This window comes from Gordonia sp. 852002-50816_SCH5313054-c (assembly GCF_001665925.1).
Lineage (GTDB): Bacteria > Actinomycetota > Actinomycetes > Mycobacteriales > Mycobacteriaceae > Gordonia > Gordonia jacobaea.
In genome coordinates, this window is sequence record NZ_LZTE01000060.1 from 115,034 (window position 1) to 172,704 (window position 57,671).

Genomic DNA, 57,671 nt, shown 5'->3' on the forward strand with positions numbered 1-57,671 from the left:
CCAGTACTGCGCAGTGCCGTGCACGCCACCAGGCAAGCGACAGCTCATGCCGACCACCGCGATCGGGTCGTCGAGCGTGCCTGCGCTCACCGTGTGGTCGCTGACGTCGATGGGCTCGTCGTGCAACAGATAGTGGACGAGCGAGTTGATCGTCGGGTGCTCCCAGAACTCGACCGGCGAGACGTGACGCCGCAGGAGTTCGGAGAGTTCGCCCGAGAGAACAACCGAATCACGCGATCCCACACCGAGATCGGCCATCGAGGCCTCGGGGTCGACCTCGTGGCGCGCACAACCCGTCATGGCCACGAGGTGATCGACCATCCACTCCCGAAGGCTGTTGTCGTCGAAGTCGTGTGCCGCCATCAGAGCCCCGGCTCCGCTCCGAGCGGTGAGGACTCGACGTCGTCGAACAGGCTGTCGAGCAGCCCGTCGGACTCGGTGTCGAACTCGTCGTCGACATCGTCGGACTCCTGCGGAGCGATCTTGTCGGCGAGGTGGGTGGCGAGCGCCGCAACGGTCGGATGGTTCCACAGCATCGTGGCCGAGAGTTCGATCCCGGCGAGCTTCTCCGCGTCGCGGCGGATCGACATCGCCATCACCGAGTTGAGACCCAACTCGGCGAACGGAACATCGGATTCGAGGTCGGCCTCGGGAAGTCGTAGCTCGTGGGCGAGAATCGCGCGCAATCCGTTCTCCAGGGTGCTCAACATCTCGGCGCGGTCCATCCGATCCCATGCGTGCGTGTCGATCTCGTCGGCGGTGTACGACACCGACGCGTCAGCGCGTGGAAGGACGACGGCTTGCGCGACGTCGAATCGGTCGATGTACTCCCACGCCGCGAGTGCCTCGCCGACCCGGACGGGACGCGACCCGACGCGTTCGAGCTCGGCGACGACGAGGTCGGCGTCGGCGGCGAAGCCGAGGCCCTCCCAGGCGACCCAGTCGATGCTGAGGGTGCGCCCACGCGATGGGTTGGCGAAGCGTGCGACGGCGTCGAGATAGGCATTCGCCGCGGCATAGCCGCCTTGTCCCGGAATGCCGAACAGGGCGCCCGCACTTCCGGTGAGATGGCAGAAGTCCAGTTCGGAAGCCTCGAAGACCTCCGACAGAGCTTGTGCGCCTGCAATTTTGGGCCGCATGACGGTGTGGAGCGTTTCGGCGTCGGTATCTGTGAGGAGTCGGTTCACCGTGACACCCGCAGCGTGGATCACGCCGCGTACCTGCGGAGCACCCGCGTCGTCGCGGCACTCGAGGAAGGCACGCAGCGCCGAGGCGTCGGCGACGTCGAGTGCCACGGGCTCCACTGCGACGCCCCGTGCCTCCAGCGCACGAACACCGTCGATGCGTGTGCGCGTGGACGAGTCGACGTTCTCGTCGTCCCACGTCCGCCGCGGTGGTAGTCCGTTACGACCGGCGAGGATGATCCGCCGCGCCCCACGCCCGGCGAGCCAGTCGGCGATCACCAGACCAAGTGCACCCATGCCGCCGGTGATGAGGTAGGAGGCGTCAGCACGACACCGCAGCGCTTCCCGGACGGGCCCAGACTCGAGCAGAACCGACTCGAGCGGAACCGTTGTGGGAACGGACAATTGCTCGTCGACGAGCGAACCGATGGCCTTGAACGGCGTGGCCATCGCCGCAGCGAGCGACGACGCGTTGGCGGTGAGGTCTGTGTCCGCCGGTATGTCGATCAGCCCGCCCCAGATATCGGGTTGCTCCTCGGCGATCACTGTTGAGAGTCCCCAGAGCGCGCTCTGGGCGAGATCCCCTGCCGCGATTGGTGTGCGGACGCCGCGGGTCACGAGCCACAGTGTCGTGGCGCTGTCACGTTGAGCGAGACGTCGCACCCACTCGGTGACCTCCGAACCCATACGCACCGCGTCTGCGGCGTGATCACCGGTGGATACTCCGCCGACGTAGACGACATGGCGTGCTGTCGACGCATCGTCGACGACGTCGACGCCCGCGGTGCGCAGGGCTGCTGCGACCGCGTTGCCCTCTCCGACGACCGCGACCGAGCCGCTCGGTGTCGCAGCGCGATCGGCGTCGAACTCCATCGGTTGCCACTCGAGTACGTGTGTCATCGACTCCGGCGGCAGATCGGGAATCGGCGTGTCGGTTCCGTCGACGACCGCGAACCGCAGTCCGCGAATGTCGAGAAGCGGGCCGTCTGGGCCGGTCGCGGTGACGTCGACGACCAGTCCGTCCTCCACGGTGCGGTTTCGTCGGACGTCGATCGTCGCGCTCGGATCGGTGACATCGTCTGCCAGCCAGACGAACTCGGTCGCGGACGGCACCATGAGGTCACGATTCGAGTCGTCGACGAGGCGCGCGAGGTGCGCGGCTGCGTCGAGTATGGCGGCCACGGAAGGCTCGGGTAGGTCGACTTCGGCCGACAACCGCTCCGGCGATCCGTGCAGACCCGAGAATGTCCACTCGAAGGGTTGGCCTGTCACACCCCACTCGCGCAGGAACTCCGCCGTAGAACGACCCTGCGCGGCGGTGATCGGCGCGAGGCCATTGAGTTCGGATGTCTGCGTCGCGGGTGGTTCGACGACCGCGCGGGCCGTCGCGTGTCGCACCCACGTCGACGTGTCGGACGCCGAGCGCGACGAGATCGACACGACGTCGCCGGCGGCCACGACCTGGACGAGCCGGGGGCGGTCGAGAGCGATCGGATAGTGGAATCGAACCTCGCCGATGTGCTCGATGCCGACGCTGCGGGCGGCGTCGACCAGGGTGGCGAGCAGTACCGAGACCGGCACCACCTCGAGGCCGTTGAGTTCGTGTGAACCCGGATACGGCTTGGTGTGCGCGGTGAGATCTGCCCGCCAGAGATGCGTGCCCGCGGTGTCGGCGACGTCGATACGCTCGCCGAGCAGTGTGCCGTTCGTCGGCACCACCGCAGCGGCCGTTGTACGTTCGGGCAGTTCGATCCAGTGCGACGTGTGCTGCCAGACAGTGGCAGGCAGCTGCACATGCGGCTCGGCGCCATGCGAACTCGTCGGAGGCGTCGTGGTCTGCGCCGCGTTCAGGTTGGTGTGGAAGGTCAGCGCATCGTCCTGGTTGCGCAGCAACGTCGCGACGGAGTGGTGATGCACGTCGGCGAGTGTGTCGTCGATCGCGTAGGTGAGTATCGGGTGCGGGCTGACCTCGATGAACACGCCGTGCGTGTCGCCTGCGGCGCTGATCGCCTGCGAAAACCGCACCGGATTGCGGAGATTCGAGCACCAGTAGTCTGCGTCGAACCGGGGTTCGCCCTCGGCAAGTGTTGTGGTGATCAGCGGAATGGTTGGTCGACGCGGGGTGAGATCGGCCAACTCGGTGCGGAGATCCGGCAGAACCGGGTCGATGATCGGATGGTGGGAGGCGACGTCGACCTCGATGCGACGGGCGAGCTTGTCGCTTGCGGCAACCTTGGCTACCGCGGCGTCGACCTGGTCGGGTGGGCCGGCGATCACCGTCTGTCGCGGCGACGCGTGCACCGCGACGGTCACGTCCGGATATGTGTTCACCAGTGCTGTCGCAGCGTCGGCGTCGAGTTCTACGAGGGCCATCGCGCCCTGGCCCGACAGCGCGGACATCAGTCGCGAACGGGTTGCGATCACCTTGAGACCATCGGCGACGGACAGCGCACCGGACACGACAGCCGCCGCGACCTCCCCCATCGAATGTCCGATGACGGCGTCGGGGATGACGCCGTACGAGCGCCACAGTCGGGTGAGTGCCAACTGCAGACCGGTGAGGACAGGCTGGATGCGGCTGATACCGACAACCGGTTCACCTGCGCGGACAACGTCGACCAGCGAGAAGCCGACCTGTGCGACGAAGTCCGGTTCGATGTCGGCGAGGGCCGCCGCGAACTCGGGTTCCGAATCGAGCAGTGTGCGCGCCATACCCGCCCACTGCGATCCCTGCCCCGAGTACAGGAAGACCGTGCCGGGTCGGCAGCGTCCACCGTGGACATCGACGAGCCCCGGTGCCGTGTCGCCCGCCGCGAGAGCGCGCAGACCCACGACCGCCTGCTGGTTGTCACGCGCGGCCACAGTGGCGAACGCGGAGTGTCGCGTGCGGTGGTGATCGAGGGTGTGGGCGACGTCGGCCAGTGAGACGTCGGCACCGGCACCGTCGAGCCAGTCGGCCAGCGCTGAAGCCTGTGCGCGCACTCGATCGGCGGTCTTCGCCGTCACGGTGAGTGTCGTCACCGCAGGGGTGCTTGCCCCAGAGTTCGTAGCCCCAGTGTTCATAGCGGCAGTCGCATGCGCGGGCGGTGCCTGTTCGAGCACGACGTGTGCGTTGGTGCCGCCGAAGCCGAACGAGGACACTCCGGCGCGCCGAGGCCGATCGCGTTCGGGCCACACGGTGTGCTCGGCCACGACCCGCAGGCGCAGGTTGTCCATGTTGATGTGCGGGTTCGGTTGGGAGAAACCGAGATTCGCCGGAATGTTGCCACGGTCGACGGCCAGGACAGCCTTGATGAAGCCGGCAACACCGGCCGCGGCCTCGAGGTGACCGATGTTCGACTTGACCGCACCGATGAGGAGCGGATCGTCGGAGCTGCGGCCGCGTCCGAGAACGGTACCCAGTGCCCGTGCCTCGATGGGATCGCCCAGAAGTGTTCCGGTGCCGTGGGTTTCGACATAGTCGACGTCGCGGGTGGTGAGGCCTGCGGCTGCGTACGCACCGCGCAACACAGCCATCTGCGCCGATGGGTTGGGCGCCATCAGACCGTTGGAATGGCCGTCCTGATTGACTGCAGAACCGCGCACGACGGCGATCACGTTGTCGCCGTCGCGAATCGCGTCGGACAACCCTTTCAGCACCACGACGCCCGCACCCTCACCGCGCACATAACCGTCGGCGGCAGCGTCGAACGAGTGGCACTGTCCGCTTTGCGACATCGCCTCCGCGGTATCGAAGCTGCGGGTGATCGCGGGCGACAGCATCACATTGACGCCCGCGGCCAGCGCCAGTGTGGATTCGCCCGAACGCAGACTCTGGCATGCGAGATGGATGGCCACGAGCGACGACGAGCATGCGGTGTCGATGGTGACCGACGGACCGCGGAGGTCGTAGTGGTACGACAGGCGGTTGGAGATGATCGACGACGCTCCACCGGTCCCCGACCACGCGTCGACCTGACTCAGGTCGCTCGTCGCCAACGCACCGTATTCACCGGCACACGAACCCGCGAAAACACCGGTCTGCGAGTGACGCAACGCGCCGGCAGGGATGCCGGCATGGTCGAGCGCCTCCTGGGTGACCTCGAGCAGCAGACGCTGCTGCGGGTCCATCTTGTCGGCCTCGCTCGGTGAGATGTCGAAGTACTCGGCATCGAAGGCGTCGACCTCGGACAGGTAGCCGCCCCACCGCGTGGTGCGCCGCAGAGCGTTGGCCGTCTCGTTGCGGCCGTCGTCGAACTGTGTCCACCGTCCCTCGGGGACGGTGCTGACACCGTTGCCGTGGTCGAACAGGAAATCCCAGTATTTCTCCGGACCGAAGACATCGCCGGGAAACCGACAGCCGATGCCGATGACAGCGATGGCGTCGTCGGTGGGCTGTGAGTGTGGCAGGTCGACGGTGTTCGCCTGTGCTGCTTCGGGATTGGCGACGAAAGCTGCCAGCGTGGCGATCGTCGGATGCTCCCAGAAATCGACGGGCGAGATCTGTCGACCCGCGAGTTCGGACAGTTCGCCCGACATGACGACCGCATCGCGCGATCCCACGCCGAGGTCGTTGAACGCAGTGTCGACGTCGATGTCGTCGGCCTCACAACCCATACGCACGAGCTGGTCGACCAGCCATGCCCTCAGATCCGCCTCGTCTCGAGGCATAGTCACTGCGCGGAGTCCAATCCGACGAACACGCCGTCCCGGTAATGGTCGCCGACCGACGACCGACGCGTCTTGCCGCTCGTGGTGATCGGAATGGAGCCGGGTGCAACGAAGACGACGTCCGCGGCCCGGACGCCATGGCGATTCGACACAGCTGAGGTCACCTCGTTGCGCAACTGCGCGTAATCGACCTGCGCGCCACGATCTTTGACCTCGGCGACCACCACGAGTTGTTCCGCCGATCCACGGTCGACCGACACCGCCGCGACCCTTCCGCGGGTGAGTTCGGTGACCGTACCTTCGATGTCATCGGGGTAGTGGTTGCGGCCGTCGATGATCAGAAGATCCTTGATGCGGCCTGTGATGAACAGGTCGCCCTCCGACAGGACTCCGAGATCACCGGTGCGCAGCCATGGTCCGGCCGGTGTGGTGGGTGCGGGATCTTCTATCCATCCCCCGAACACCTTCTCGGTGAGCTCGGGATTGCGCCAGTAACCTGCGGGAACGTTGTCGCCATGCACCCATATCTCCCCGACCTTGTCGGCGGGATTCTCCTGGCGGGACTCGGGATCGACGATCCGGAAGGTCACCGAACGCTCGGGTCCGTGGCTCATCAGTTCCGAGCCGTCCTGGCCCTCACCGCTTCGCCGTGCCCAGCCCGAGGCGAGCTTCTCGAAGTCGAAGTTGATGCCCTCTGACGTGCGTCCCGGCGTCAGAGCCGCCACGTACAGCGTCGCCTCGGCCAAACCGTATGCCGGACGAACAATGTTGCCGGGCAGCGCATTTCGCTCGAATCTGTCGACGAACCGACGCACGGTACTGGCGTGTACACGCTCGGCACCACACATGAACGCGGTCACGCCGGACAGATCACGTCCCGCGAGATCGTCGTCGGTGGTCCTGCGCGCCGCGAGCTCGTACGCGAAGTTGGGTGCGGAGGTGAACGTCTTACCGTAGGAGGCCATCGTGGTGATCCAGCGAGATGGCTTCTGCAAGAACGCCATCGGGCTCATGTCGACAGTGCGTCGGCCAGACAGAATGCCGCCGCAGATGCCCAATAGCAGGCCCATGTCGTGGTAGAAGGGCAACCACGACACCAGCACGGTATCGGGATCGGGCCAGCCGCCGTGATGAGCGAACATGTCGCTGATCAGTTGGTCGAGGTTCGTGACGACATTCCGGTGCGACACCATCACTCCGCGTGGGGCGCTGGTCGAGCCCGAAGTGTATTGCAGCACTGCGGTTTTGCTTTGTCGCACGTTATCCGGGTAATCGTCGACGGGCGCGTCGGCATCGAGCGCATCGATCTCGATGACCGTCGGTGTGGCTCCCGCCATCTCCTGTGCGTACGGGAGTACGTCGTCGATGACGGTGGTTGTGGCGAAGATGACCGACGGGGTGCAGTCGGATAGCGCAGAACTGATCCGTTCGTCGTGGTGCGCACCGAACATCGGCACGGACAACGGCACGACGATGAACCCCGCTTCCATCGCGCCGAGAAACGCGACGATGTAGTCGAGGCTCTGTGGAGCGAGGATCGCTGCGCGATCACCCGGACTGCCATGCCTGAGCAATTCCGCGGCAACGACACGAACGCGCTGATAAAGCTCACGAAACGTCAGTGATTCTTCATATCCAGCCTGGTCGATGTCGTAATCGATAAAACTGAAAGCGACGTCGTCAGGTTGTGCAGCGGCCCTACCCCGAAGAATGGACGGGATCGTTTGCTGCGACAAATTTGGCTTTGCCGGCCCGGTGAAATCAACCGAACTTGTTACATCCACGATGCATTCGCTTTCCCCCCGACAGAGAATGTGCGATGACACTCAGGCGACGGCTTCCCCTCGTCGTCGATGAGTCTTCCCCAAAAAACCAGAGCGTCCAGAACGATAATACTTCGATTCACGAACGTGGAACGAAGGCTAGCAGCCGCAGTGTCTGTACGCCACCGGGGAGTGCGTGAATTAAGTTTCCAAATGCAACCAAGATTTGCGAACGATCAGCAGCGCCTTGATGCTTCGGGCAGCTCAGTTCTTTGAGTCGCGCGTGACCTGTGCGAACAGAACTTGGTCATTTGTTCCAAACAAACTGGGTCATTTGCTCCAGTCGGCTACCTGTGAGTTACCTATCAAGATTCTCAGGTGACAGGCAGCTTCTGCTCGATGTCGGCCACCACCTCGGAGAGGTTGTCCGTGAGGTAGAAGTGATGGCCCGCAAACTCCCGCATCGTGAACTGTGCGGTTGTCCTTTCCTGCCAGGGGCTGACCTTTTCGGTGGTTGCGACCTCGTCGTCGTCGGCGTAATAGACGTGTATTGGGCACGACAGCGTGGCATCCGGGGGGCATTGATATGCCGTGATGGCTTTGAAACCGCGCAGTGTCGGCAGAATTCGGGCCTGGAATTCCTCACTCTCGAGGAGTGCCGGGTCGACGCCTGTCATTTCCGACACCGCGTCAAGCAAGCCGCGATCGGATTCGGGAATGTAGTCGTATCCGCTGCGGCCGGGCGCGGCGCAGGCCGACACGAAGAGCGCCTCGACTCTGCGGCCGGCGGCCTCGAGGATGCGCGCGGTCTCGAATGCCACCAAGGCGCCCATGCTGTGTCCGAACAGGGCTATGCGCGCGTCGGGGTCAGCAGGAAGCTTGCTGACGACCGTGTCGGCGAGTTCAGGTATCCCTCTGAACGACGCGAGGTCGTGAGTTCCGTTCTTGCCGGGGTATTGCACGGCGATTCGTTTCACACCGGACGTGAAGGTCCGCGCGAATGGTACGTAGAAGCTGGCCGATCCGCCGGCATGCGGGAATATGTACAGTGTTGGCGCACTCACGCCGGTCACCCTATCCTGTCGCGCCAGGGGGCAACCGATCTGTTGGTCGTGACGACGGCCCCGATAGGGTTGAGCCATTATGCCCGACTACCTACGCGACGCCGCCGAGATCTACCGGCAGTCCTTTGCCACCATCCGAGCCGAAGCCGATCTGGCCGGATTCGCCCCGGACGTCTCCGGGGTTGTCGTACGCATGATTCACGCGTGTGGCGAAACAGATTTGACCAAGGACGTGATCGCGACGTCCGGCGTCGTCTCCGCGGCACGGTCTGCTCTCGAGGCGGGTGCACCAATTCTGTGTGACTCGACGATGGTCGCCAGCGGAGTGACCCGCAAGCGGTTGCCCGCCGACAACGAGGTGCTCTGCTATCTCGGAGAGCCGGGCCTGCCGGCACTCGCCGAGCAACTGTCGACCACACGGACCGCTGCGGCCGTCGAGTATTGGCGGGACCGACTCGACGGAGCGGTCGTCGCGATCGGTAACGCACCGACCGCGTTGTTCGCGCTTCTCGACGTCATCGATGCGGGCGCGCCCCGCCCGGCGGCGATCGTCGGCGCACCCGTCGGTTTCATCGGAGCTGCGGAATCCTGTGCGGCACTGGCGAACCGCGATGATCTCGACTTCATCACCGTCGCCGGACGTCGAGGCGGTTCGGCGATCGTTGCCGCCGCGATCAACGCACTGGCGAGTGCACAGGAATGACGCTGTGACGACACCACGCAACGAGGAAAGTGCGGCGGAAGAGGCGCGCTACGGAAAGCTCTGGGGCGTAGGACTCGGTCCCGGCGACAGCGAGTTGGTCACCGTCAAAGCCGCGCGGATCATTTCCACCGCAGACGTCATCGCCTATCACAGCGCTCGCCATGGAAACAGTATTGCCCGGGGCGTCGCCGAGCCGTATCTGCGCGGCGATCAGATCGAAGAGCGTCTGATGTACCCGATCACGGTCGAGGCAACCGATCATCCCGGCGGCTACCGCGGCGCCCTCAACGACTTCTATGCCGAGAGCGCCGAAACACTCGCGGCGCATCTGCGGGCCGGGCGGGATGTCTGTCTGTTGGCCGAGGGTGACCCGCTGTTCTTCAGCTCGTACATGCATATGCACAAACGCCTTGCCGACGACTTCGATGCAGAGATCATTCCCGGGGTGACGTCTGTGAGTGGGGCGTCGTCTGCACTGGGGATCCCGCTTGTCGAAGGCGAAGAAATACTGACCGTTGTACCGGGAACACTCCCGGTCGACGAGTTGACCGCGGTGTTCGCCGGCGCCGATGCCATCGCGGTGCTCAAACTGGGCCGCACGTTCTCGACTGTGTGCACGGCCCTCGAACGAGTCGGACGGCTCGACGAAGCCTGGTATGTGGAAAGGGCCTCGACGCCGGCGCAGCGCGTGCTGCCGCTCACCGACGTCGACCCGGCGGAAGTCCCGTACTTCTCGATGGTCGTCGTTCCCGGCCGACGGAACAATCCGCGCTTCGAGGCGTCCGTTCCCGAGCCCGGGACCGGTGAGGTCGTCGTGGTCGGGCTCGGACCGGGAGCGCCGACACAGACCACGCCGCAGGTGCGCGCCGAACTGGCGTCGGCCACCGACTTCGTCGGCTATCGAACCTATCTCGCGCGGGTGACGCCCCGGCCAGGACAGCGGATGCATGCCAGCGACAACCGCGTGGAGGCCGAACGCGCGGAGTTCGCGCTCGACCTCGCCTCGCGGGGTGCTCGCGTGGCCGTCGTGTCGTCCGGTGACCCGGGCGTGTTTGCCATGGCGGCGGCGGTGGCCGAGGTAGCGGCTCAGCCGCGCTGGGCCGATGTGCCCGTCCGCGTCGTGCCGGGGGTGACCGCAGCAACGGCGGTCGCTGCGGTCACCGGCGCCCCACTCGGGCACGACTTCGCGGTGATCTCACTCTCGGACAGGCTCAAACCGTGGGAGCTGATCGAAGCCAGGATTCGGCACGCTGTTCAGGCCGATCTGGTGATCGCCGTCTACAACCCCGGATCGCAGAGCAGGACATGGCAGGTGCCACGCCTTCACGGCCTGCTGCGCGAGATGGTTCCCGACGACCGCGTCCTGATCGTCGGGCGCGATGTCGGCGGACCGGAGCAGACGCTGTCGGTGACGACCGTTGGCGCGTTCGATCCGTCGATCGTCGACATGCGCACGATGCTGATCATCGGATCGTCTGCGACGACGGTTGCCGAGCGCAGTGGTGGTCGTCTGGTGTTCACGCCCCGTCAGCACACTCCTGATGGTCACGACGTCTGATCATCACGGCGCCGGATCATCGCAGCGTCTGATCATCCCAGCGTCTGGCCGGTGAGCAGGCCACGGACGAGTTCGACGGCGCCTTCTGCGTCCTCGACGGTGGGCATCGCGGGTTCGCTCGGACGGTCGACCATCACAACCTCGATGCCGAGAGTCCTTGCGGCATCGAGCTTTGCGCGCGTCATGTCACCGCCGCTGTTCTTCGTGACGAGCACGTCGATACGGTGCTCACGCATCAGGTCGATCTCGTCGGCGAGATGGTAGGGACCGCGCGACCGGATCACTGTGTGGAGTCTGGGCATAGCGGTCTGCGGAGGGTCGACGACCCGGATGAGGAACCATGCCGAGGAGTTCTCCGCGAATGCGTCGACGTCCTGCCTGCCGGTGGTCAGGAATACGCGTGCTCGTCGCCCGTCGAGATGCCTTGCCGCACTGGCTATATCCGGAACCTGGACCCAGGTATCCCCGACATCCGGTGACCACGGTGCGCGACATAGCCGGACGAGAGGAAGATCGAGGTCGCCGGTTGCGGCTGCGGCGTTGGCACTGATGCCGCTCGCGAAGGGATGTGTTGCATCGACGACGACGCGAATAGCGTTGTCGTGCAGCCATGTCCGCAAGCCGGGCACTCCCCCGAAGCCGCCTATGCGTACGGCACCGACGGGCAGTCGAGGCTCGCCGACCCGACCCGCGAGTGAAGAGATCACGGGAATGCGCTCGGTGACGAGTCGGGCAGCCAGCTCGCGGGCTTCGCCTGTGCCCCCGAGCACCAGCACGGTCGGTGCGTCGCTCATGTGGCGGAAGGTCTGTCGTCGTGACCGCCACTGCGGAGCTTGGTCATCCGCGCGTGCGAGTAGAGGTAGCTGTCTGTGGGGGTCGGGGTTGCCGGATCGAGCACCTTGCCGACGAAAATGACCGCGGTGCGGCGGATTCCGTGGTCGTCGAGCCGTTGCGGCAGGTCCGACAACGCGCATCTGATCACCACCTGATCGTCGCGGGATGCGAATGCGACTGTAGCGGTGGGGCATTGCGGCCCGTAGTGGTCGGCGAGCGCCTCGACGATCTGCGGCGCGCGGTGCGCGGCGAGGTGCAGTGCGAGGGTGACACCCGACTGCGCCAGGTGCGCGAGTTCCTCACCCGGCGGCATGTCCGTCGACAGCGTCGACACGCGGGTGATGAGAAGACTCTGACCGACCCCGGGCACCGTGAGTTCGGTGTCGAGGGCAGCTGCGGCCGCGGCGAACGCGGGTACGCCGGGCACGATCTCCACGCCGATCCCCAGGCGTCGGAGCTCGCGGTGTTGCTCGGTGAACGCCGAATACAGTGAAATATCGCCGGAATGCAGACGTGCGACGTCGGCGCCGGACGCGTCTGCCTCGACGATGTGCCCGATGATCTCGTCGAGCGGCACCCGGGCCGTGTCGATCAGGGTGGCGCCGGCCGGACAGAGTTCGAGGAGTTCCTGCGGGACAAGCGATCCGGCGTAGAGACAGGTGGTGCACTCGCCCAGGACGCGTGCCCCACGCAGGGTGATGAGGTCGGCTGCGCCGGGGCCTGCGCCGATGAAGTAAACGGTCACGACTCGTCGTCCGTTCGTGTGACAACCCACTGCACGATCGGCAGTGCGGGACGCCATGTCGTCATGGATCCGAGCGGCTCGACGGTCTCGATGGAGAATCGTCGCAGAACTCCCCCGAGTCGGCTGTGCCATTCGACGAGCAGTGACTGGCTCTGGACCGCGACAGCGTTGGCGACCAACCGCCCACCGGGAAGCAGCGCCCGCCACGCAGCGGCCAGGACCTCGTCGTCGAGTCCTCCCCCGATGAAGATTGCATCCGGATCCGGTGCGTCACGCAGTGATTCGGGCGCGGCGCCCCGCACAGTGAGCGATCCCGCCACTCCGTGACGGGCTGCGTTGCGCGCGAGGCGCGCGGCACGGACGTCGTCGTGCTCGAAGGCGATGGCGGTCCCGTCGGAGTCTGCGCGCAACCACTCGATCGCCACGCTCCCCGACCCGGATCCGACATCCCAGAGGAGCGCTCGGCCACCTGGTGCGAGGGCCGTGACGGTCAAGGCCCGCACCGCCGACTTGGTGAGTTGTCCATCATGCTCGTACGCGTCGTCGGGTAGCCCCGGTAGGCGCGTCGTCCGAGGTCCGACACAGTCGATGGCGACGATGTTGAGCGCGTCGTGGGGTTCAGGTCGGTACGAGCGCGCAACCGACTCGATGATCCGTTGGCCTGGGCCACCGAGTTGTTCGAGAACGGTCATCGTCGACCAGCCGAAACCGGTGCGTGCCAAGACCTCGGCGATCGCGGCGGGTGTCTGAGCTCCCCTGCTGAGCACGAGGATCCGACGGCCGTCGGTCAACGCGGGCACCACGACGTCGGCGTCGTCGCGCAGCGTGCTGATCACCTGTGTGCGAGACAGGTCCCACCCGAGTTGCGCGCAGGCGAGACTCGCCGACGACACGGTGGGGAGCACCCGAACCCGGTTGCGCCCCACGGCATTGACGATCGTCGACCCGACACCGTGGAACATCGGGTCGCCACTCGCCAGTACGTGCACGGTCGTGTCAGAAGCTGGGGAGTCAGAAGTCTCGGACAGCACCTGCTGTAGGTGCTCGGACATCGGCGAACGCCATGCCACCGTCGTCGCGTCGAGCTCGGGCAGGAGTTCGAGTTGGCGTGTTGATCCGTATACGACTGTGGCGCTGCGTAATTCGTCGCGCGCGCGATCGGTCAGTCCGGCCCAGCCGTCGGCGCCGATCCCGACGACGACGAATTCTGGTGTATCCGTCGTCGCGACCGTCATCGGGGCAACCTGCGCCAGATCGCGCGCGGTACGAATTGCATCGCGAATCCGACGAAGCGCAGTGGTCCGGGAATCCACACCTCCCAACGACCGCGGTGGTACGCCCGTGCCACGGCGTCGGCCACCTGTTCGGCGTCGACCGACATCGGCGCGGGCTTGGTTCCGGAGGCCATGAGTTCTGCTGTCATGTTGCCGACCACGAAACCCGGGCGGGCGAGCAACAATCGGACGCCCGATCCATGGAGTGCGTCCGACAACCCACTGGCGAAGCCGTCGAGTCCCGCCTTTGCTGACCCGTACACGTAGTTGCCGCGTCGTACCCGCACTCCGGCGATCGACGAGAAGACGATCATGGTGCCGGATGCCTGACGCCGCAGTGCGTTGGCCAGCGGAGTCAGCACACTGATCTGGCCGACGTAGTCGGTCTGGGCTATCTGCAGCGCGTGCGCGACGTCGGTTTCGGCGCGGTGTTGATCGCCGAGAATGCCGAACGCGACGATCGCCGCGCCGATGGGTCCGTGATCGGCTGTGATCGCCTCGATGAGCGACGAGTGCGTGTCGGTCGCATCGGCGTCGAATTCGACGGCGCTGACGTCGGCGGCGCCCGCCGCGCGCATAGCGGCGATTTCGTCGTCGAGGTCGGCGGCGCGGCGCGCGGCGAGAACAACACTCTTGCCCGCCACCAGTCGTTTCGCGAGGGCGATCCCGATCTCGCTGCGTCCACCGAAGACGACTACCGTCCCCGGATCGTCGTGTGAATTGCTCCGCGCCATGACACGCAGTATTCCACCGGCGTGCGGGCAGCCGACAGCGGTGCCGTCGCGGTGACTATTGTTGGCGCCATGCCGCGCACTCCGGAGAACATCGGTTCCGCTGCGCTCGACTTCCTCGGCGAGCGACACCTTGCGTCACTCGCGACGCTTCGACCCGACGGCACCCCGCACGTCGTCGCTGTCGGGTTCACCTACGACCCCGACAGCGGACTTGCTCGGGTGATCACTCGTGAGGGCAGCCAGAAGGTACGCAATACCGAGCGCGGTGGCTATGCCGCCGTGACCAACGTCGACGGTCCGCGGTGGCTGACGCTGGAGGGCCCCGCGACCGTTCACCGCGATCGCGAGCGCGTTGCGGAGGCCGAACGGCGCTACGCCCAGCGATATCGGGAGCCGAAGCCGAATCCCGAGCGCGTCGTCATCGAGATCGACGTGCAGCGTGTACTCGGTTCGCACTCGCTGCTCGATTGATCGTCACCCTTCCCTCGGGGCCCGGGTCTACAGCACCCGCAATTCGTGCGGGCGCACATTGACCGGTTCGCAGCCGTCGTCGGTCACGATGACGATGTCCTCGATCCGCGCACCCCACTGCCCTGGGAAGTAGACGCCCGGTTCGATCGAGAACGCCATCCCGGCCTCGAGGACGAGGTCGTTGCCGCTGACGATGTAGGGCTCCTCGTGAACGGAGAGCCCGATGCCGTGGCCGGTGCGGTGAATGAAGTTCTCCCCGAACCCCGCGTCGACGAGTACTTCACGCGCCGCCGCGTCGACCTTCTCGGCGCTCACTCCTGGCCGTACCGCTGCGACCGCGGTCCGCTGGGCGAGCTCGAGCGCGGCGTACGCACGTGCCCTCTCGTCGGTCGGCTGGGCGAAACAGTACGTGCGGGTGGAATCGGAGTTGTAGCCCGGTTCGACCGGTCCGCCGATGTCGATCACGACGATGTCGTCGGGTTGGATCACCCGGTCGGACTGCTCATGGTGCGGATCGGCGCCGTTGGGACCCGACCCGACGATGATGAATTCGGGTTCCGTGTGTCCCTCCGCGACGATCGCCTCGGCGATGTCGGCGGCGACGTCGGCTTCCGTTCGTCCCGGACGCAGCCATTCGCCCATGCGTGCGTGCACCCGGTCGATCGCGGCGCCGGCGCGTCGGAGAGCGTCGACTTCGTTGCCGTCCTTGATCATTCGCATCTGACGGAGCACCGGCGTCGCAAGGGTCGGGGTGGCTCCCAGACGATCTGCGATCGGCACGAGATGGAGCGCCGGCATCGACTCGGAGACCGCGACGGCAGCGGGAGTCGGCAACCCGGCGACGGCCAGCGCGTGTGCGTCTTCGCCGTCGACCCAGTCGACGACGTCGATGTCGAGTTCGCTGACCGCGGAGTCGCGCACTGAGGCGAGCTCGAGTCGAGCGATCACCAGTCGAGGGGTTCCGGATGCCGGGATCACCAGCGCCGTCAGACGCTCGAAGGTGTCGGCGCGAGAACCGGTGAGATAGCGCAGGTCGGGTCCTGGGGAAACGATGAGGGCGTCGAGTCCGGCTTTGCCGGTCAGCACAGCGGCCCGTGCGAGGCGACGGCGGTACACCTCGGCGTCGAAACGCTCTTCTGCAGTGGCGGTCACGAGTCGAAGCCTACGCGGATGGCAGAGTTGAGACATGCCAGGATCCGTGATGTTGCTCGACGGCGCAAGCCTGTGGTTCCGCTCGTTTCACGCACTGCCCGAGAAGCTCACCGCCGCCGACGGACGGCCCGTGAACGCGGTCCGTGGATTCGTCGACACGATCGCTTCTCTGGTGTCCCAACACCATCCGACGCGCCTCGTCGTCTGCCTCGACCTCGATTGGCGTCCGGCGTTTCGTACGGACTTGCTGCCGTCGTACAAGGCCCATCGAGTGGCGCAGGAGGCGCCGCATTCCGGCGACGGAAGTCGAGACGAACCCGACATCGAAGAGGTTCCCGACACCCTCACGCCGCAGGTCGACATGATCCTCGACGTGCTGGCCGCCGCGGGACTGACGACATCGGGAGCACCGGGATGCGAAGCCGACGACGTGATCGGCACACTCGCCGCGATCGAAGCCGACGACGACGTGATCGTGGTCAGCGGCGACCGGGATCTGCTTCAGGTGGTGGCCGATGACCCGGTTCCGGTGCGCGTGCTCTACGTCGGACGCGGACTGGCGAAAGCCGAGCTGATGGGACCTGAGGAGGTTTCCGAGCGATACGGCGTGCCCGTCGACCGCGCCGGCACGGCCTACGCGGAGATGTCGATGCTGCGCGGTGACCCGTCGGATGGGCTGCCCGGCGTGGCAGGGATAGGCGACAAGACAGCCGCGAAGCTGATAACCGCCTACGGCGATCTCGACGCGCTCGAGGCCGCAGCCGACGACCCGTCGTCGACGCTCACTCCGCGCGTCCGGTCGGCACTGCGTGATTCGACGGACTACCTCCGTGCCGCACGGACAGTGGTGACGGTGCGCACCGATGCGCCCACGGTGGAGAGCATCGATGACGATCACCTGCCGTCGTCGCCCGCCGACCCCGAGCGACTCGCCGACTTGATCGACGAGCTGCGTATCGGTGCGTCTGTGGGCAGGCTCGCCGATGCGCTCGGGTGGGAGCTTGCGTCGCGCTGATCAGCTCGTCGGACGCGACACCTCGTACTTGCCGTCATCGTCGAGGATCGTGACCTTGACCTGTTGTTTCTGGCCTCCGACGGTGACCGAGCAGCTGAACGAATTACCCTTCTTCACGCTCTGACCCGACGGGCACGAGACGTTCGAGACGTCGCTCGCCTGGTAGTCCTTGGTCAGGACCTGCTTCACGCCGTCCTGAACCGCGTTCTGGTCGAGCGTCTTCGGTGCCCAGCCCGGCCATGCGAAGGCGGTGATGAGCAGGATCGCGGCGATCACGACCGCAGCGCCGACGCCGCCGAAAATGGCTGTGCGCTTACGGTTTGATGATCCCGACGTTGTTGACGCCGCCATGGACGAGAACGGATCGGCCTGCTGGCCGGGCTGCTGCGGCTGACCCTGACCGTAGTCTTGCTGACCCTGCTGCGGCTGTGCGTACTGTCCCGGCTGGCCATACTGGGCTGGCTGGCCATACTGGCCCTGCTGCTGCGGCTGACCGTACTGGGGTTGGGCGTACTGGGGCTGACCCGGCTGCGGTTGCCCGTACTGCGGCTGTTGGCCGTACTGCGCCGGTTGTCCGTATTGGGGCTGGCCGGGCTGCCCGTACTGGGGCTGCTGGCCGTACTGCGCCGGTTGTCCGTATTGGGGCTGGCCCGGCTGGCCATACTGCCCTGGTTGTCCGTATTGGGGCTGGCCGGGCTGCCCGTACTGGGGCTGCTGGCCGTACTGCGCCGGTTGTCCGTACTGGGGCTGCCCCGGCTGCCCGTACTGCGGTGGCTGACCATACTGAGGAGGTTGCGCCGAGCCTTGCCCCTGCTGATCGGCCTCGTGCGACTGGCCCCCGGGGGACGACTGGTCACCGGCGTTGTTGGGATCGTACGGATGACTCATGCGTCTCTCTCTCGATCGTCCCGGCGATGGTGCACCGGTGTGCAGTGTCGAACGGTCACGGTATCGCGGCGCGACGCGCGTCTCCCCCGCCGTCGTCGCCGACCGATGTGCGAAGTGAAGGTTACCCCAGCGAATCGGACTCGTCGGTCAGGCGGTCGACGACTCCCGATCACGTCGAACCGGCCACGCACTCCTGCTACGTCAACCGAGTTCGGCAGCGACAACGCCGCGTCGGATCGCTCCGACCGCTGCGCGTGCCGAACGGGCGAGCGGAGCGTCGTCGCCTACACCGAGGCGGATCTGTTCCAGCAAATCAACGACCTGCCGGTTCCATCGAACGAAGTCGCCGGGTGAGAGCAGCGTGCCGCGTTCGCCCGCGGCGGCCAACGACTCCGTCAGCGACCGACCCGACGCCCACAACGACACGGCGACGGAGAACCCTGTGTCGGGTTCGCGTGTCGGCGACACCCCGTGACGCCGTTCGACGTCGGTGACCTGACCCCAGATGTCGAGGGTCTCGGCGATCGCGGTACGCAGTTCGACGTTTCCCGGCATCGCGTCGGCACCTGCGTGACTGTCGCGGCGCGATTCGAACACCATCGCGGCGACGACCGCAGCGAGTTGCGGCGGTCCGAGTCTGTCCCAGATCCCGGCGCGAATGCACTCGGTCACGAGGAGATCGCTCTCACTGTAGATCCGGCTCAGGAGCTGACCGGTGGGCGTGACCACCACCTCACCGCGATCACTCTCGACGTAACCGAGTTCGGTGAGCACGCCGACGATCCTGTCGAAGGTCACTCCGAGTGTTGATGTTCGCTCGCTGATCGAGCGCTCCGCCGACACGATGTCCCGAACAAGCCGGTTGCGTTGCTCGGCGAGCCGGAACAGGTCGTCGCCGTTGTCGAGCTGATGGGCGGGATGAGCCCGCAGTTGGTGGCGCATTCGGGCCAACTCGGTGTCGTCTGCCGCCAACGCCCGCTTCTTCTGGCGTCCCCGTGGCATCTCGATCCCTGTCGACCGCAGTGCCGATGCCAGATCGCGCCGACCGCGTCCGGTCCTGCGGTCGGGATTCTTGGGCAGCCGCATATGGCCGAGCACCTCGGGCGGATTCACGAAATCACGTGTACCCACGCGGCCGCACCAGGCGTCCTCGCTGAGTACCAGCGGCTTGGGATCTGCCGGTTGGCTCGCGGCCTCGAGCACGACGGCGAGTCCGCGGTGGCGCCCCGATGACACACCGATGACATGTCCGCGTTTGAGGCCGGCAAGGTCGGCGACCGTCGACTCCTGCGTGGCCACACGGCTGCGGAATTTGAGATCCCGCTCCCGTCTGCGGATCTCCTCACGCAGCGTCACGTAGCCGAGAAAACCTCGGTACGAGTCCGACCCATCGTCCGCACCGTCGGACGGGTCGTCGTCGAGTGCGGTGATCGTCCCGGGCTCGATGCCGCGTTTGTCGGCGGCTCCGGCGAGCTCGACGTCGAGTTTGCGTAGTCGGCGGTACATGTCGTCGACCTTGCGGGATTGCCCGACGACGGAGCGGTCGGCCTGGAACTGCGCAAACGACCTGTTGAGTAACTCACGTGACCCCGCGAGTCCTCGACGGCCGATCAGGTTGACTGCCATGTTGTATTCGGGCGCGAATGAGCTGCGCAGCGGGAAGGTGCGGGCCCCCGCGAGTCCTGCGACCTGTTCGGGAACCAGCTCGGGCGTCCACACGACAACGGCGTGGCCCTCGACGTCGATGCCCCTGCGCCCGGCGCGTCCGGTGAGCTGGGTGAACTCACCAGGAGTCAGATCGACGTGTGACTCTCCGTTGAACTTGACCAGGCGCTCGAGCACGACTGAGCGGGCGGGCATGTTGATACCCAGCGCGAGGGTTTCGGTGGCGAACACCATCCGCACGAGTCCTCGGACGAAGAGTTCTTCCACCGTGTGACGAAACGTCGGGAGGAGGCCCGCGTGATGGGCGGCGAACCCACGCCGCAAACCTGCCCGCCACTCGTCGACTCCGAGCACGTCGGCATCACCGGGCGCGATCTCGGTGAGGTGCCGGTCGATGACTTCGTCGACGGCACTCGACTCCTCGGGTGTCAGCAACGACAGTCCCGACCGAAGGCATTGGGCCAAGGCGGCGTCGCAACCCACGCGCGAGAAGATGAATCCGATTGCGGGGAGCAAGCCTTCGCGATCGAGGCGAGCGACGAGCTGCGGACGTGAGAGGGCTCCGGGCCCTCTACCACGCGTCTGGCGTGGTCGTCCGCGACCGGAACGTCGATCGTGTCCGCGACCGCTGTCGCGGTCGTCTGCCAGCAGCATTCGGTGTCGGATATAGCGTTTGAGTTCGGGGTTGACCTGGGGCTTGCCACCGTCGCGGTGGGGGTCGAACAGGTCGAACATGCGCGAGCCGACGAGCATGTGCTGCTGGAGAGGCACCGGTCGATGTTCGTCGACGATGACGGTGACCTCGCCTCGGACAGTCTGAATCCAGTCGCCGAATTCTTCGGCGTTGCTGACCGTCGCCGACAAGCTCACCACCCGCACCGACGGATCGAGCCCGAGGATGACCTCCTCCCAGACCGCACCGCGAAAACGGTCGGCAAGGAAGTGCACCTCGTCCATCACCACATGCGAGAGTCCCTGTAGAGCAGGTGAATTCGCATAAATCATGTTGCGGACGACCTCGGTGGTCATCACCACGACCGGTGCGTCGGAGTTGATCGAGCTGTCGCCGGTGAGTAGCCCGACGTTCTGTCTGCCGTGAACGGCTACGAGATCGGCGTACTTCTGATTGCTCAGCGCCTTGATCGGAGTCGTGTAGAAACACTTCGTTCCGTCGGCTAGTGCGAGATGCACCGCGAACTCGCCGACGATCGTCTTGCCGGCACCGGTCGGTGCACACACCAGCACGCCCTGACCGTCCTCGAGCGCGTGGCAGGCCAGCCGTTGGAAGTCGTCGAGCTCGAACGAGAGGCTCGCCGCGAAGCGGTCGAACTCCGTGTGGTCAGCAGACATCGGGCTCAGAACACATCGGGGTCAGAGCACATCGTCGAAGGTCGCGGCGTCGCGCACGGAGGTGCGTCCCTGCTCTGAGACCGACGAGGGTGCTCCGACGGTCGACGGTTGCGGTCGCGGCGAGACGTCGGGCAGTGGGCTCGCCTGGTCGTCGGGAATCGACGCCCAGTCCGGTGTGTTCCGGTCGCGCCGTCGGTCGTTGAATCGCGAGAACTGAATCGCTACCTCGAGCAGGACAGTCAAAGCGAGGGCCAGGGCCAGCATGGTGAACGGATCCTGGCCCGGGGTCACGATGGCTGCGAACACGAAGAGGGCAAAGATCAATCCGCGACGCCACGCCTTGAGGCGCTCGTACCGCAGCACGCCAACCGTGTTCAGTGCGACGATCAGCAACGGCAGCTCGAAACTCACGCCGAAGATGATGAGCAGATGGATCATGAATCCGAAGTACTGATCGCCCGCGAGCGCGGTCACCTGCACGTTGTTGCCGACGGTCAGCAGGAAGTGGAATGCCTTCGCAACGACCAGATACGCCAGCACAGCGCCTGCGATGAAGAGCACCGCGGCCGCCGACACGAACGAGATCGCGTACTTGCGTTCCTTCTCGAGCAGGCCGGGAGTGACGAACTGCCAGATCTGGTAGAGCCACACTGGGCAGGCCAGCACTATGCCCGTGGTCAATGCGACCTTGAGGCGGAGCATGAACTGGTCGAACGGCCCCGTCGCGAGCAGGCGGCAGGAGTCGTCCGCGGTCAGCGTCGCTCGTGACGATGCAGGCAGCGAGCAGTAGGGCTCACGGAGCAGGTCACCGAGCGTCGGGAGACCGAATATCCCGTAGGAGTACCAGACGAAGCCGATGATCGTCGTGACGACGATCGCGGCCATCGAAATGAGCAGTCGGGTACGCAGCTCGAACAGATGCTCCACCAGCGGCATGGTGCCGTCGGGGTTGAGTTTGCGCTTGCGGTACCTCGGGTCGAATGGAATCCGCACTCAGGTGTCCCGGTGAGCGGCTACGCCGACTTCTTGGTGTGATCCGGGGTGGATGGCGCAGTGGTGCTCGCGTCCGACGACGGGAGTTCGCGCTGCGGTGTCGCTTCGTCGGGAGACGCGGTGGTCTTGGGAGGCGTCGAATCACCCTCGCGCTGCATCTCCTGTACCTCGCTCTTGAAGATCCGCAGCGACTGGCCGAGACCACGCGCCGCGTCGGGAAGCTTCTTGGAGCCGAACAGCAGTAGCACTACCACCAGCACGATCAGCCAGTGCCACCACGACATTGCACCCATCAGGATTTACCTTCCGCTTGTCTTCATCGTCATCGTACCGCGCCATTCAGCGATAGCGCGCCCGAGCTTGCTGTGCGGCGCTGGTCACAGCGCCGTCGATCTCACGATCATCGACGACGCGCACCGTCCCGCCGAACCCCAACAGAAATCGCGTCAACCACTCCGGTGAGCCGTACGCGAGTCGGCCCCTGATCGGTTCGTGGGTGTCGCGGTCTGCGACGACGTCGTCGAGCGGATCGATGCGGTAGTAGTCGAGAACCCAAGCCTGCTCCGGATCTATCTCGATGTCGACCGACCTGTGGTCAGGGTCATCGCCGAGAATCACCGACTGCTGCGTGCCTGCCACCGATGCCGGCGGCGTCGACGGCTCGTCGCGCAGCTGCGCGGCCTCGATTCGATCGAAGCGGAACAGGCGCACGCCCTCGCTGCCGCGACACCAGGCCTCGAGGTAGGTGTTGGAGTTCAGCCCCTGCAGGCGTATCGGGTCGACGACCCGCTGACTGACCGAATCGCGCGTCGCCGAGTAGTAGGTGAGGTCGAGTGCCCGGCCTTCGGTCACGGCACGCCGCACCGTCGCGTAGGTCGGGTTCTTCTCGTCATCGTCGTCGTCGGTGACCGTCGCGACGGCGGGAAGAGACTTGCCGACGGCTTGTTCGATCTTGGCGATCGCACGCCGCGCGGCCTGCTGGTCGAGGACTCCCGCCATGTCAACGAGCGCCTGTAGGGCAACCAACAGCACGCTCGCCTCGGCGCCGGTCAGTCGAAGGGGACGGTCCATTCCTGCCGTGAACCCGACATCGACGTACCCCTCGGAGAACTCGAGCTCGATGAGGTCGTCCGGGTAGTAACCCGGCAGTCCGCAGACGAAGAGCTGTTCGAGATCTTTGCGTAGTTGAGTGGGCGTGACCCCCAGATCGCGCGCGGCCTTCTCCATGGAGATACCGCCACGCGTCGAAAAATATGGGACAAGTGCCAGCAGTCGACTCAGGCGCTGCGATTGTGCTGTTGACATCAGGCGTTCACCCCGGCGATCCGATCGAGTCCCGTGATCACGAGGTCGCGTAGTTCGGCCGGTTCTCGGACGACGGCGTCCGGCCCGACGGCCAGAATCATGCGGGCCAGCGTGCTCAGCGACATGATCTCGATGACCAGGTCGTCGCCCTCCTCGCCGTCGAACGAGGCAGGGGTGCTCGACGTCGCGAGGCGTCGAAGCCCTGCCGCACGGTCGGCAGCCACCCAGACACGAGCCGCGCGACCATCCGAACCGGTGGCTGCATCGACCGCGTCGGCGACGATCTGCTGCAGATCGGTGTGCTCCGGACGGTGCACCACCCCGGCCGGGCCGATGGCAGTGACGTCAGAAAGCCTGCTCAGTCGGAAGGTTCGTGTTGCCTCTCGACCGCGGTCGTGGCCGACGACATACCAGCGACCCCGATGCGTCACCACTCCCCACGGTTCGAGCGTGCGGCGCTCCCCCGACGACGTCGCGCCCGCGCGGTAGGTGAACGTGATGGCCTGGCCCGCGTCGATCGCTGCCAGTGTCGGTGTGAGTGACTGCTCACCCCCGAGGGACCTCTGTGACACCGCTGCGACACCGATCTCGTCGTCGGCACGCACGTCGATTCCCGCCGCCTGGAGTTTGAGGACGGCGGTCTGCGAGATGGTCGAGACGTCGGAGTTGTCCCAGAGCGCCGCGGCCATCGCGATCGCCGCGGCCTCCTGCTCGTCGAGCGTGATGTCGGGCAGCGAGTACGAGTCCGGGTCGATTCGGTACCCCTCGATCCCGCTCTCCGGCGAAGGACCGGTGACCAGAGGCACGCCGAGGTCGCGCAGATCGTTCTTGTCACGCTCGAACATCCGATTGAACGCCTCGGCGGAACGCTCCTGGTCGTGGTAACCGGAGACGTTTCGGCGGATGTACTCGGCGGTGACGTATTGCTTGGTCGAGAGCAGACAGATCACCAGGTTGATCTGACGCTCGACTTTCGACGTAACCACGCCATGCAGCTTACGGCTACATGGATGCGATCAAGCGATCGACGCGCTCGTCGACGCTGCGGAACGGGTCCTTGCACAGCACCGTGCGCTGAGCTTGATCGTTGAGCTTGAGATGGACCCAGTCGACGGTGAAGTCGCGTCCCGCCTTCTGTGCGGCGGAGATGAAATCACCGCGCAACTTGGCTCTCGTCGTTTGCGGCGGTTCGTTGACAGCGGTCTTGATCGCCTCGTCCGTCGTCGCGCGCGTGACCAAACCCTTGCGTGAGAGGAGGTCGAAGACCCCTCGTCCGCGCTTGATGTCGTGGTAGGCGAGGTCGAGTTGCGCGATCTTCGGGTCCGACAGCTCCATCGAGTACTTGTCCTGATAGCGCTGGAACAGTTTGCGCTTGATGACCCAGTCGATCTCGGTGTCGACCTTGGAGAAGTCGTCGGCCTCGACGGCGTCGAGCATGCGACCCCACAGGTCGACCACCATGTCCATCTCGGGGTCCGGCGCGCGATTGACCAGATGCTCGACCGCACGTGCGTGGTACTCGCGCTGGATCTCCAGTGCGGTGGCCTGCCGTCCGCCAGCGAGGCGGACCGGGCGCGTGCCGGTCGTGTCGTGGCTGACCTCACGAATCGCCCTGATCGGGTTGTCGAGGGCGAAGTCACGGAAGGCGACTCCTGCCTCGATCATCTCGAGCACGAGTGCCGCGGAGCCGACCTTGAGCAGGGTGGTCATCTCCGACATGTTGGAGTCGCCCACGATGACGTGGAGTCGGCGGTACTTCTCGGCGTCGGCGTGGGGCTCGTCGCGCGTATTGATGATCGGACGCGACCGTGTCGTCGCCGACGACACGCCCTCCCAGATGTGCTCGGCACGCTGCGAGAGGCAGAAGGTTGCCGCCTTGGGCGTCGCCAGCACCTTGCCCGCACCGCAGATCAGCTGACGGGTGACGAGGAACGGCAGCAGCACATCGGAGATGCGCGAGAACTCCCCGGCTCGAACGACGAGATAGTTCTCGTGGCAGCCGTACGAGTTGCCCGCCGAGTCGGTGTTGTTCTTGAACAGGTAGATGTCGCCGCCGATACCTTCGTCGGCGAGCCGCTGTTCGGCGTCGACGAGGAGATCCTCGAGAACCAATTCACCAGCTCGATCGTGGTTGATGAGCTGGATGAGGCTGTCGCACTCCGCCGTTGCGTACTCGGGATGAGAACCCACATCGAGGTAGAGCCGTGCGCCATTCTGGAGGAACACATTCGAGGAGCGCCCCCACGACACGACCCGTCGGAACAGGTACCGCGCGACCTCGTCGGGACTCAGTCGGCGATGGCCGTGGAAGGTGCAGGTGACACCGAATTCCGTCTCGATGCCCATGATTCGACGTTGCACTCTTCAACCCTACCCGCGGAATCCTGCGTCGACCGGTTGCACGATCAGGACGCGCCCGAATCAGTTGAGGCATCGCCGCTCGGGTCGCCGTTGCCGTCCGACGGTGTCGATTCGCTCGGCTCCGCTGCCGCTGCGGGCAACAGGTCGGCCACCGCGGCAGCGGTCAACCGTCGGAACGCGCGCCTCGGACGATTGCGGTCGAGGATCGCTACCTCGAGATCGCCGGGGCTCAATTCGCGTGCCGCAGTTGGCGTTCCGTTCGACGCCTCGGTCGGAGTCGAGAGCGCATCCACCGCGATCTTCAGAGCGTCTGCGAGTTGAAGATCCGACTCGTAGCTGTCCTTGAGGGCCGCCGAGATGGCGTCGGTGGCGCCACCCATGACGATGAATCTGGTCTCGTCGGCGATCGAGCCGTCGTAGCTGATACGGAACAACTGCGAGGGCTTCGGCTTTCCGAAGCGCGCCACCTCGGCGACGCACAACTCGACCTCGTACGGCTTGGGCTGTTCGGTGAACACAGAACCCAACGCGTTCGCGTACGTATTGGCCAACGAGAGTGCCGACACGTCGGCGCGGTCGTAGGAGTAACCACGCATGTCGGCGAGCTGGATACCTGCTTTGCGCAGACTCTCGAACTCGTTGTACTTGCCGACCGCGGCGAAGCCGATTCGATCGTAGATCTCACTCGTCTTACGCAGCGTGTTCGACGGATTCTCCGCCACGAAGAGCACGCCGTCGGCGTAGGTCAGGATGACCACGCTGCGCCCGCGGGCGATTCCCTTGCGCGCCAGATCCGAGCGATCGCGCATGATCTGCTCGGCACTTGCGTAATACGGGAAGGTCATCGCGGCGCCTCCTCATGCTCTGCGGCTCGACGCTCGATGATCGCCCGAGCGGCCGCCTCGATGTCGGCGGGTGGAACCTCTTGTGCGCCTTCGGCACTCACGACGACGGCGGTCGGGAAGATCTTGCGGACGATGTCGGGGCCGCCGGTCGCCGAATCGTCGTCGGCCGCGTCGTATAGCGATTCGACGGCGATTGCGAGCGCCGAGTCGGCGTCGAGATCGGAACGGTAGAGCTTCTTCAACGACGATTTCGCGAATACCGAACCGGAGCCGATCGCCTGATACCCGCCGAACTCCTCATGCCGGTCACCCGCGACGTCGAAGGAGAAGATGCGGCCTCGTTCGGTTGGGCTGTCATGGTCGATGTCGTAACCGACGAGCAGCGGGATGGCTGCCAGGCCCTGCATCGCCGCACCGAGGTTGCCGCGCACCATCGAGGCGAGTCTGCTGACCTTGCCGTCGAGAGTCAGTGGGACACCCTCGATCTTCTCGTAGTGCTCGAGTTCGACAGTGAACAGCCGGACCATCTCGATGGCGATACCCGCGGTGCCCGCGATGCCGGCAGCCGAGTACTCATCGGTGGCATAGACCTTCTGCACATCGCGAGTCGCGATGAGGTTGCCCATCGTCGCGCGTCGGTCGCCCGCGAGCACCACACCGCCGGGAAAGCTCACGGCCACGATCGTGGTGCCGTGCGGGATTTCCGAGGTGTCGGTGGCCGAGGTGAAGGTGCCCATGCGTTCAGCCCTCGCCTGTGGCAACTGGTCGGGTGCGTTGACCCGCAGAAAGTCGGTGAACGACGAGATGTCGGCACCGAACGTGGGGTGGGAACTTCTGGTGGGACCGGACGGGGACAGTGAACCGAATCTCTCGCTCACTGGCCGCCCTTCTGCACGTACGCGCGCACGAAGTCTTCGGCATTCTCTTCGAGCACGTCATTGATCTCGTCGAGGAGGTCGTCGGTGTCCTCGGCGAGCTTCTCGCGTCGTTCCTGGCCGGCACTGCCGTCGGAGCCGAGTTCGCCGTCGTCTCCACCGCCGCCGCGAGTGGTCTGTTCCTGCGCCATGTGCACTCCCTCGTTTCTGCCGAGGCTCCGCCTCGACGATGCCTGCACCCGTGGTCACCGCTCTTCGCCGTCGGCGACGAGGAGTACTTCACCCGCTCGTCGCTTCCTGCTGCATCGCGGTGCGGCGCAGACACTTCCAGCTCGTGAATCCACACTACCTGTGACGTGTGCGAAAGGGCGGTTGAAACCAAGACGCGTCGAGAACCGATCAGGTGGTGAGTTGATCGACCAGCTCGGATGCCGAGTGCACGGAGTCGAGGAGTTTGCCGACGTGTGCCCTGCTTCCGCGCAGGGGTTCCAGTGTCGGAATCCGTACCAACGAATCGCCGCCGAGGTCGAAGATCACCGAGTCCCAGCTCGCTGCGGCGACGTCGGCGCCGAAGCGGCGCAGGCATTCCCCACGGAAGTACGCCCGAGTGTTCTCCGGAGGTTCGGTGATCGCGCGCGTCACATCGGCCTCGTCGACGAGTCGCTTCATCGAGCCGCGCGCCACCAGACGGTTGTAGAGGCCCTTGTCGAGTCGGACGTCGGAGTACTGCAGGTCGATCAACTGCAGTCGCGGCGCCGACCAACCGAGCCCCTCACGCTGGCGGAACCCCTCCAGGATGCGGAGCTTCGCGGGCCAGTCGAGGATGTCTGCGCATTCCATCGGGTCGCGCTCGAGGCGATCGAGAACGTCGGCCCAGGTGCGCAACACGTCCATCGCACGGGCGTCGTCGGAATTCTCACGCTCGTGGAACTTCGTGCATCGTTCGAGATACTCGCGCTGCAGTGCGAGCGCGGTGAGTTCGCGGCCGTCGGTCAGCGCCACCGTCGCCTGCAGCGTCGGATCATGGCTGATGGCGTGGACCGCCGACACCGGGCGCGCGAGTTCGATATCGGAGAAGTCGACACCGGCCTCGATGAGGTCGAGCACCAGCGACGTCGTGCCGACCTTGAGATACGTCGCGGTTTCGGCGAGATTCGCGTCGCCGATGATCACGTGGAGTCTGCGGTAGCGCTCGGGATCGGCGTGCGGCTCGTCGCGGGTGTTGATGATCCCGCGCTTGAGCGTCGTCTCGAGTCCGACCTCGACCTCGATGTAGTCCGACCGCTGCGAGAGCTGGTAGCCGGCTTCGTCGCCGGATTGCCCGATACCGACACGACCCGCGCCGGTGATGACCTGACGCGACGCGAAAAAGGTCGTGAGACCGCCGATGACTGCGGTGAACGGCGTGTCGCGGTTCATCAGGTAGTTCTCGTGGGTGCCGTACGACGCACCCTTTCCGTCGATGTTGTTCTTGTACAACTGCAGGCGAGGTGCGCCGGGCACACTCGCGACGTGGCGCGCCGCCGCTTCCATCACACGCTCGCCCGCCTTGTCCCAGATCACGGCATCGAGCGGGTCGGTGACCTCGGGTGCCGAATACTCGGGATGGGCGTGGTCGACGTAGAGACGCGCCCCGTTGGTGAGGATCATGTTCGCGGCGCCGATCTCGTCGGCGTCGATGATGGGTGCGGGCCCGGTGCCGCGCCCCAGATCGAAACCGCGCGCATCGCGCAGCGGCGATTCGACCTCGTAGTCCCAGCGCGTCCGCTTGGCGCGCGGCACCCCTGCTGCTGCGGCGTACGCGAGCACTGCCTGTGTCGACGTCATGATCGGATTCGCGGTCGGGTCGCCTGGCGCGGAGATCCCGTATTCAACCTCGGTGCCGATGATTCGCTGCATGGTATTGAGACTAGATGTCGGTCGGATGAAAGGTCGGACCCACCACCGCGCATCGGTCGCACCGGCGACGCACGTGTGGGACCTTCTACACGTGAAAGCATTCCGCCGGTTCACCGTTCGGGTTCCGTTGCCCACTCCCCTGTCCGATCTCGCCGTTCTCGCCCACAATCTCCGATGGGTCTGGCACGCACCGACCCAGGACCTGTTCGCCACCGTCGACCCCGAGCGGTGGGAAGCGACGGGCGATCCACTGCGGTTGCTCGCGGAGGTATCGCCGGAGCGACTCGCAGAGTTGTCGACCGACTCCGACTTTCTCGCCCGACTCACCGCGCTACGTGCTGACCTCGACGAATACTGCACGTCGCCCCAGTGGTACGGCGACCGGGCGGACTCGGGAGACCCCATGCCCGAGGGCATCGCCTACTTCTCCATGGAGTTCGGCATCTCCGAGGTGCTGCCGATCTACTCCGGCGGCCTCGGCATCCTCGCAGGCGACCACCTCAAGGCGGCGTCGGATCTCGGTCTGCCCTTGATCGGCGTCGGACTCTTCTATCGGTGCGGCTACTTCCGGCAGAGTCTGTCCCACGACGGCTGGCAGATCGAGCGGTATCCGGTGAACGATCCGGGTGCGTTACCGCTGACGCTGCTGACCGATGCCGCGGAGAAGCCGGTGATCATCGAGATCTCGATGCCCGGCGGGCGCACGCTGCATGCACAGGTGTGGGTTGCCACCGTCGGTCGGATCCCGTTGCTGCTCCTCGATTCCGACATCGCTGCCAACGACGACGAGCTGCGCGGCATCACCGACCGTCTCTACGGCGGCGATCAGGATCACCGCATCAAGCAGGAGATCCTGCTCGGCATCGGAGGGGTGCGAGCCCTGCGTGAGTACGTCCGTCTCGCAGAACGCGCACAGCCCACCGTCTTTCACATGAACGAGGGCCATGCCGGGTTCCTCGGCGTCGAGCGGGTCCGCGAGCTCGTCGACTCCGCTGGGCTCGACTTCGATTCCGCGGAGTCCGTGGTCCGAGCGTCGACGATCTTCACGACGCACACACCCGTCCCCGCCGGAATCGACCGCTTCCCCGACGATCTCGTGCGCTTCTACCTCGATCCGGGGCCCGACGGAACGTCGCATCTGTTGCCGGGGCTGTCAGCGAGCACGGTTCTCGAACTCGGCGACGAGTCGAATCCGGGTGTGTTCAACATGGCGCACATGGGTTTTCGCCTCGGGCAGCGATCCAATGGGGTGTCGCAACTGCACGGCGCGGTCAGTCGCGAGATGTTCTCCGACCTATGGCCCGGATTCGACGCCGACGAGGTGCCGATCGGTGCGGTCACCAACGGCGTGCACGGCCCGACGTGGGTTGCGCGCAGATGGCAGGACGTCAGTGGGGGCAACGAGGACGCGGCGCCCGCGGTCTACGAGGCGTTGCCTGCCGCAGACCTCTGGGCGATCCGCTCGGAGTTGCGAGCGGGCCTCGTCGACGAGGTGCGTCGTCGTGCCTATGCGAGTGGTCGCGACCGCGACTTCACCGACGCCGAACTCGGTTGGACCGCAGACCTTTTCGACCCCAACTCGTTGACCATCGGCTTCGCGCGACGGGCGGCCACCTACAAGCGACTGACGCTGATGCTGCGTGACCCCGACCGGATGCGCCGGATCCTCACCGATCCGGAGCGGCCGGTGCAGCTCGTCGTCGCGGGCAAGGCGCATCCGGCCGACGACGGCGGCAAGGCGCTCATCCAGCAGATCGTGAAGTTCACCGAGGACCCCGAACTGCGCGACCGCATCGTCTTCCTCCCCGACTACGACATCTCGATGGCGCGACACATCTACGCGGGCTGCGACGTGTGGCTCAACAATCCGGTACGCCCCATGGAGGCGTGCGGAACGTCGGGGATGAAGTCGGCACTCAACGGTGGGCTGAACCTGTCGATTCTCGACGGGTGGTGGGACGAGATGGCCGACGGCGAGAACGGCTGGGCGATTCCGTCGGCCGAAGGCGTCAACGACGAGAATCGTCGCGACGACCTCGAGGCCGAGGCTCTGTACTCGCTGCTCGAGGAGACCGTCGTCCCGCTGTACTACTCACGCGAGGACGGCGTGCCGACGCGGTGGGTGGAGATGGTCCGCCACACTCTCGCCGTGCTCGGTCCCAAGGTCCTCGCTTCGCGCATGGTCCGCGACTACACCCTCGAACTCTATGTGCCGGCGGGGATTTCGTACCAGCAGGCGTGCGCGGACGGGTACGCGTTGGCCACCTCGCTGGCTTCGTACCGTTCGACGCTCGCGTCGTCGTGGAAGTCGGTGGCGATCGCCGGTATCGACGAGTCGACGACTCCAGACGACGAGCTCGACCTCACTGCGCACGTCTCGCTCGGAGAACTGGCGCCGGACGAGGTGACCGTGCAGGCCGTGCTCGGTCGGGTGACCGACGACGGCGACATCTACGACGCGGTGCACTCGCCGATGGAACCGGTGCCCGGGACCGACGCATCCGGCCGGACTCGTTACCAAGCAGCCGTCGCACCGTATCGATCCGGGGTGCTCGGCTACACCGCGCGTGTGCTGCCGCGGCATCCGCTGCTCACCGACGACGCCGAACTGGGCTTGGTGCGCTACCCGGCGTCGGCAGGCGAGCCGCCCGCGATGCCCTCGTAACCCGAATACACCTGGGCCAGACTGATCGCGCCACACACAACTGCGGCCGACCCGTAACGGGTCGGCCGCAGTTGTCTGTATTGAAGACCTGCAGGAACCGAAGACCTACAGGTACTGACCGGTGTTGGTCTCGGTGTCGATGGCGCGGCTTGCGCCGGAGCTCTTGCCGGTGACCAGCGTGCGGATGTAGACGATCCGCTCGCCCTTCTTGCCTGAGATACGCGCCCAGTCATCCGGGTTGGTGGTGTTGGGCAGATCCTCGTTCTCGGCGAACTCGTCGAGGATCGAATCGAACAGGTGCTGCACCCGCAGACCGGGGGCGCCGGTCTCCAACTGCGACTTGATCGCGTACTTCTTCGCACGGTCGACGACGTTTTGGATCATCGCGCCGGAGTTGAAGTCCTTGAAGTACATGATCTCCTTGTCGCCGTTGGCGTAGGTGACCTCCAAGAACCGGTTCTCGTCGCTCTCGGCGTACATCCGCTCGACGACCTTTTCGATCATCGCGTTGACGCATGCGGTGCGGTCGCCGCCGAACTCGTTGAGATCGTCTGCGTGCACCGGAAGCTGCTCGACGAGGTACTTCGAGAAGATGTCGATCGCCGACTCGGCGTCCGGACGCTCGATCTTGATCTTCACGTCGAGACGTCCCGGGCGCAGGATCGCCGGGTCGATCATGTCTTCACGGTTGGACGCGCCGATCACGATGACGTTCTCGAGGCCCTCGACACCGTCGATCTCGCTGAGCAACTGCGGCACGACGGTGGTCTCGACGTCGGACGAGACACCCGATCCGCGGGTACGGAAGATCGAGTCCATCTCGTCGAAGAAGACGATGACGGGAGTGCCCTCCGATGCCTTCTCACGTGCGCGCTGGAAGATCAGGCGGATGTGTCGCTCGGTCTCGCCGACGAACTTGTTGAGGAGCTCCGGACCCTTGATGTTCAGGAAGTACGACTTGGCTTCCTTGGCGTCGTCGCCACGCGCGGTCGCGATCTTCTTGGCAAGAGAGTTGGCGACTGCCTTCGCGATGAGCGTCTTACCGCAGCCGGGAGGGCCGTAGAGCAGCACACCCTTCGGCGGACGCAGTGAGTAGTCGCGGAACAGGTCCTTGTGCAGGAACGGGAGTTCGACGGCGTCGCGGATCTGCTCGATCTGCCGACCGAGACCACCGATGTCCTCGTAACCGACGTCCGGCACCTCTTCGAGGACGAGATCCTCGACCTCGGCCTTGGGCACCCGCTCGAATGCGAAGCCGGCCTTGGTGTCGATCAGCAGCGAATCGCCGGGGCGTAGCTTGCGACGCTTGCCGTCCTCACCGTCGACATCGCCGAGCAGCGGTTCGGCGAGCCACACGACTCGTTCCTCATCGGCATGGCCGACGACCAGTGCGCGTTGGCCGTCGCCGAGAACCTCGCGCAGCGTGCTGATCTCGCCGACCGAGTCGAATTCGCACGCCTCGACGATGGTCAGTGCCTCGTTGAGGCGCAGGGTTTGCCCCTTGCTCAGCGAGTCGAGGTCGATGTTGGGCGAGCACGTCAGACGCATCTTGCGGCCCGACGTGAAGACGTCGACGGTCTGATCGGGGTAGATCTCGAGGAGCACGCCGTACCCACTCGGTGGTTGCCCGAGACGGTCGACCTCTTCGCGGAGGGCAACGAGTTGCTGTCGCGCTTCCTTGAGGGTTTCCAGGAGCTTGGCGTTGCGTGTCGTCAGATTGTCGACGCGCTCCTGGAGGTCCGACGCATCCGCTGGACGCCCGAAGGAAGGGCGGCCGGCTTCCGCGTGCAGCGGGGGCGTGTAAGCAGGAGTGAATTGGTCCCCGGACGAATTGAGATCATGGCTTGCGGTCTCGTCTGCCACATTCTCACCGGAGGCTTCATGGCGATCAGATTCGGTCATTGCTGACTCCTCTCCCCGGCGACTACCCCAGTGGGTTGCGCCGTAACACCACGCTACCGGGAGGCGGCAAATATCGCCGCGCACCGCGCGATACGTGGTGTTGACGGCGTGTTAAATGTGAGTCTTCGCAACGTATTCGCGGTGTTTCTCCAGCGAAGCCGCGCTTTGTTCATACCCTCTGAGCTGAACTCATCCCTTTGTCGGTCGACGCTGGGGACGCAGGGTTGTGACTCCGTCCGCCAGGCGTCGTGCGGTGATGAGAAAGGCCGTGTGTCCTTGCATTTTGTGTTCGGGTCGCACGGCGAGGCCAACGGCACTCCAGTCACGGACGAGCGATTCCCACGCGTGAGGCTCGGTCCAGCATTCCTGCTCACGGAGCGCTTCGACGACTCGCGACAGCTGGGTGACCGTTGCCACATACACAGTCAAAACCCCGCCTGGTTTCAATACCGTTCGGACGACGTCGAGGGTTTCCCACGGCGCAAGCATGTCGAGGATGATGCGGTCGAATCGCTCATTGGTGTCGACCTCGACGAGGTCGGCGACAGTCAACGACCAATTGTCGGGCGCCCCACCGAAGAACGTCTCGACATTGCGGCGTGCGTACTCGGCATGATCCTCACGGATCTCGTACGACACGACTTCGCCTTCGGACCCGACGGCCCGCAGCAACGAACATGTCAGGGCGCCGGATCCGGCGCCGGCCTCGAGAACTCGAGCACCCGGGAAGATGTCGCCTTCGCTGACGATCTGCGCGGAATCCTTGGGGTAGATGACCTGAGCTCCGCGCGGCATCGACAGGACGAAGTCGACGAGCAGCGGCCGCAGAGCGAGGTACTCGGTGCCGCTGGTGGCCTTGACGATGCTGCCTTCGGGCGATCCGATCAGATCGTCGTGCGAGATGGCGCCACGGTGGGTGTGGAACTGTTTACCGGACTCGAGATTGACCGTGAACTTACGGCCCTTGGCGTCGGTGAGCTGGACTCTATCGCCCACGACGAACACGCCACTCGACGCCATGTGTGTTTCCTCTCGAGACTGCTGTGACGCATGTGACCGATGGGAAAGATCCGAGGTCAGGGTGCGCATGTCGGGCGGCAGCAATGTCACTGCCGCGACCTACCCTGCCAAATGTGAGCATGACTGCGTACTCCGGGTCCTCCGCCGACCCCATCGTCCGGAACGACGGGACGGCCGACGATTCTGCGACGTCTCCGGCCAAGGCACCCGAGACATCCTCATCCTCGAGTCCGGAGTCGAGTGGGCATGGACATGGGCGGGGACTCGTCGGACGGCCGCTTGCCCTGTCGCCGTCGAGGGCCGCCGATTTCAAGCAATGCCCGTTGCTCTACCGCTATCGGGCAATCGACAGGTTCCCGGAGACGCCGACGCAGGCGCAGACGCGTGGCACGGTCGTCCATGCGGCGCTGGAGAATCTATTCGATCTGCCCGCCGAGCTCCGAACCCGCGAATCTGCCGAGTTCCTCGTCGAGGGTGCGTGGGCGGCGATGTGCGAAGCCGACCCGTCATTGGGCGCGATACTCGACGGCGACGACGACAAATTCGTCGAAAAAGCGATCAAGCTGATCGGCAACTACTACCGCCTCGAGAATCCCACCGCGTTCACACCCGAGTCCGTCGAAGAACACGTGGAGATCGAAAGCGACGATGTCCTGATGCGTGGCTTCATAGACAGAATCGACGTGGCGCCTACCGGCGAGATCCGCATCGTCGACTACAAAACGGGCCGCGCACCAGGTGAAGGGTATGAAGCCAAAGCGCTGTTCCAGATGAAGTTCTACGCGCTGGCGATCCTGCGGATCAGGGGTGTTGTTCCCCACCGGCTCCAACTGATGTATCTCTCCGACGGCCAGGTGCTCAGCTACACACCCGACCGCGACGAGCTCGAACGGTTCGGTCGTACGCTCTCGGCCATCTGGCAGGCGATCCGCGAAGCGGTCGCCTCCGGCGACTTCCGGCCTCGACGATCAGCCCTGTGCCGGATGTGCGAACACAAGTCTCGGTGTCCCGAGTTCGGTGGCGAGATCCCCGAGTACCCCGGTCCCCCGCCCGGATTCGTCGCCTGATCGCGCGACTGTCAGTCCGTCTCGTCCGAATCCTGTTGCCTAAGCGGCATTCTCGGTGTTCTCGGCTGCATGCCGACCCTGCCCTGTCACCGCGTGCCTGCCGCCTTCCGACGCCGCACCATCCTGTGCCGCACCGGCTTTCGCCTCGTCCGGCTGTGTCTGCGCCGCGTGCCTAGGTCCATCTGACTGCGTCGGCGGAGCCGCCGGGGACTGCGGTCCTGCTGGTGATTGGGGTCCTGCTGGTGATTGCGGCGTCGGGTCGGAGGTCTCCGGCGAACCGACCGTTGGGGCCGCCGGGGTCGTGGTCGGAAGCGTTGGAGGCGTTGTTGCCTGCTCGGGCGCGCGGTGGCGGCCGCGTGTCGACGGCTGGGCCGCGTCGAGCTGTTGCTCGCCAACGGACTCCTCCGTATCCGACGACAGCGTCGCGGGTACCGGCGTTTCGGCGCTCTCGACGGCGGCGCGCGACGCCGAACTCGGCAGGTCCGTGGGTGCCGTGCTGACCGCAGCGATCGGGTCGACGACGTCGACGGCCGCGTTCTGCACGCCCGGAGCCTGGAGCGGATAGAAGGCGTTGTTGACGCTATCCCAGCGGGCAACGTCATCGTCGTCGACGGCGATGCCGAGCCGACTATTGACCAGCACAGCGAGCGCCGTCAGCGGATGGTGTTTCGGTGTGTAGACGAGGTAGGTGGTGTTGCCGTCGGCGCTGCGCAGGACCGTCGGCTCCTGGCTGTAATCGATGAGGTTGCCGTAGTTCTGCTCGCCTAGCCCGGTGTGGATCGTGATGAATCCCGCTGCGTTGACCAGGAGCGAGCTCACAGGTCGAGACGAGGCCCACTGGAAATTGGCGACGGGATCACCCACCACGATCACCGACGTCACGGGCAGGTCGCCGGTTGCCTCCGGGTCACGCGCCCCGTTGGACTCGGCACCGAATATCTCCATCAGCCCAGCCACTGCCGCGTGGTCGGCGGCCCAGGCCTTCAGCCCCCACGGGCTGCGCGGGTCCGAGATGAGAACGATGTGGGACCGCTCGACATCGATCGACGGCCCGTCTTCATTGGCGGCGACGGCCTGCTCGGCAGCGTTGCCGAGGGCTTCGGCACCTTGGGAGTAGCCCGTGTAGACGACGAAGGGGTTCGCGCCCTGCTGCGTCGCGAAAGCTCGCATGGCCGCGAGGTTCTTCGTGATCGCCACATCTCGTGATTGGTCGTAGGTCGGGGCGAAGATCGGCAGCGCGGCGTCGGAGCGTCCGCCGATGATCGGCCCGATCGACTCGGGGTAGTCGATGATGTACGTCGGTTTGTCCCCGGTTCGGAAGCCCCTGAGGCGGGGATAGAGGGTGCCGTCATCGGTACCAGGGGTCATGACGATCAGGACATCGCCGTTGTGCGCTCCGATCGCCGTACTCAACCAGTCCGGACCGGTGCCGTCGTCGGGCTCGGACGGACGGAAGACTCCGGAGGCGGCGAGGCCGTCGACGGTGTGTTGAGTTGCTTCCGCGGACGGTACGCCGGCGTGTGCCGTTGTCGACGAGAGGGCCAGGGGAACAACAGTTCCCACACATAGTGCACAACCGACGGCAGCACTGCCGACCGATTTCCGGAGTCGGTACACGGGCAACCTCATGTGTCAGTGCCGCTGCAGATGAGGCGGCAGGGATGTTCGTGACCGAATATTGCGATCTCAATGGTCAAAATAACTGTCGCGAACATACCCGAGTGTGGTCGTTTAACCACACTGACGACGTGGACTTGTAGCGATTTGGTCTAAACGTAGGAATGAAAGCGTCCGATCGGATGACACAGACCTGATCGGGGGCTTGAGGTTCACGTGATCTAGGGTCGGGCCGTGGAGAGTTGCTACTACGAACGCGTCGACGACATCCCGAACACCGACGACGACGCTGACGACTTCGAGTACTTCTCACCCACGTCCGCAACCCTGAGTGTGTGGGCCTCCGACATCCAGCACGGAGGACCTCCCGCGGGTCTGTTGATGCGCAGTCTCCTACGGTGCGCGCCGAATCCCACACAAGAGTTCACCCGGGTGACGACCGAGATTCTCGGGCCGATCGGTTTGGGACTCAATCGGGTCCGCGCGAGGGCGGTTCGCCCCGGCCGACAGATTGCGCTGATCGAGGCCGACCTGGAGGTCAGGCAGCCCGACGGTACATATCGCCTGGCAGCACAGAGTGTCGGGTGGCGCATGCGCACAACGGATTCGGCAGCGATCACCCACGCGCCGCGCGAACCGTTGCCGTCGCCGGAGACACTGCCCGTGGTTCGTGGTGTCACCGCGAACAGCGAGCTCGGCGTGGACTGGGGCACCGTCGGCTTCATCGGCACGACGGAGACCGCGGCGACGCCGGGATTGCACGGCCGGACACCCGCGGTGTGGATCAAGCCCTCGATCGACCTGGTAGAAGGCGAGACCATGTCGAATATGGAGTCGGTCTTCACTGTTATCGACGTGGCGAACGGACTCGGAACGACGCTGCGACCCGACGAGTGGACCTGGATGAACACCGACACCACGGTGCACCTCGTCGGCCAACCGTCGACGCCGTGGCTTGGCATCGATGCCGACATGGCCGCGGGCAGCCACGGCTACGGCGCCACATTCGCCGATCTCTACGACGTCAGCGGCTTCTTGGGCCGCTCGGCCCAGACGGTGCTACTCGGTCCGCGCTGAGCGCTTCTCGGGTTTTCGCCAGACGTCAGAAGCGGCAGGACCGGATGTCCGACGCGAGGATCGCGCGCGCACCCAGCTCCGAGAGCTCGTCCATCAGGTTCTGGTGATCGCGACGCGGCACCATTGCGCGTACGGCCGCCCACTCCGGATCGGCCATCGGAGCGACTGTCGGCGACTCGAGACCGGGGGTGATCGCGGTCGCCTGCTCCAGAAGTGATCGAGGGCAGTCGTAGTCGATCATCACGTACTGCTGTCCGAACACCACGCCCTGCACTCGCTTGATGAACTGCGTTGCGCGCTTGTCGGGGTCGACGCCGGCACGGCTGATCAGGACACCTTCGGAGTCGCAGAGCGATTCGCCGAACGCCTCGAGGCCGTGCTGTCGCAGGGTCCGTCCGGATCCGACGACGTCGGCGATCGCGTCGGCGACCCCGAGCTGGATGGAGATCTCGACCGCACCGTCGAGGCGGATGATCTCGGCTGTCATCCCTCGTGACGCGAGGTCGTCGCGCACCAGGTTCGGATACGACGTCGCGATGCGCTTGCCTGCCAGATCGTCGACGCTCCACTTCTGACCTGCGGGAGCCGCATAGCGGAAGGTCGAGGACCCGAAGCCCATCGCGAGCTCCTCGTCGACCTGGGCACCCGAGTCACGAGCGAGATCACGCCCGGTGATGCCGAGATCGAGCGTGCCCGCGCCGACGTAGATGGCGACGTCTTTGGGTCGGAGGAAGAAGAACTCGACGTCGTTGTTGATGTCGAGGACGGTGAGATCCTTCGAGTCGGATCGCTTTCGGTAGCCGGCCTCGGCCAGCACGGCGGCCGCGGACTCGGAAAGGGCACCTTTGTTGGGGACTGCAACGCGCAGCATGGTCACTCCAGGGGATGTCGATGAATCGTCTGTGGTCTGTAGGTCGGGCGGGCCGGGACCGAATCGGTCACGGCCTACAGATGGCGGTAGACATCCTCGAGTGAGAGGCCCCGTTTGATCATCATCACCTGCAACCAGTAGAGAAGCTGCGAGATCTCCTCGCCGAGCGACTCGTCGGATTCGTATTCGGCGGCCAACCACACCTCGCCGGCCTCTTCGATGATCTTCTTGCCCAGTGTGTGCACGCCGGAGTCGAGTGCGGCGACGGTGCCACTGCCCGCGGGACGCGTGGTCGCCTTGTCGGTCAGCTCCGCGAACAACTCATCGAAGGTCTTCACGGGTGTCGATTGTCCCATGCGCGCACATGGGATCGACTCACGGGATCGCCGAACGACTAGTCGTGCCGTGCGAGGTCGAGGATCGTCAGACCGTCGAGGCTGCGCCGAAAGCGGCGTCGGGGACCCTGCGGGACGTCGGCGGCCGACGGCACGACGATCGTCGTGCACCCGGCGGAGACCGCCGACTGCGTTCCGGTCGGCGAATCTTCCACGGCGACACACTGACTGGCTTCGACGCCGAGTAGTGCCGCTGCCCGCAGATAGGGGTCGGGCGCCGGCTTGCCGTGCTCCACTTCATCGCCGCACACGGTGACCGTGAAGAAGTGCGGACCGATCGTGTCGAGCGCCTGATCGGTCAGCTCGCGGACGGTGTTGGTGACCAGCGCCATGGGGATACCGGCGGCGGCGATGGTCGTCAGCGCCTCGAACGCGCCCGGTCGCCACGGCAGATCGACTGCGAACAGTTGCGCCACCCGATCGAGCAGCCATCGCTCGTCGGCTGCATGGTCACGCTCGTCGACGGGCACGCCGGAGGCGTCGAAGACCTTGGTCAGTGCGTCGGTCATGGAGTTGCCGAGCGTCGACTCGCGTAGCTCCGGCGTCATCGTGTAGCCGTGACGTTCGGAGAGTTCGGCGACGGCGATGTCCCACAGCTTCTCGGAGTCGAGCAGCGTGCCGTCCATGTCCCAGAGGACCGCGGCCGGACGGGCTGGTTCTGTCGAGGTCGTCACCCGAGCATCATCGCCGATGCGGACAACGCGCAGCGAATCCGGTGATTCGGCTCACGTTGCGGCGTCGTCGTGCGCGGGGCGAGGGGCCGGGCGTCTGACGGTGTCGACGACGCTGATCACCAGTCCCAGCACAGCCGCGGCCATCAGGGAGGCGTAGACGGTCAGCGCGGTATCACCCCTGCCCGATGTGTAGCCACCGCTTCCGCCGTGTCCATCCGGTCGACCTGGCCCGCTTTGTTCGCCGCGTCCACCCGGTCGGCCCGGTCCGCCGGGACCGGCCGGTTGGCCGGTAGGTGACTGCCCGGCGGGTTGTCCGGACGGTTGTCCCCCGGGTTGTCCGGACGGCTGTCCGGCACCACCGCTGTTGCCGTGGAACTGCCTGGTCATGCCGTGGCCCTGGTCGCCGGACAGTGACGAGTGGTAGACGCCGATCGCCGACGCCTGGATCAGAACCGGCACCGCGATGAACCAGATCGGCATGTAGAACGCGGCGATCACGCTGAGGATCTCGACGGCGTAAAAGTATCGGTCGTGCATCGCGGGCAAGAGGAACGGCACGATGGCAGCACTTGCCGTTGCCACTACGAGGATCGAGGCAGGTGTGACGGCCGGCTTCTTCCACAACGACCAGGCCAGGAACACCACGATCACCAGCGCGGCCAGCCCGATACCGAGATGCGCCAACCAGGTGGCGTCTCCCGAGATCGGAATGAGCTGATACAGGTTCGCCGCGCCGAGCGTGAGCTGCTTGTACGAGTCGGTCTGGTTCAGATACACCGAGAGCGCGGTCGACCACGACGCGCCTGCCACCACCGCGGGAAGGTCGAGCAGTACATAGACGGCCGGTATCGCCAGCAGGGCATACCAGGGGATGCGACGGCGAACGAGCAACCACAACACCACGGGCAACACGAAGATCGCCTGCAGTTTGAAGCTGATCGCCAGGCCGAAGAACACACACGCGACCACGGAGTTCGACACGTACGGGTTCCACGCACGCACAGCCCACGCAGACCGATTCCACGCAGGCCGATTCCCGACGTGCGCCTGTCGCCCGGAATCGCCTTCACGAGTATCGCCCCGACGAGCATCGCTGCCTTGAGCGCGCAGCAGGAAGTAGATCCCCGCGACTACGCACGCGGTGTATATGGCGTCGGCCTGACCCCACCAGGCGCTGTTCATGATCACGGACGGCAGGAGGAAAACGACACCAAACGCCAACGCGCGCAACCAGAATCGATCCGTCCGCAGTACGACGATCCGGTACGCCAAGCTCGCCAGCGCCACGTCGAAGATGATCGACAGCGCCTTGATGCCGATCAGTGACGGCACGTGCAGCACGGTGAGGAGCCAGATCAGATAGAGGTAGGGATAGTTGTAGTCGGCGAACTGCTCACGGAACGCGCTGAACCCCTGCTCGTCGAGAGTGTCGTACCAGCGGCTCAAGAAGTTCTGGTAGTCCATCGTCTGGCGGTCGAGGAAGTACCACCGCACGCCAAGACCCACCGCCAGCACAGCGCACAGCACACCCCATCGCACCCACCGTGGCACCGCATCGCGCGGGGTCGGGTCGGGCTGTGCGACGGTTCCGCCGCCGACAGGTGTCTGTGGACGTGCGGGAGGGCTTGCGGAAGTGAGAGTCGACGACATGGTCCCACTGTGACCGGCGAAGCTGGGAGGTCGGTGGAAAGAGACTGTCTGGTTCACGCCAGTGGATTCACCCCGGATGAACTCGCTCGGGGCGGAGTGACCGTAGTGTCGGCAGGGAGCACCGACATCACCGAGCAGCCCCGGAGGAGTCATGTCGAAGGTCTTCGTCTTCGGACACCGCAACCCCGACACCGATGCCATCGCGTCGGCGATCGCGATGGCGCATCTCGAGCGCTCGCTCGATCCCACACGTGACGTCGAGGCGGTGGCTCTCGGTTCGCCGGGGCCCGAAACCCGCTATGCGCTGGATCATTTCGGGATTGAGGCGCCGCGCGTGATCGAACGTGCACGACCCGAGGCGGACGGTGTGATGCTCGTCGACCACAACGAACGTCAGCAGAGTGTCGCCGATCTCGCCGACGTGACCATCCACAAGGTCGTCGATCATCACCGGATCGCCAACTTCGAGACCGCTGCTCCGCTCTGGTTTCGCGCCGAGCCCGTCGGCTGCACGTGCACGATCCTTCACCGGATGTTCGGCGAGAAGGATCTCACACCGCCACGAGACGTCGCCGGACTGATGGTGTCGGCGATCATCTCCGACACACTTCTGCTGCACTCGCCGACGACCACCGACCTCGATCGAGCTGCGGCAACCGAACTCGCCGAGCGCGCCGGAATCGACCTCGACGGCTACGGCACCGACCTACTCCGCGCGGGCTCCGACGTCGGCGACGCGTCGGCGGCCGAACTCATCGACCGCGACGCCAAGAGCTACACCATGGGGTCGACGACGGTCCGCGTCGCACAGATCAACACCGTCGACGTCGACAGTCTGCTCGCACGCCGCGACGAGTTCCTCGCAGCGATGAATGCCGAAGCGCGACAACAGGGATACGACCTGTTCCTGCTACTACTCACCGACGTGCTGAAGGTCGACTCCGACCTTCTCGTCGTGGGCTCGCCTGTCGAGGCCGTCGAGAAGGCACTCGGCGTGACCGTCCGCGACGGCCACGCCAAGGCGCCCGGGATCGTCTCCAGGAAGAAGCAGATCGTCCCGCAGCTGACCGAGGTACTGCGCTCCACGTGACGCGCATGCTCAGACGTTGAAGTACTTGGCCTCGGGATGGTGCAGAACGAAGGCGTCCGTCGACTGCTCGGGATGGAGCTGCAACTCCTCCGACAGTTCGACGCCGATGCGTTCCGGTTCGAGCAACTTCATCATCGTGATGCGGTCTTCGAGGTTCGGGCACGCGCCATAGCCGAACGAGAAGCGCGCACCGCGGTACTCGAGGTCGAAGAAGCCCTGGGCCGCGTCGGGATCCTCGGACCCGAATGACTTGTCCCCCACCGTCAGTTCGCTACGGACTCGCTGGTGCCAGTACTCGGCCAACGCCTCCGTCAACTGCACTCCGATGCCGTGTACCTCGAGGTAATCGCGGTACGCGTCGTCGGCGAAGAGCTTGTTGGCGAAATCGGCGATCGGCTGGCCCATCGTGACGAGCTGGAACGGCAGCACGTCGACCTGTCCGGTGGCGATGGCGTCGTCGCGCGAGCGGATGAAGTCGGCGATACACAGGAACTTCGGCCGCTGCTGGCGTGGGAACGAGAAGCTGTACCGCACAGGGGCATCCGGGCGGGGCTCGGTGAGCACATGCACGGTGTCGCCTTCGCTGACCGCCGGGAAGTACCCGTACACCACGGCCGCGTGCTGCAGGATGCCCTCGGTCGACAACCGATCGATCCAGTAGCGAAGCCGTGGACGACCTTCTGTTTCGACCAGCTCTTCGTACGACGGCCCATCACCGCCGCGCGCTCCGCGCAGACCCCACTGGCCGAGGAAGAGTGCACGCTCGTCGAGCAGTTGGCGGTACTCGGCGACAGGTACGCCCTTGATGATCCGAGTCCCCCAGAACGGTGGCGTCGGAACGTCGTTGTCGGCGGCCACATCCGAGCGTGCGGGCACCTCGATCGGAGTCTCCGCGGCCTTGCGCTTGGCAGCGATGCGCTTCGATCGTTCGTGTCGTGCCTTGCGCTCGGCGGCCTTCTGGGCGGCAGCGATCGAGTCGGCACTCTCGGGCACCGATCCCCCACCACGTTTGAGCGCCATGATGTCGTCCATCAGGCGCAGACCCTCGAAGGCATCACGCGCGTAATGCACGTCGCCCTCGTAGGCTTCCGACAGATCGTTCTCGACGTACGACCGCGTCAGCGCCGCTCCGCCCAGCAGGACGGGATAGTTGTCGGCCAGCCCTCGGGCGTTGATCTCCTCGAGGTTCTCCTTCATGACGACGGTCGACTTCACCAGCAGCCCCGACATGCCGATCACGTCGGCACGCTTGTCCTCGGCCACCTCGAGGATCGTCGAAATCGGTTGCTTGATACCGATGTTCACGACCTCGTAGCCGTTGTTGCTCAGGATGATGTCGACGAGGTTCTTGCCGATGTCGTGGACGTCGCCCTTCACGGTGGCAAGCACGATGCGTCCCTTGCCGTCCTCGCCGGTGGCCTCCATGTGCGGCTCGAGATGTGCCACAGCGGTTTTCATGACTTCGGCAGACTGCAACACGAATGGCAGCTGCATCTGGCCGGATCCGAACAGCTCGCCGACGGTCTTCATGCCGGACAACAGCGTCTCGTTGATGATCTCCAGCGGCGGCTTCTGCGTCATCGCCTCGTCGAGGTCGGCCTCGAGTCCGTTGCGCTCCCCGTCGACGATGCGACGCTCAAGTCGCTCGAAGAGCGGAAGCCGGTTCAGTTCTGCCGCACGGGTTTCGCGAGCCGACGCCGCCGAGACACCCTCGAAAAGCTCCATGAGCTTTTGCAGCGGATCGTATCCGTCACGTCGACGGTCGTAGATCAGGTCGAGCGCCACGTCGCGCTGCTCGTCGGGGATCCGCGCCATCGGCAGGATCTTCGACGCGTGCACGATCGCGGTGTCGAGACCCGCCTGCACGCATTCGTGCAGGAAGACCGAGTTGAGCACCTGGCGTGCAGCGGGATTCAGGCCGAACGAGATGTTGGAGATGCCCAGGGTGAAGTGCACGTCCGGATGTGCCTCGTGCAGCCGCCGGATGGCCTCGATGGTCTCGATGCCGTCCTTGCGGACCTCCTCCTGACCCGTCGAGATCGGGAACGTCAGGGTGTCGAGGATGATGTCCTCTTCGGCGAGGCCCCAGTTCCCGGTGATGTCGGCGATGAGCCGCTCTGCCACACGGACTTTCCAGTCCGCGGTACGCGCCTGGCCTTCCTCGTCGATCGTCAACGCCACCACAGCGGCACCGTGTTCGACGGCGAGCCGCATGATGCGCGCGAATCGCGAATCGGGCCCGTCGCCGTCCTCGTAGTTGACGGAGTTGACGGCACACCGCCCGCCGAGCGTCTCGAGTCCTGCGCGGATCACCTCGGGCTCGGTGGAGTCGAGCATGATCGGCAGCGTCGACGACGTCGCGAAACGGCTGGCGAGCGCTGTCATGTCCGCTGCGCCGTCGCGGCCGACGTAGTCGACGTTGAGGTCGAGCATGTGCGCGCCGTCGCGGGTCTGGTCCTTGGCGATGTCGAGACACTTCTGGTAGTCCTCGGCGAGCATAGCCTCGCGGAAAGCCTTGGAACCGTTGGAGTTGGTGCGCTCGCCGATCACCAGGAAGCTGGCGTCCTGGTCGAAGGGCACCGCGGTGTAGAGCGACGACGTCTCCGACTCGTGCTGCGGTGTCCGCTTCGCTTTGGTCACGCCGCGGACCGCAGCAGCGACCTCACGGATGTGGTCGGGCGTCGTTCCGCAGCAACCGCCGACGAAGGAGAGCCCGAATTCACCGACGAACGTCGCCAGTGATTCCGCCAGCTCGTCTGGCTGCAACGGGTAGACGGCGCCGTTGGGGCCTAGTTCGGGCAGACCGGCGTTGGGCATGACCGAGACCGGAATGGTTGCATGCCGTGACAGGTACCGCAGATGCTCACTCATCTCGGCCGGCCCGGTGGCGCAGTTGAGTCCGATCATGTCGACGCCCAGCGGCTCGATGGCGGTGAGCGCCGCGCCGATCTCGGAGCCGAGCAGCATGGTGCCCGTGGTCTCGACCGTGACGTGCGAGATGATCGGAATTCGACGCCCGAGCTGCGCCATCGCCCGCTTGGCGGCCAGCACGGCAGCCTTCACCTGCAGCAGGTCCTGCGAGGTCTCCACGAGAATCGCGTCGGCGCCGCCGTCGAGCATGCCTGCGACACATTCGAAGTAGGCGTCGCGGATGGCCTCGAACGTGGTGTGGCCGAGGCTCGGCAGCTTGGTGCCGGGGCCGATCGATCCGAGAACGTAACGTCCGGTGCCGTCACTCGACGGCCCCATCTCGTCGGCGACACCACGGGCGATGGAGGTGCCCTTGAAGGAGAGTTCGCGGATGCGATCGGCGATGTCGTAGTCGCCGAGGTTCGAGAGGTTGCAGCCGAACGTGTTGGTCTCGACAGCATCGGCGCCCGCCTCGAAGTAGGCGCGGTGGATGTCTGCGAGAACGTCGGGGCGGGTGTCGTTGAGGATTTCGTTGCAACCCTCGAGGTTGTTGAAATCGTCGAGCGTCAAATCCGCGGCCTGCAACATGGTGCCCATCGCCCCATCGCCGATCAATACTCGACGCGACATGTCCGTGAGGAACGTCGTGTCGAAGTCGGTGGCGGTACGGGAGGGGTTGGACATGGTTCTCAGCGTAGTTCGCTCTCTCTTGTGATCAGGTCGTAGGCTGGTTCAGTGAACGCAGAGCAGTTGTCGAACCTTCCCCGGTTGCGCCGGCCGATCCTGCTGGCTGCCTTCGAGGGCTGGAACGACGCCGGAGACGCGGCCAGCAGTGCCGTCGAGCATCTCGCGCTGACCTGGGACGCGCGCCCCCTCGTCGACATCGATGCCGACGACTATTACGACTTCCAGGTCAATCGGCCCACGGTGAAGCAAATCGACGGAGTCACCCGCCGAATCGACTGGCCGACGACGTCCATTTCCTACTGCAGCCCCGAGGGAGCCGACCGTGACATCGTACTGGTGCGCGGAATCGAACCCAACATGCGCTGGCGTGCGTTCTGCGCCGAGATCGTCGACCTCGCGCACGAGCTGGGTGTGGAGACGACAGTGATGCTCGGTGCGTTGCTCGCCGACACTCCCCATACCCGTCCGGTCCCGGTGACCGGAAGCGCCTACAGCAGCGAAGCGGCCGAACGCTACAACCTCGCCGAGAACCGCTACGAGGGCCCGACGGGGATCACCGGGGTGCTGCAGGATCTGTTCGTGCAGGCGGGGCTGCCCGCGGTGTCGTTCTGGGCTGCGGTCCCGCACTATGTGTCGACGCCCCCGAACCCCAAGGCGACCGTCGCCCTGCTCAACAGGGTCGAGGAGGTCCTCGACATCGAGGTACCGCTCGGCACGCTGCCCGAGCAGGCCGAAGAGTGGGAGCAGGCGGTCACCGAGATGACCGAGGACGACGAGGAGATCGCCGACTACGTCCGAGGCCTCGAGGAGCGCGGTGACGCCGAACTCGACACCGACGAGGCGATGGCCAAGATCGACGGCGACGCGTTGGCCGCCGAATTCGAGCGCTACCTCAAGCGGCGTCGACCCGGTCCTTTCGGAGGCTGAGTTTCAGCTACTGGGTCGCTGTCCGACGGGCTGCACCTCGCCGGTCAGTCGATGCGTTCGATGGAGACGACCGGCGTCGTGATACGCCAGGTGCGTACGTCCGGGTCGTCGGCGGCGCGAACCCAGAACTGTGCGGATTCGCCCACTCGGCATGACTTCACACCGAGAAGCGGGATGTCTTCGGAGTCGCGACGCAGCCTGCTGACCGCCCACTCCTCGCTGTCGGTGCCTCCCACTCCCGGAGCCCGCAGCAGAGTCATGTCGTTGAAGTCGAGCAGATACGTCGAGGTCCGTGTGATCACGGTGTACACGCCGGATTCGGTGTTGGGTCGGATCTCCTGAACGCGGGCCACCCGGAGAACTCTACTAAGCTGCGCCGCCGGCGTACGAATCGCGTCGGATCATCGTGTCGCGTGGCCTAATTCGACGCCGAGCAGTGCTTGGACGGCGGTGGCGACATCGCCGGGAGCGGTCGTCGACTGTCCGATTCCCTGCTCGACATCTCGGCACCACCCGTCGATGGCGGCAAGGGCCTTGGGTGTGTCGAGGTCGTCGGCGAGATGCTCCCGAACGCGGGCGATGACGGGTGCGGCGTCCGGGCCGGTCGGCGCCGACGTGGCAGTCTGCCACCGGTGAAGACGTGCGCGACCCTCGTCGAGAACGGCATCGCTCCACATGCGGTCGGCGCGGTAGTGCTCGGCGAGCAGCGCCAGACGGATCGCCGCAGGGTCCTCACCCGCACGGCGCAGCACCGACACGAACACGAGGTTTCCACGGCTCTTCGACATCTTCTCGCCGTCGAGTCCGACCATGCCGGTGTGCACATAGTGGCGCGCAAAGCGCCTAGCGCCCGTGTACGCCTCGCCATGCGCTGCGGAGAACTCGTGATGAGGGAAGATCAGGTCGTTTCCGCCACCCTGAATGTCGAATTCGACGCCGAGCCGGTTCAGTGCGATCGCCGAACACTCGACGTGCCAGCCGGGACGTCCCGGTCCGAACGGCGACTCCCATGACGGTTCGTCGGGGCGACGCGCCCGCCACAGGATGGGATCGAGGCGGTCACGCTTGCCCTGACGGTCGGGGTCGCCGCCGCGTTCGGCGAAGAACCGTTCCATCGTCGCCCGGTCGTACCCGGATTCGTAGCCGAACTGCTCGGTGGCATCCGCGCGGTAGTACACGTCGGGGAACTCGGGATCGTCGACGACGTACGCCGCGCCGGACGCGAGGAGTTTGCCCACCATTTCGATGACCTCGTCGACGGACTCCATCGCACCGATGTAGTCGCGCGGCGGTAGGACGCTCAGCGCGGTCATGTCGTCGCGGAAGAGCTGAATCTGCTCGGAGCCCAGCGCACGCCAATCGACGCCGTCGCGGGCGGCACGCTCGAACAGCGGGTCGTCGACGTCGGTGATGTTCTGCACGTAGTGCACCTCATGCCCCTGATCGCGCAGCACCCGGTTGACGATGTCGAAGGTGAGGTAGGTGGCCGCGTGACCGAGGTGCGTTGCGTCGTAGGGCGTGATGCCACAGACGTACATGGTCGCGGTCGCGCCGGGCGAGACGGGTCGGACGGTGCGGCTCGAGGTGTCGTACAGGCGGAGCGCGGGTCCGGATCCGCCGACGGTGGGCACAGCCGGTTGGGGCCACGATTGCATATGTCCCACTGTATTGGCCGCTCTCAGACGGGTCCGAACAGGGCTGTCAGAACGGGCTGTCTGAATAGGTCGTCAGAACGGTGGCCAGGGAATGGGGCGGTGAGGCGGCGGCATGGGAAGCCTGCCGGATTCGGCGAGGATGATGGCGCGCAGGGTGAGTGCGTCGATCTCGTCGTCGGTGATGTGTGGGGCCAGTGACGCGCGGAGCTGCGAGTCGTCGGACTCCAGGGCCTCGGCGAGCGTCGCGATATCGGCGATCAGGTGGCCGGGGATCTGATCGCCCGCCCAGCCCCACAGCACCGTGCGCAGTTTGTCGTCGGTGTGCAGGCAGATGCCGTGGTCGACGCCGTAGACGTTGCCGTCGAGACCTTCGAGTACGTGTCCGCCCTTGCGGTCGGCGTTGTTGAGGATGACGTCGAGCACCGCCATCCGCAGCAGGCGCGGATCGTCGGCGTGGACGAGAACGACCTGCTCACCAAGTGGATCGAGCGCCCGCAGGATCGGCCGATAGTTGTCCGGGACGGTGTCGGGCGGGCACAGGTCCACGAGGTCGACGCGAGCCGCCGGGAGGTCGCCGGAGTCGGGATCGGGGGTGTCGATCCAGCGCTGGACCATTCCGGGGCCGAGCGGACCGTCGCGCATCACCGTCGTCGGGATCGTGTGCCAGCCGAGTGCCTCGGAGATCAGGTACGACGCCACCTCGCGCCCAGCAAGAGTGCCGTCGGGAAAGTCCCACAGCGGCACTTCGCCACGAATCGGTTTGTAGACACACCGAACGCTGCCGCCTGATGACGGTGTTGCCTCGCAGACGAGGGTCGCGTTGCTCGCCGTCGGGATTCGGCCGACGATGACCAGTTCTCCCTCGCGGAGCGCATCATCTGAGGTGATGCCGCCCGTACCGGGCTCGCCTGCGGCCTCCCCCGGTTGCATCGGTGTCAATCCCGCCCCGGGCTGTCGGCGTCGGGTCCTTCTCCTGACTCGTCGCCTTCGTCGTGGGTGTCGTAGAGACCCGAGTCATCGCCGAGCGACAGATCGCGGAACACCTCCGGGTCGACGAATTCGATCGATTTGCTCAACTCTGCGTCGCGTTTGAAGCCGTTTGTGCGGACACAGAGGTGACCGGCGGGATCGAGAGGCTCGGCGCACAGCGGGCACGGCGGCCGCCCGGCGGAGATTACCCGCGACGATCGCGCGGCGAACTCGCGCGCGGCCTGCGTGGTGAGGAACACGCGGACGGCATCGGGACCCTCGTCGGTGTCGTCGAGGACGACGCTCTCGTCGAACTCACCCTCGGTGATGGCGAGCAACTCCACGACGACGGCCTCGGACTCGGCATCCCAGCCGAGGCCCATGGTTCCGACCCGGAACTCGGCGTCGACCGGCATCACCAGGGGGCTGAGATCTCCGACGCGGTCGGACGGCGGTGGAATCGGGGTGCCGAACCTGCGATGGATCTCGTCGAGCAGAGCGCCGATCCGATCGGCGAGGATCTGCACCTGTTGCTTTTCGAGCATCACGCTGATGATGCGCGCCTCGTGGACGGCCTGGAGGTAGAACGTCCGGTCGCCCGGTTGTCCGACGGTACCGGCGACAAACCGGTCCGGGCTGCGGAAGACATGGATCGCTCGAGACATCACACCTCCTTTTCTCGTGTGTTCATTATCCGCGTCCGGCGGGAGCCTGTGCAGAAGTTGCCGGTCGCAGGGTGTTGTCGTCGACGCCGGTCTCGCCTCCGATGGTCGCGTCGTCCTCGGCTGCGGCGTCGTGGGAGGGGGCGTCGTGGGAGACGGCGTCGTGGCTCTTCTTCGGCGGGGGCGACGGTATCGAGATCACTGCGGTGTTGTTGACCGTCTGCACGTACGGGCGTGTCGCGCCGTAGCGGACGATGCTGATCGACGCCGGTTCGATCACGATCCGTTGGAAGGTGTCGAGGTGGGCACCCATCGCGTCGGAGATCACCGATTTGATCACGTCGCCGTGTGAGCACGCGACCCAGACTCCGGAGCCATCCGGCCCCCCGAGTTCGCGGTCGAGCCTGCGGATGGCGGCAACGGCACGGGCTTGAACCTGAGACAGGCCCTCGCCCTCAGGGAAGACGGCAGCCGACGGGTGCTGCTGCACCACCTTCCAGAGAGGCTCGGCGAGGAGGTCTTTGATCGGTCGGTTGGTCCAACTGCCGTAGTCGACCTCTGCGAGATCGTCGACGACCACCTCGGGAACCTGACGACCGGTCTGCTCGGTGATGGCTGCGAGCAACGGTGCAACGGTCTCACCACACCGTTGCAATGGTGAGCGAGCCACCGCGGTGATCTGCTCGACGCACGAGCCGAGTCGATTCACCAGTTCCGCCGCCTGCGAGCGTCCCTTGTCGTCGAGGGCGACGCCCGGCGTGCGGCCGGCCAGTACGCCCGAGGTATTGGCAACCGACCGGCCATGGCGAACCAGGATCACGGTCATCCCTCAACCATAGGCACTCGCGCCCGCTGCGGCACAGACGGCCGACACGGCGCAGGTCAGGTCGCGCTGATGACCCCGGCGGAGAGCAGCCCGATCACGACGAGGCCGAGGGCCACGCGGTACACGCCGAACCAGTTGAGCGAGTGTCCGCTGACGAAGCGCAGCAGCCAGGCGATCGAGATGTAGCCGACGACGAAGGAGATCAGTGTGGCCACCGCGAGTTGTGCGCCGGTGGCCTCCATACCGTCGCCGGAGGGGTGGAAGGCGTCGGGGAGACTGAACAGTCCGGACGCCAGCACCGCGGGGATCGCGAGCAGAAACGAGAAGCGGAACGCGGCTTCGCGCTCGAGCCCGAGGAACAGACCCGCGCTTGCCGTCGCACCCGAGCGTGACACGCCGGGCACCAGGGCGAGGCACTGCGCGAGACCCATGACGAGGCCGTCGCGCAGGGTGAGCTGCTCGATCGACCGGGACTGCGTTGCGACGCGTTCGGCGAGCCAGAACACTCCCGAGAACACGATCAGGACGATCGCGGTGATCCACAGGTTGCGCGCAGCGGTGCGGATCTCGTCCTTCAGCAAGAAGCCGATGATGCCGATCGGAATGGTCGCGAAGATCACGTACCAACCGATCCGGTAGTCGAGGTTGCGCTCGTGTTCGTTGAACAGTCCGCGGAACCAGGCGGTGATGATGCGGCCGATGTCGCGGGCGAAGAACACGAGAACCGCAGCCTCGGTTCCGAGTTGGATCACAGCGGTGAACGACGCTCCGGCGTCGCCACCGAACATCAGTTCCGAGGCGATGCGCAGGTGGGCCGACGATGAGATCGGAAGAAACTCGGTGAGGCCCTGGATGATTCCCAGCACGATCGCCTGGGCCCAGGTCATGGTCTCGGTCACGGGCGACGATGCTACCGGTCGTATGCGACGCGCGAGCGGCACACCGGATGTGATCCGGCGAACGGCGACGCCGACCTGTCGGCGGCCGACCGATGTGCGTCGCGCAAGATAGTTGCATGCGCTCACCCCGGCTTGTCGATACCGCTCACTCTGCTCGCCGACGTTCGGCGCCGGTCTGGGGTATCGCAACGATCGTGGTCGCGTCGATGGTGCTGGCGGGCTGCGGATCGTCGGACGATGGCGGCGGCAAGAAGGAAACGGTGGCGCCCGCGACCGCAAGTGCCGCCCCCGCCGGACCTGCCGCCACGCCTGCGGGCACGGTTGTGCCGACGCCGCCGGGAAGCACGCAGCTGGCTCATTCGGGCAACTCGCTGGGTGTTCTGAGCAAAGACGGGACATCAGTGCTCCGATTGTCGACGGAGGCGATCACCACTCCGCCGAGCACCGTCGCGGTACCCCGGCTCACACGATTGATCGGGGTCGGCGACGGCGCATTCGTCGGTGCGGGGCCGGAAACCCTGGTGCGCATCGCTCCCGACGGAGCCGTGACGTCAGCGCGCACCTCGGTGTCGGAGCCCACCGCGCTGGCTCGCACGGCAGCCGGACAGATCCTCGTGGGCACGGCAAACGGTCACCTCGTGGTCTTCGACGCCGCGCTCAAGCAGAGCCGCGATATCGGCGGATTCGTCGGCGTGGATCAGATCACCGTCTCCCCCGTCGGCGCCGACCTCCCTGACGAGCAGGTCGTCGTGCTCGACAAAGCGCAGTCGTCTGTCACCCCGGTCAACATCTCCACCGGCGAGTTCGGTGCGGCGCTGCGCGCGGGCAACGGCGCCACCGAGGCGACCGTCGACCACTACGGGCGAATCCTGGTGGCCAACACACGCGACGACGAGATCGTCGGATTCTATGGAGCACCGCTGGTGATGCGATTCCGCTATCCCGTGCCGAACGGACCGTACGCCGTAGACTACGACGACACCCGCAATCTCCTTTGGGTGTCGACGACGGCGAACAACGAGGTGGTGGCGTATGACCTTGCCGGTGGTGAACCCGTCGAGAAGCATCGCTTCGCCGCGGTCGCCCAGCCCGACGCCCTCACCGTCGACGATGCGTCCGGCACCGTTTACGTCTTGTCGGCCCGCGACGGTGGCGTGCAGGCTGTCAGTCCGCCGTATACCCAAGGGGCACCTGTGAGCAGTCCCACTGCCGCGCCGAGCGAGGCGGGACGCTGATGTCGACGCCCGGTCATCACCGGCTCCCCCAGCATCACCGCACCAGCGCACGAATCGGTGCGCGGTATCCCCGCGGATGGGAGGTGACGTCCGAGGACTACGAGACGATGTTGATCAAGCTTCCGCCGGACATCACCAGGGTGACGGCGTCGATGCGTCTGTCACTCGAAGCCGAGTTCGGTGGCTGGGAACTGTCGCGGGTTCGGCTGTACACCGATGGCACCCGAAAAGTGTTGCTACGACGCAAAAAACCGCCACGGGGCCGAGGTGGCGAGCAGTTCGGCGGAAGTGCCGAGGCATGCTGACCCGCGTCAACCGGGTCCTGTATCCGCTCGGCCTGAAGGCGATGTTCCTTCTCGCCCCCGAGCGCATCCACTCGATCATCATGGCGTCGATCCGCACCACCAGCAGGCTGGGCATCGCGCGGACGCTCCTCGCGCGACTGTTCACCGTTCCCGACCCGGTGCTGCGCCAAGACGTCTTCGGTGTCACCTTCCCGGCGCCCCTGGGACTGGCAGCAGGTTTCGACAAGTCGGCCGCAGCGGCCGACGCGTGGGCACTTCTCGGCTTCGGGTACGCCGAGGTCGGCACCGTCACCGGCCAGGCCCAGCCGGGCAATCCGCCACCGCGGCTGTTCCGTTTGCCAGCCGACCGTGCGCTGATCAACCGCATGGGATTCAACAACCCCGGCGCGGTGGCAGCGGCTGACAATCTCCTGGCGGCCAAGGGGCGGGGTATCCCCGGTCCGATCGGCGCGAACATCGGCAAGACCAAGGTGGTGCCGCTCGACGGCGCCGTCAAGGACTACCGGATCTCGGCTCGCCTGCTGGGCCAGCATGCCGATTTCGTGGTGGTCAACGTGAGCTCACCGAACACTCCCGGTCTCCGCGATCTCCAGGCCGTCGACTCACTGCGGCCGATTCTCGCCGCGGTACTCGACGAGGTGACGGTTCCGGCCCTCGTGAAGATCGCCCCCGACCTCGCCGACGCCGACATCGACGCGGTGGCCGATCTGGCCGTCGAACTCGGTCTGGCGGGCATCGTCGCGACGAATACGACGATCTCGCGTGACGGACTCACCACTCCAGCAGACGAGGTCGAGGCGATGGGTGCGGGCGGACTTTCCGGCGCACCGCTCGCTGATCGGTCGCTGGAGGTGTTGCGCCGCTTGTACTCTCGCGTCGGCGGCAAGCTCGCCTTGATCAGTGTCGGCGGTATCGAGACGCCCGATCAGGCATGGGAGCGCATCTGCGCGGGCGCCGATCTGTTGCAGACCTACACCGGCTTCATCTACGGGGGGCCGGTGCGACTACGCGAGATCCATGAGGGACTCGCAGCCCGCGTGCGCGCCGCCGGATTGAGCAACATCTCCGAGGCGGTCGGCAGCGCGCCACGCGGCTGATCGTCGAGTCAGACGTTCTCGGCGGGCTGTTCGTACGTCCCGATGATGCGCGCGCGTCCGATCGCGTGCGAGAACAGGTTGAATCCGAGGTAGGCCGGCGTCGCGTTCTCGGGCAATTCGAGCGACTCGACGTCGACGGCGTGCACGACGATCATGTACCGGTGCGGGCCGTGTCCGGGCGGCGGCGCAGCTCCGACGAACCGCTTGAGTGAGGCGTCGTTGGCCAGGGTGACCGCTCCCGCGGGTAGACCACTCCCGTTCTCGTCGCCTGCATCCTCGGCGAGACTCGTCACCGATGCAGGGATGTCGGCGACGGCCCAGTGCCAAAAACCTGCGGCAGTCGGAGCGTCGGGGTCGTAGACCGTCACGGCGAAACTCTTTGTCTCCGAGGGAAATCCAGACCACGAGAGCTGCGGTGAGGCGTCGGCGCCGCCCGCGCCCATGATTCCGCTGACCTGAGGAGTTGCCAGCGGCGCGCCGTCGGCCACGCTCTCCGAAGTCAGCGTGAACGTCGGCAGGTTCGGCAGGTCTGCGTAGGGGTCGTACGAGGTCATCGAACACCTTTCTCTCGCGAGTACGGCCGGTATGGCCGAGCGTGCGTGGACTCGTTCGCGAGTCTAATCCGCAGCGCTCGGAGCCCGAGATGCACTTTCACGTCCCGCCGCCGGAAGTTGTGTAGTAACTTTCAGTTGACCACTTGGTCAACTTTGGGAGCCGGGTACTCCGAGCTCCCCACAACACCTCTGGGAGCAGCACATATGGGCCGTCTCGAGGCCACGACAACCCACTCGGGCGCAGTCGCGTCGTCACAGCCGTGGTCGACCGACCCCGACGGGTATTACGCGGGAATCGACGCGGCGGTGCGTGATGCGGGACTCGACGCGCCGACCCTCGCACTGGATCTCGCCGCGCTAGAACACAACATCGCCGACCTGACCGCCCGAGCTAACGGTGTGCCGATTCGGTTGGCCAGCAAGTCGCTTCGCGTGCGATCGATCATCGACGACGTCGTCGCGCGCGATGGGTTTGCGGGAGTCCTTGCCTACGATGTCGCCGAGGCGCAGTGGTTGGCCACCGAGTCGAACATCGACGACGTGCTCCTCGGGTATCCGTCGGTTCGACGTGCCGCTCTCGCCGACCTCCTCGCCGACGACGTCGCACTGACGCGCGTCACGCTGCTCGTCGACGACGTCGCGCAACTCGACGTCATCGACTCCATCGTCTCGCCAGAGCACCGTTCGGTGGTTCGCGTGGCCATCGACCTCGACGCCTCGTTGCGGCTGTTCGGCGGTCGCGTCCACCTCGGTGTCCGACGCTCCCCTGTGCACGATGCAGACGCCGCCCTGACGCTGGCCCGCGCGATCGTCGCACGTCCGGGTTTCGCACTGGTCGGCGTGATGTCGTACGAGGCTCAGGTTGCGGGAGTCGCCGACGACGTCGACGGCAAGCCATTGATGAACCGGGCGACCCGTGCGATGCAGCGCGTGTCCATGCTCGAATTACGACGACGACGGGGCGCGATCATCTCCTCACTGCGCGAGCTCGCCGACATCGAGATCGTCAACGCGGGCGGAACCGGTTCGCTCGAAGAGACCGCCCGCGACAGTTCAGTCACCGACATCGCCGCGGGCAGTGGGCTTTTCGGCGGCCATCTGTTCGACGGATACCGACGCTTTCAGCCCGCTCCAGCGTTGATGTTCGGTCTCGACGTGACGCGCAGACCCGCGCCAAAGATCATCACGTGCGCGGGTGGCGGATGGATCGCCTCCGGCCCACCCGCGCCCGACAGGCTGCCGCGTCCGGTGTGGCCCGCGGGTTTGTCCTACGTCGGCACCGAGGCCGCCGGCGAGGTGCAGACGCCGCTGACCGGCGACGCCGCGTCGACGCTGGTGCCGGGTGATCGAGTGTGGTTCCGCCACACCAAGTCCGGCGAGGTGTGCGAGCGCGCCAGGACAGTTGCTCTGATCGGACGTGACCAGAACGGACAGGCACGCGTCGACGATCTCGTTCCGACCTACCGAGGGGAAGAAAAGTGCTACCTGTGACAACACAGACGCGCACGCAGTGGCGCAATTGGAGTGGAAACCAGTCGGCCACAACGGCAGTCGCGACACCCGACAGCGTCGACGCCGTCGCGCAGCTC

The 57,671-nt window shown here is 65.6% G+C and carries 49 protein-coding genes (2 of these 49 running past the window's edge); 14 read left to right on the top strand and 35 right to left on the bottom strand.

Going from position 1 to position 57,671, the window contains the following annotated elements; translation table 11 throughout:
- The 4 genes from A5788_RS15550 to A5788_RS15565 form a co-directional block, all read right to left on the bottom strand.
- Positions 1-363: the start of an SDR family NAD(P)-dependent oxidoreductase gene (locus A5788_RS15550; RefSeq protein ID WP_064869275.1), read on the bottom strand. Its footprint begins 4,425 nt before the window's first position; the window shows 363 of its 4,788 coding nt (coding positions 1-363); it begins with the start codon at positions 361-363; its stop codon lies beyond the left edge, outside the window.
- The gene (locus A5788_RS15555) at positions 363-5,834 is read right to left on the bottom strand and encodes a type I polyketide synthase (protein WP_064869273.1); all 5,472 of its coding nucleotides are present in this window, start codon (positions 5,832-5,834) and stop codon (positions 363-365) included. The genes A5788_RS15550 and A5788_RS15555 overlap by 1 nt, the downstream gene beginning before the upstream one ends.
- A 2-nt stretch (positions 5,835-5,836) precedes the next feature.
- Positions 5,837-7,570 carry a fatty-acid--AMP ligase gene (locus A5788_RS15560; RefSeq protein ID WP_064869271.1) on the bottom strand — a complete coding sequence of 578 codons (1,734 nt, stop codon included), beginning with the start codon at positions 7,568-7,570 and terminating at the stop codon, positions 5,837-5,839.
- A gap of 401 nt (positions 7,571-7,971) precedes the next feature.
- Positions 7,972-8,661 (bottom strand): thioesterase II family protein, encoded by a 690-nt coding sequence (locus tag A5788_RS15565; protein WP_231894142.1) that lies wholly within the window; start codon positions 8,659-8,661, stop codon positions 7,972-7,974.
- A gap of 79 nt (positions 8,662-8,740) precedes the next feature.
- Between A5788_RS15565 and A5788_RS15570 the strand changes: the two genes are divergently transcribed.
- Positions 8,741-9,364 (top strand): precorrin-8X methylmutase, encoded by a 624-nt coding sequence (locus A5788_RS15570; protein WP_064869267.1) that lies wholly within the window; start codon positions 8,741-8,743, stop codon positions 9,362-9,364.
- A 4-nt stretch (positions 9,365-9,368) separates the two neighbouring features.
- On the top strand, positions 9,369-10,922 hold the full coding sequence (locus tag A5788_RS15575; RefSeq protein ID WP_064869265.1) for a precorrin-2 C(20)-methyltransferase: 1,554 nt from the start codon (positions 9,369-9,371) through the stop codon (positions 10,920-10,922).
- Positions 10,923-10,954: 32 nt separating this feature from the next.
- On the opposite strand, the gene A5788_RS15580 is transcribed toward A5788_RS15575, so the two are convergent.
- Genes A5788_RS15580 through A5788_RS15595 form a run of 4 tightly spaced genes read right to left on the bottom strand, consistent with a single transcriptional unit; the run spans position 10,955 to position 14,509 of the window.
- Positions 10,955-11,716: a cobalt-precorrin-6A reductase gene (locus A5788_RS15580; RefSeq protein ID WP_064869263.1), complete on the bottom strand. Its 762-nt coding sequence runs from the start codon at positions 11,714-11,716 to the stop codon at positions 10,955-10,957.
- Complete coding sequence (locus A5788_RS15585; protein ID WP_064869261.1) at positions 11,713-12,501, bottom strand: cobalt-precorrin-4/precorrin-4 C(11)-methyltransferase; 789 nt, start codon at positions 12,499-12,501, stop codon at positions 11,713-11,715. Before A5788_RS15585 ends, A5788_RS15580 begins: the two co-directional genes overlap by 4 nt.
- On the bottom strand, positions 12,498-13,736 hold the full coding sequence (locus tag A5788_RS15590) for a bifunctional cobalt-precorrin-7 (C(5))-methyltransferase/cobalt-precorrin-6B (C(15))-methyltransferase (RefSeq protein WP_064869259.1): 1,239 nt from the start codon (positions 13,734-13,736) through the stop codon (positions 12,498-12,500). Before A5788_RS15590 ends, A5788_RS15585 begins: the two co-directional genes overlap by 4 nt.
- Positions 13,733-14,509 carry an SDR family NAD(P)-dependent oxidoreductase gene (locus tag A5788_RS15595; RefSeq protein WP_156525534.1) on the bottom strand — a complete coding sequence of 259 codons (777 nt, stop codon included), beginning with the start codon at positions 14,507-14,509 and terminating at the stop codon, positions 13,733-13,735. The genes A5788_RS15590 and A5788_RS15595 overlap by 4 nt, the downstream gene beginning before the upstream one ends.
- A 69-nt stretch (positions 14,510-14,578) precedes the next feature.
- Between A5788_RS15595 and A5788_RS15600 the strand changes: the two genes are divergently transcribed.
- Positions 14,579-14,980, top strand: a complete 402-nt coding sequence (locus tag A5788_RS15600; protein WP_064869347.1) for a pyridoxamine 5'-phosphate oxidase family protein — start codon at positions 14,579-14,581, stop codon at positions 14,978-14,980.
- Between the two features lie 27 nt (positions 14,981-15,007).
- Here the strand turns inward: A5788_RS15600 and A5788_RS15605 are convergent, their stop codons facing one another.
- Entirely contained in the window at positions 15,008-16,168 is a 1,161-nt protein-coding gene (locus A5788_RS15605; protein ID WP_064869257.1) for a M24 family metallopeptidase, read from the bottom strand.
- A 13-nt stretch (positions 16,169-16,181) separates the two neighbouring features.
- On the opposite strand from A5788_RS15605, the gene A5788_RS15610 reads away from it, so the two are divergent.
- Entirely contained in the window at positions 16,182-17,147 is a 966-nt protein-coding gene (locus A5788_RS15610) for a 5'-3' exonuclease (protein WP_197494494.1), read from the top strand.
- Here the strand turns inward: A5788_RS15610 and A5788_RS15615 are convergent, their stop codons facing one another.
- The 11 genes from A5788_RS15615 to dop all read right to left on the bottom strand — a co-directional run bounded on the left by A5788_RS15615 (position 17,148) and on the right by dop (position 29,328).
- Complete coding sequence (locus A5788_RS15615; protein ID WP_064869253.1) at positions 17,148-18,035, bottom strand: DUF4333 domain-containing protein; 888 nt, start codon at positions 18,033-18,035, stop codon at positions 17,148-17,150.
- Positions 18,036-18,236: 201 nt separating this feature from the next.
- Entirely contained in the window at positions 18,237-21,050 is a 2,814-nt protein-coding gene (locus A5788_RS15620) for a DEAD/DEAH box helicase (protein ID WP_064869251.1), read from the bottom strand.
- Between the two features lie 21 nt (positions 21,051-21,071).
- Positions 21,072-22,043: a twin-arginine translocase subunit TatC gene (gene tatC, locus A5788_RS15625; RefSeq protein WP_064869249.1), complete on the bottom strand. Its 972-nt coding sequence runs from the start codon at positions 22,041-22,043 to the stop codon at positions 21,072-21,074.
- A 20-nt stretch (positions 22,044-22,063) separates the two neighbouring features.
- On the bottom strand, positions 22,064-22,336 hold the full coding sequence (tatA, locus tag A5788_RS15630) for a Sec-independent protein translocase subunit TatA (RefSeq protein WP_049697380.1): 273 nt from the start codon (positions 22,334-22,336) through the stop codon (positions 22,064-22,066).
- Positions 22,337-22,382: 46 nt separating this feature from the next.
- Positions 22,383-23,348 (bottom strand): helix-turn-helix transcriptional regulator, encoded by a 966-nt coding sequence (locus A5788_RS15635; protein ID WP_064869247.1) that lies wholly within the window; start codon positions 23,346-23,348, stop codon positions 22,383-22,385.
- Positions 23,348-24,334 carry a helix-turn-helix transcriptional regulator gene (locus tag A5788_RS15640; protein WP_064869244.1) on the bottom strand — a complete coding sequence of 329 codons (987 nt, stop codon included), beginning with the start codon at positions 24,332-24,334 and terminating at the stop codon, positions 23,348-23,350. Before A5788_RS15640 ends, A5788_RS15635 begins: the two co-directional genes overlap by 1 nt.
- Positions 24,335-24,350: 16 nt before the next feature.
- Positions 24,351-25,709 (bottom strand): Pup--protein ligase, encoded by a 1,359-nt coding sequence (gene pafA, locus A5788_RS15645; protein WP_049697377.1) that lies wholly within the window; start codon positions 25,707-25,709, stop codon positions 24,351-24,353.
- Between the two features lie 44 nt (positions 25,710-25,753).
- Positions 25,754-26,554 (bottom strand): proteasome subunit alpha, encoded by an 801-nt coding sequence (gene prcA, locus A5788_RS15650; RefSeq protein ID WP_064869242.1) that lies wholly within the window; start codon positions 26,552-26,554, stop codon positions 25,754-25,756.
- A complete protein-coding gene (gene prcB / locus A5788_RS15655) occupies positions 26,551-27,432 on the bottom strand; it encodes a proteasome subunit beta (RefSeq protein WP_064869240.1) in 882 nt (293 codons plus the stop codon). Before prcB ends, prcA begins: the two co-directional genes overlap by 4 nt.
- Positions 27,429-27,620, bottom strand: a complete 192-nt coding sequence (locus A5788_RS15660; RefSeq protein ID WP_064869238.1) for a ubiquitin-like protein Pup — start codon at positions 27,618-27,620, stop codon at positions 27,429-27,431. The genes prcB and A5788_RS15660 overlap by 4 nt, the downstream gene beginning before the upstream one ends.
- Positions 27,621-27,828: 208 nt before the next feature.
- On the bottom strand, positions 27,829-29,328 hold the full coding sequence (dop, locus tag A5788_RS15665) for a depupylase/deamidase Dop (protein ID WP_049697374.1): 1,500 nt from the start codon (positions 29,326-29,328) through the stop codon (positions 27,829-27,831).
- A 91-nt stretch (positions 29,329-29,419) separates the two neighbouring features.
- Here dop and glgP point away from each other — a divergent pair, with 91 nt between their 5' ends.
- Complete coding sequence (gene glgP, locus A5788_RS15670; protein ID WP_064869343.1) at positions 29,420-31,993, top strand: alpha-glucan family phosphorylase; 2,574 nt, start codon at positions 29,420-29,422, stop codon at positions 31,991-31,993.
- Positions 31,994-32,098: 105 nt separating this feature from the next.
- Here glgP and arc read toward each other — a convergent pair whose 3' ends face one another.
- On the bottom strand, positions 32,099-33,895 hold the full coding sequence (gene arc / locus A5788_RS15675) for a proteasome ATPase (RefSeq protein ID WP_049697373.1): 1,797 nt from the start codon (positions 33,893-33,895) through the stop codon (positions 32,099-32,101).
- 189 nt (positions 33,896-34,084) lie between these two features.
- The gene (locus tag A5788_RS15680; protein WP_049697372.1) at positions 34,085-34,915 is read right to left on the bottom strand and encodes a tRNA (adenine-N1)-methyltransferase; all 831 of its coding nucleotides are present in this window, start codon (positions 34,913-34,915) and stop codon (positions 34,085-34,087) included.
- Positions 34,916-35,034: 119 nt separating this feature from the next.
- On the opposite strand from A5788_RS15680, the gene A5788_RS15685 reads away from it, so the two are divergent.
- Positions 35,035-35,982 (top strand): RecB family exonuclease, encoded by a 948-nt coding sequence (locus A5788_RS15685; RefSeq protein WP_064869236.1) that lies wholly within the window; start codon positions 35,035-35,037, stop codon positions 35,980-35,982.
- A 39-nt stretch (positions 35,983-36,021) separates the two neighbouring features.
- Here the strand turns inward: A5788_RS15685 and A5788_RS15690 are convergent, their stop codons facing one another.
- Positions 36,022-37,545 carry a PE-PPE domain-containing protein gene (locus A5788_RS15690; protein ID WP_331710829.1) on the bottom strand — a complete coding sequence of 508 codons (1,524 nt, stop codon included), beginning with the start codon at positions 37,543-37,545 and terminating at the stop codon, positions 36,022-36,024.
- Positions 37,546-37,833: 288 nt separating this feature from the next.
- On the opposite strand from A5788_RS15690, the gene A5788_RS15695 reads away from it, so the two are divergent.
- The gene (locus A5788_RS15695; RefSeq protein ID WP_064869232.1) at positions 37,834-38,676 is read left to right on the top strand and encodes a thioesterase family protein; all 843 of its coding nucleotides are present in this window, start codon (positions 37,834-37,836) and stop codon (positions 38,674-38,676) included.
- A gap of 25 nt (positions 38,677-38,701) precedes the next feature.
- Here the strand turns inward: A5788_RS15695 and hisG are convergent, their stop codons facing one another.
- From hisG to A5788_RS15715, 4 genes are all read right to left on the bottom strand, one after another.
- Entirely contained in the window at positions 38,702-39,547 is an 846-nt protein-coding gene (hisG, locus tag A5788_RS15700) for an ATP phosphoribosyltransferase (protein WP_049697531.1), read from the bottom strand.
- A 74-nt stretch (positions 39,548-39,621) separates the two neighbouring features.
- Positions 39,622-39,903, bottom strand: coding sequence for a phosphoribosyl-ATP diphosphatase (locus tag A5788_RS15705; protein WP_197494490.1), 282 nt, complete (start codon positions 39,901-39,903; stop codon positions 39,622-39,624).
- A gap of 38 nt (positions 39,904-39,941) precedes the next feature.
- Complete coding sequence (locus tag A5788_RS15710) at positions 39,942-40,616, bottom strand: HAD family hydrolase (protein WP_064869230.1); 675 nt, start codon at positions 40,614-40,616, stop codon at positions 39,942-39,944.
- A 51-nt stretch (positions 40,617-40,667) separates the two neighbouring features.
- Positions 40,668-42,266: a hypothetical protein gene (locus A5788_RS15715; protein ID WP_231894141.1), complete on the bottom strand. Its 1,599-nt coding sequence runs from the start codon at positions 42,264-42,266 to the stop codon at positions 40,668-40,670.
- 151 nt (positions 42,267-42,417) lie between these two features.
- On the opposite strand from A5788_RS15715, the gene A5788_RS15720 reads away from it, so the two are divergent.
- Positions 42,418-43,356, top strand: a complete 939-nt coding sequence (locus A5788_RS15720; RefSeq protein WP_064869228.1) for a manganese-dependent inorganic pyrophosphatase — start codon at positions 42,418-42,420, stop codon at positions 43,354-43,356.
- 9 nt (positions 43,357-43,365) lie between these two features.
- Here A5788_RS15720 and metH read toward each other — a convergent pair whose 3' ends face one another.
- Positions 43,366-46,950, bottom strand: a complete 3,585-nt coding sequence (gene metH / locus A5788_RS15725; protein WP_064869226.1) for a methionine synthase — start codon at positions 46,948-46,950, stop codon at positions 43,366-43,368.
- 51 nt (positions 46,951-47,001) lie between these two features.
- Between metH and A5788_RS15730 the strand changes: the two genes are divergently transcribed.
- Positions 47,002-47,880, top strand: coding sequence for a PAC2 family protein (locus A5788_RS15730; protein WP_049697364.1), 879 nt, complete (start codon positions 47,002-47,004; stop codon positions 47,878-47,880).
- 44 nt (positions 47,881-47,924) lie between these two features.
- Here A5788_RS15730 and A5788_RS15735 read toward each other — a convergent pair whose 3' ends face one another.
- From A5788_RS15735 to A5788_RS15760, 6 genes are all read right to left on the bottom strand, one after another.
- Entirely contained in the window at positions 47,925-48,233 is a 309-nt protein-coding gene (locus A5788_RS15735) for a hypothetical protein (RefSeq protein WP_005202917.1), read from the bottom strand.
- Positions 48,234-48,281: 48 nt separating this feature from the next.
- On the bottom strand, positions 48,282-49,535 hold the full coding sequence (mshC, locus tag A5788_RS15740; protein ID WP_064869224.1) for a cysteine--1-D-myo-inosityl 2-amino-2-deoxy-alpha-D-glucopyranoside ligase: 1,254 nt from the start codon (positions 49,533-49,535) through the stop codon (positions 48,282-48,284).
- 72 nt (positions 49,536-49,607) lie between these two features.
- Positions 49,608-50,465: an SCO1664 family protein gene (locus A5788_RS15745; RefSeq protein ID WP_064869222.1), complete on the bottom strand. Its 858-nt coding sequence runs from the start codon at positions 50,463-50,465 to the stop codon at positions 49,608-49,610.
- A 5-nt stretch (positions 50,466-50,470) separates the two neighbouring features.
- On the bottom strand, positions 50,471-51,169 hold the full coding sequence (locus A5788_RS15750; RefSeq protein WP_064869220.1) for a DUF3090 domain-containing protein: 699 nt from the start codon (positions 51,167-51,169) through the stop codon (positions 50,471-50,473).
- Between the two features lie 25 nt (positions 51,170-51,194).
- Complete coding sequence (locus A5788_RS15755) at positions 51,195-51,992, bottom strand: MSMEG_4193 family putative phosphomutase (protein WP_064869218.1); 798 nt, start codon at positions 51,990-51,992, stop codon at positions 51,195-51,197.
- 56 nt (positions 51,993-52,048) lie between these two features.
- Positions 52,049-52,891 carry an undecaprenyl-diphosphate phosphatase gene (locus A5788_RS15760; RefSeq protein ID WP_064867503.1) on the bottom strand — a complete coding sequence of 281 codons (843 nt, stop codon included), beginning with the start codon at positions 52,889-52,891 and terminating at the stop codon, positions 52,049-52,051.
- Between the two features lie 116 nt (positions 52,892-53,007).
- On the opposite strand from A5788_RS15760, the gene A5788_RS15765 reads away from it, so the two are divergent.
- Genes A5788_RS15765 through A5788_RS15775 form a run of 3 tightly spaced genes read left to right on the top strand, consistent with a single transcriptional unit; the run spans position 53,008 to position 55,528 of the window.
- Positions 53,008-54,126, top strand: coding sequence for a YncE family protein (locus A5788_RS15765; protein WP_064869216.1), 1,119 nt, complete (start codon positions 53,008-53,010; stop codon positions 54,124-54,126).
- Positions 54,126-54,431: a DUF5703 family protein gene (locus tag A5788_RS15770; protein ID WP_064869214.1), complete on the top strand. Its 306-nt coding sequence runs from the start codon at positions 54,126-54,128 to the stop codon at positions 54,429-54,431. Before A5788_RS15765 ends, A5788_RS15770 begins: the two co-directional genes overlap by 1 nt.
- Positions 54,425-55,528 carry a quinone-dependent dihydroorotate dehydrogenase gene (locus A5788_RS15775; RefSeq protein WP_064869213.1) on the top strand — a complete coding sequence of 368 codons (1,104 nt, stop codon included), beginning with the start codon at positions 54,425-54,427 and terminating at the stop codon, positions 55,526-55,528. The genes A5788_RS15770 and A5788_RS15775 overlap by 7 nt, the downstream gene beginning before the upstream one ends.
- A gap of 8 nt (positions 55,529-55,536) precedes the next feature.
- On the opposite strand, the gene A5788_RS15780 is transcribed toward A5788_RS15775, so the two are convergent.
- A complete protein-coding gene (locus A5788_RS15780; protein ID WP_049697356.1) occupies positions 55,537-56,082 on the bottom strand; it encodes a YbhB/YbcL family Raf kinase inhibitor-like protein in 546 nt (181 codons plus the stop codon).
- A gap of 204 nt (positions 56,083-56,286) precedes the next feature.
- Here A5788_RS15780 and A5788_RS15785 point away from each other — a divergent pair, with 204 nt between their 5' ends.
- Both A5788_RS15785 and A5788_RS15790 read left to right on the top strand, forming a co-directional pair.
- Positions 56,287-57,573 carry an alanine racemase gene (locus A5788_RS15785; protein ID WP_064869211.1) on the top strand — a complete coding sequence of 429 codons (1,287 nt, stop codon included), beginning with the start codon at positions 56,287-56,289 and terminating at the stop codon, positions 57,571-57,573.
- Positions 57,570-57,671, top strand: partial view of a D-arabinono-1,4-lactone oxidase gene (locus A5788_RS15790; protein ID WP_064869339.1) — the start only. Its footprint extends 1,209 nt past the window's final position; 102 of the gene's 1,311 nt are visible here — the first part of the coding sequence; it begins with the start codon at positions 57,570-57,572; the stop codon falls past the right edge of the window. The genes A5788_RS15785 and A5788_RS15790 overlap by 4 nt, the downstream gene beginning before the upstream one ends.

What these genes read in the sequence shown, in the direction of transcription:
- A5788_RS15715 (WP_231894141.1), bottom strand. Translation starts at nt 42,266, where the DNA reads ATGTCGTCGACTCTCACTTCCGCAAGCCCTCCCGCACGTCCACAGACA.
- A5788_RS15660 (WP_064869238.1), bottom strand. Translation starts at nt 27,620, where the DNA reads ATGGCGCAGGAACAGACCACTCGCGGCGGCGGTGGAGACGACGGCGAA.
- A5788_RS15750 (WP_064869220.1), bottom strand. Translation starts at nt 51,169, where the DNA reads ATGTCTCGAGCGATCCATGTCTTCCGCAGCCCGGACCGGTTTGTCGCC.
- A5788_RS15615 (WP_064869253.1), bottom strand. Translation starts at nt 18,035, where the DNA reads ATGAGTCATCCGTACGATCCCAACAACGCCGGTGACCAGTCGTCCCCC.
- hisG (WP_049697531.1), bottom strand. Translation starts at nt 39,547, where the DNA reads ATGCTGCGCGTTGCAGTCCCCAACAAAGGTGCCCTTTCCGAGTCCGCG.
- A5788_RS15570 (WP_064869267.1), top strand. Translation starts at nt 8,741, where the DNA reads ATGCCCGACTACCTACGCGACGCCGCCGAGATCTACCGGCAGTCCTTT.
- A5788_RS15595 (WP_156525534.1), bottom strand. Translation starts at nt 14,509, where the DNA reads ATGGCGCGGAGCAATTCACACGACGATCCGGGGACGGTAGTCGTCTTC.
- A5788_RS15680 (WP_049697372.1), bottom strand. Translation starts at nt 34,915, where the DNA reads ATGGCGTCGAGTGGCGTGTTCGTCGTGGGCGATAGAGTCCAGCTCACC.
- A5788_RS15685 (WP_064869236.1), top strand. Translation starts at nt 35,035, where the DNA reads ATGACTGCGTACTCCGGGTCCTCCGCCGACCCCATCGTCCGGAACGAC.
- A5788_RS15620 (WP_064869251.1), bottom strand. Translation starts at nt 21,050, where the DNA reads ATGTCTGCTGACCACACGGAGTTCGACCGCTTCGCGGCGAGCCTCTCG.
- A5788_RS15605 (WP_064869257.1), bottom strand. Translation starts at nt 16,168, where the DNA reads ATGTCTCAACTCTGCCATCCGCGTAGGCTTCGACTCGTGACCGCCACT.
- A5788_RS15555 (WP_064869273.1), bottom strand. Translation starts at nt 5,834, where the DNA reads ATGCCTCGAGACGAGGCGGATCTGAGGGCATGGCTGGTCGACCAGCTC.
- dop (WP_049697374.1), bottom strand. Translation starts at nt 29,328, where the DNA reads ATGCAGCGAATCATCGGCACCGAGGTTGAATACGGGATCTCCGCGCCA.
- A5788_RS15745 (WP_064869222.1), bottom strand. Translation starts at nt 50,465, where the DNA reads ATGCAACCGGGGGAGGCCGCAGGCGAGCCCGGTACGGGCGGCATCACC.
- mshC (WP_064869224.1), bottom strand. Translation starts at nt 49,535, where the DNA reads ATGCAATCGTGGCCCCAACCGGCTGTGCCCACCGTCGGCGGATCCGGA.
- A5788_RS15600 (WP_064869347.1), top strand. Translation starts at nt 14,579, where the DNA reads ATGCCGCGCACTCCGGAGAACATCGGTTCCGCTGCGCTCGACTTCCTC.
- arc (WP_049697373.1), bottom strand. Translation starts at nt 33,895, where the DNA reads ATGACCGAATCTGATCGCCATGAAGCCTCCGGTGAGAATGTGGCAGAC.
- A5788_RS15785 (WP_064869211.1), top strand. Translation starts at nt 56,287, where the DNA reads ATGGGCCGTCTCGAGGCCACGACAACCCACTCGGGCGCAGTCGCGTCG.
- A5788_RS15635 (WP_064869247.1), bottom strand. Translation starts at nt 23,348, where the DNA reads ATGTCAACAGCACAATCGCAGCGCCTGAGTCGACTGCTGGCACTTGTC.
- A5788_RS15765 (WP_064869216.1), top strand. Translation starts at nt 53,008, where the DNA reads ATGCGCTCACCCCGGCTTGTCGATACCGCTCACTCTGCTCGCCGACGT.
- A5788_RS15590 (WP_064869259.1), bottom strand. Translation starts at nt 13,736, where the DNA reads ATGACGGTCGCGACGACGGATACACCAGAATTCGTCGTCGTCGGGATC.
- A5788_RS15775 (WP_064869213.1), top strand. Translation starts at nt 54,425, where the DNA reads ATGCTGACCCGCGTCAACCGGGTCCTGTATCCGCTCGGCCTGAAGGCG.
- A5788_RS15580 (WP_064869263.1), bottom strand. Translation starts at nt 11,716, where the DNA reads ATGAGCGACGCACCGACCGTGCTGGTGCTCGGGGGCACAGGCGAAGCC.
- metH (WP_064869226.1), bottom strand. Translation starts at nt 46,950, where the DNA reads ATGTCCAACCCCTCCCGTACCGCCACCGACTTCGACACGACGTTCCTC.
- A5788_RS15780 (WP_049697356.1), bottom strand. Translation starts at nt 56,082, where the DNA reads ATGACCTCGTACGACCCCTACGCAGACCTGCCGAACCTGCCGACGTTC.
- tatA (WP_049697380.1), bottom strand. Translation starts at nt 22,336, where the DNA reads ATGGGTGCAATGTCGTGGTGGCACTGGCTGATCGTGCTGGTGGTAGTG.
- A5788_RS15720 (WP_064869228.1), top strand. Translation starts at nt 42,418, where the DNA reads ATGTCGAAGGTCTTCGTCTTCGGACACCGCAACCCCGACACCGATGCC.
- A5788_RS15610 (WP_197494494.1), top strand. Translation starts at nt 16,182, where the DNA reads ATGTTGCTCGACGGCGCAAGCCTGTGGTTCCGCTCGTTTCACGCACTG.
- A5788_RS15705 (WP_197494490.1), bottom strand. Translation starts at nt 39,903, where the DNA reads ATGGGACAATCGACACCCGTGAAGACCTTCGATGAGTTGTTCGCGGAG.
- A5788_RS15755 (WP_064869218.1), bottom strand. Translation starts at nt 51,992, where the DNA reads ATGACCGTGATCCTGGTTCGCCATGGCCGGTCGGTTGCCAATACCTCG.
- A5788_RS15770 (WP_064869214.1), top strand. Translation starts at nt 54,126, where the DNA reads ATGTCGACGCCCGGTCATCACCGGCTCCCCCAGCATCACCGCACCAGC.
- prcA (WP_064869242.1), bottom strand. Translation starts at nt 26,554, where the DNA reads ATGACCTTCCCGTATTACGCAAGTGCCGAGCAGATCATGCGCGATCGC.